The 57671-nt window shown below is 41.3% G+C and carries 55 protein-coding genes (2 of these 55 cut by a window edge); 19 read left to right on the forward strand and 36 right to left on the reverse strand.

Annotated elements, in window-relative coordinates; genetic code table 11:
• Both flgG and SMUL_RS10995 read right to left on the reverse strand, forming a co-directional pair.
• Window positions 1–232: the 5' end (the start) of a flagellar basal-body rod protein FlgG gene (gene flgG / locus SMUL_RS10990; RefSeq protein WP_025345307.1), read on the reverse strand. It extends 557 nt beyond the left edge of the window; the window shows 232 of its 789 coding nt (coding positions 1–232); the start codon lies at window positions 230–232; its stop codon lies beyond the left edge, outside the window.
• A gap of 17 nt (window positions 233–249) precedes the next feature.
• On the reverse strand, window positions 250–1053 hold the full coding sequence (locus tag SMUL_RS10995; protein WP_025345308.1) for a flagellar hook-basal body protein: 804 nt from the start codon (window positions 1051–1053) through the stop codon (window positions 250–252).
• Window positions 1054–1226: 173 nt separating this feature from the next.
• Here SMUL_RS10995 and rpoD point away from each other — a divergent pair, with 173 nt between their 5' ends.
• Together rpoD and SMUL_RS11005 are read left to right on the forward strand one after the other, a co-directional pair.
• The gene (rpoD, locus tag SMUL_RS11000) at window positions 1227–3083 is read left to right on the forward strand and encodes an RNA polymerase sigma factor RpoD (RefSeq protein ID WP_025345309.1); all 1857 of its coding nucleotides are present in this window, start codon (window positions 1227–1229) and stop codon (window positions 3081–3083) included.
• 3 nt (window positions 3084–3086) lie between these two features.
• Window positions 3087–3773, forward strand: coding sequence for a hypothetical protein (locus tag SMUL_RS11005; RefSeq protein WP_025345310.1), 687 nt, complete (start codon window positions 3087–3089; stop codon window positions 3771–3773).
• Between the two features lie 45 nt (window positions 3774–3818).
• Here the strand turns inward: SMUL_RS11005 and SMUL_RS11010 are convergent, their stop codons facing one another.
• Window positions 3819–4181, reverse strand: coding sequence for a winged helix-turn-helix transcriptional regulator (locus SMUL_RS11010; protein ID WP_025345311.1), 363 nt, complete (start codon window positions 4179–4181; stop codon window positions 3819–3821).
• 113 nt (window positions 4182–4294) lie between these two features.
• Here SMUL_RS11010 and SMUL_RS11015 point away from each other — a divergent pair, with 113 nt between their 5' ends.
• Window positions 4295–4978, forward strand: a complete 684-nt coding sequence (locus SMUL_RS11015) for a flavodoxin family protein (RefSeq protein WP_025345312.1) — start codon at window positions 4295–4297, stop codon at window positions 4976–4978.
• Window positions 4979–5044: 66 nt separating this feature from the next.
• On the opposite strand, the gene SMUL_RS11020 is transcribed toward SMUL_RS11015, so the two are convergent.
• The 6 genes from SMUL_RS11020 to SMUL_RS11045 form a co-directional block, all read right to left on the reverse strand.
• The gene (locus SMUL_RS11020) at window positions 5045–5734 is read right to left on the reverse strand and encodes a SapC family protein (protein ID WP_025345313.1); all 690 of its coding nucleotides are present in this window, start codon (window positions 5732–5734) and stop codon (window positions 5045–5047) included.
• Window positions 5735–5856: 122 nt separating this feature from the next.
• Window positions 5857–7803: an acetate--CoA ligase gene (gene acs, locus SMUL_RS11025; protein ID WP_025345314.1), complete on the reverse strand. Its 1947-nt coding sequence runs from the start codon at window positions 7801–7803 to the stop codon at window positions 5857–5859.
• 93 nt (window positions 7804–7896) lie between these two features.
• Window positions 7897–9540, reverse strand: coding sequence for a cation acetate symporter (locus tag SMUL_RS11030; protein ID WP_025345315.1), 1644 nt, complete (start codon window positions 9538–9540; stop codon window positions 7897–7899).
• A complete protein-coding gene (locus tag SMUL_RS11035; protein WP_025345316.1) occupies window positions 9537–9851 on the reverse strand; it encodes a DUF485 domain-containing protein in 315 nt (104 codons plus the stop codon). The genes SMUL_RS11030 and SMUL_RS11035 overlap by 4 nt, the downstream gene beginning before the upstream one ends.
• A gap of 128 nt (window positions 9852–9979) precedes the next feature.
• Window positions 9980–10657 carry a response regulator transcription factor gene (locus tag SMUL_RS11040; RefSeq protein WP_025345317.1) on the reverse strand — a complete coding sequence of 226 codons (678 nt, stop codon included), beginning with the start codon at window positions 10655–10657 and terminating at the stop codon, window positions 9980–9982.
• A 3-nt stretch (window positions 10658–10660) separates the two neighbouring features.
• Window positions 10661–12133, reverse strand: a complete 1473-nt coding sequence (locus tag SMUL_RS11045; protein WP_025345318.1) for a sensor histidine kinase — start codon at window positions 12131–12133, stop codon at window positions 10661–10663.
• Between the two features lie 119 nt (window positions 12134–12252).
• On the opposite strand from SMUL_RS11045, the gene SMUL_RS11050 reads away from it, so the two are divergent.
• On the forward strand, window positions 12253–13245 hold the full coding sequence (locus SMUL_RS11050) for an agmatine deiminase family protein (protein WP_025345319.1): 993 nt from the start codon (window positions 12253–12255) through the stop codon (window positions 13243–13245).
• On the forward strand, window positions 13245–14153 hold the full coding sequence (locus tag SMUL_RS11055) for a cation diffusion facilitator family transporter (protein WP_025345320.1): 909 nt from the start codon (window positions 13245–13247) through the stop codon (window positions 14151–14153). Before SMUL_RS11050 ends, SMUL_RS11055 begins: the two co-directional genes overlap by 1 nt.
• A gap of 12 nt (window positions 14154–14165) precedes the next feature.
• On the opposite strand, the gene feoB is transcribed toward SMUL_RS11055, so the two are convergent.
• Window positions 14166–16262, reverse strand: coding sequence for a ferrous iron transport protein B (feoB, locus tag SMUL_RS11060; RefSeq protein ID WP_025345321.1), 2097 nt, complete (start codon window positions 16260–16262; stop codon window positions 14166–14168).
• Entirely contained in the window at window positions 16259–16486 is a 228-nt protein-coding gene (locus tag SMUL_RS11065; RefSeq protein WP_025345322.1) for a FeoA family protein, read from the reverse strand. The genes feoB and SMUL_RS11065 overlap by 4 nt, the downstream gene beginning before the upstream one ends.
• Window positions 16487–16613: 127 nt before the next feature.
• On the opposite strand from SMUL_RS11065, the gene SMUL_RS11070 reads away from it, so the two are divergent.
• The 4 genes from SMUL_RS11070 to SMUL_RS11090 all read left to right on the forward strand — a co-directional run bounded on the left by SMUL_RS11070 (window position 16614) and on the right by SMUL_RS11090 (window position 20984).
• The gene (locus SMUL_RS11070; RefSeq protein WP_025345323.1) at window positions 16614–17486 is read left to right on the forward strand and encodes a carbon-nitrogen hydrolase; all 873 of its coding nucleotides are present in this window, start codon (window positions 16614–16616) and stop codon (window positions 17484–17486) included.
• 54 nt (window positions 17487–17540) lie between these two features.
• A complete protein-coding gene (locus SMUL_RS11075; protein ID WP_025345324.1) occupies window positions 17541–19280 on the forward strand; it encodes an AAA family ATPase in 1740 nt (579 codons plus the stop codon).
• A complete protein-coding gene (locus tag SMUL_RS11080; protein ID WP_025345325.1) occupies window positions 19277–20119 on the forward strand; it encodes a hypothetical protein in 843 nt (280 codons plus the stop codon). Before SMUL_RS11075 ends, SMUL_RS11080 begins: the two co-directional genes overlap by 4 nt.
• 439 nt (window positions 20120–20558) lie before the next feature.
• Window positions 20559–20984 (forward strand): TOBE domain-containing protein, encoded by a 426-nt coding sequence (locus SMUL_RS11090; RefSeq protein ID WP_025345327.1) that lies wholly within the window; start codon window positions 20559–20561, stop codon window positions 20982–20984.
• A 15-nt stretch (window positions 20985–20999) separates the two neighbouring features.
• Here SMUL_RS11090 and SMUL_RS11095 read toward each other — a convergent pair whose 3' ends face one another.
• The 3 genes from SMUL_RS11095 to SMUL_RS11105 form a co-directional block, all read right to left on the reverse strand.
• A complete protein-coding gene (locus SMUL_RS11095) occupies window positions 21000–21569 on the reverse strand; it encodes an NUDIX domain-containing protein (RefSeq protein WP_025345328.1) in 570 nt (189 codons plus the stop codon).
• A gap of 4 nt (window positions 21570–21573) precedes the next feature.
• A complete protein-coding gene (gene corA / locus SMUL_RS11100; protein ID WP_025345329.1) occupies window positions 21574–22536 on the reverse strand; it encodes a magnesium/cobalt transporter CorA in 963 nt (320 codons plus the stop codon).
• 95 nt (window positions 22537–22631) lie between these two features.
• Window positions 22632–23804, reverse strand: a complete 1173-nt coding sequence (locus tag SMUL_RS11105) for a peptidoglycan DD-metalloendopeptidase family protein (protein WP_025345330.1) — start codon at window positions 23802–23804, stop codon at window positions 22632–22634.
• A gap of 156 nt (window positions 23805–23960) precedes the next feature.
• Between SMUL_RS11105 and SMUL_RS11110 the strand changes: the two genes are divergently transcribed.
• From SMUL_RS11110 to SMUL_RS11120, 3 genes are read left to right on the forward strand one after another with little or no spacing between them, the layout of a single operon-like run.
• Window positions 23961–24770 carry a plasminogen-binding N-terminal domain-containing protein gene (locus SMUL_RS11110; protein WP_025345331.1) on the forward strand — a complete coding sequence of 270 codons (810 nt, stop codon included), beginning with the start codon at window positions 23961–23963 and terminating at the stop codon, window positions 24768–24770.
• Window positions 24761–26140, forward strand: a complete 1380-nt coding sequence (locus SMUL_RS11115; RefSeq protein WP_025345332.1) for an FAD-linked oxidase C-terminal domain-containing protein — start codon at window positions 24761–24763, stop codon at window positions 26138–26140. The genes SMUL_RS11110 and SMUL_RS11115 overlap by 10 nt, the downstream gene beginning before the upstream one ends.
• A 1-nt stretch (window position 26141) precedes the next feature.
• On the forward strand, window positions 26142–26945 hold the full coding sequence (locus tag SMUL_RS11120) for a YihY family inner membrane protein (protein WP_025345333.1): 804 nt from the start codon (window positions 26142–26144) through the stop codon (window positions 26943–26945).
• On the opposite strand, the gene SMUL_RS11125 is transcribed toward SMUL_RS11120, so the two are convergent.
• The 8 genes from SMUL_RS11125 to SMUL_RS11160 all read right to left on the reverse strand — a co-directional run bounded on the left by SMUL_RS11125 (window position 26907) and on the right by SMUL_RS11160 (window position 35097).
• Complete coding sequence (locus SMUL_RS11125) at window positions 26907–28169, reverse strand: ComEC/Rec2 family competence protein (RefSeq protein ID WP_025345334.1); 1263 nt, start codon at window positions 28167–28169, stop codon at window positions 26907–26909. The genes SMUL_RS11120 and SMUL_RS11125 overlap by 39 nt on opposite strands.
• A gap of 3 nt (window positions 28170–28172) precedes the next feature.
• Window positions 28173–30620 carry a replicative DNA helicase gene (dnaB, locus tag SMUL_RS11130; protein ID WP_025345335.1) on the reverse strand — a complete coding sequence of 816 codons (2448 nt, stop codon included), beginning with the start codon at window positions 30618–30620 and terminating at the stop codon, window positions 28173–28175.
• Window positions 30617–31681 carry a flavodoxin-dependent (E)-4-hydroxy-3-methylbut-2-enyl-diphosphate synthase gene (gene ispG, locus SMUL_RS11135; RefSeq protein ID WP_025345336.1) on the reverse strand — a complete coding sequence of 355 codons (1065 nt, stop codon included), beginning with the start codon at window positions 31679–31681 and terminating at the stop codon, window positions 30617–30619. Before ispG ends, dnaB begins: the two co-directional genes overlap by 4 nt.
• Window positions 31682–31750: 69 nt before the next feature.
• Window positions 31751–33586 carry a primosomal protein N' gene (locus tag SMUL_RS11140; protein ID WP_025345337.1) on the reverse strand — a complete coding sequence of 612 codons (1836 nt, stop codon included), beginning with the start codon at window positions 33584–33586 and terminating at the stop codon, window positions 31751–31753.
• 3 nt (window positions 33587–33589) lie between these two features.
• The gene (locus tag SMUL_RS11145; protein ID WP_025345338.1) at window positions 33590–34051 is read right to left on the reverse strand and encodes a type II secretion system protein; all 462 of its coding nucleotides are present in this window, start codon (window positions 34049–34051) and stop codon (window positions 33590–33592) included.
• A gap of 69 nt (window positions 34052–34120) precedes the next feature.
• Entirely contained in the window at window positions 34121–34567 is a 447-nt protein-coding gene (locus SMUL_RS17710; protein ID WP_025345339.1) for a type II secretion system protein, read from the reverse strand.
• Window positions 34568–34648: 81 nt separating this feature from the next.
• A complete protein-coding gene (locus SMUL_RS11155) occupies window positions 34649–34867 on the reverse strand; it encodes a hypothetical protein (protein WP_025345340.1) in 219 nt (72 codons plus the stop codon).
• On the reverse strand, window positions 34864–35097 hold the full coding sequence (locus SMUL_RS11160; RefSeq protein WP_025345341.1) for a hypothetical protein: 234 nt from the start codon (window positions 35095–35097) through the stop codon (window positions 34864–34866). Before SMUL_RS11160 ends, SMUL_RS11155 begins: the two co-directional genes overlap by 4 nt.
• 66 nt (window positions 35098–35163) lie before the next feature.
• Between SMUL_RS11160 and uvrB the strand changes: the two genes are divergently transcribed.
• The 4 genes from uvrB (at window position 35164) to SMUL_RS11180 (ending at window position 40463) form a co-directional block, all read left to right on the forward strand.
• The gene (gene uvrB / locus SMUL_RS11165; protein ID WP_025345342.1) at window positions 35164–37140 is read left to right on the forward strand and encodes an excinuclease ABC subunit UvrB; all 1977 of its coding nucleotides are present in this window, start codon (window positions 35164–35166) and stop codon (window positions 37138–37140) included.
• A gap of 59 nt (window positions 37141–37199) precedes the next feature.
• Complete coding sequence (locus SMUL_RS11170) at window positions 37200–37748, forward strand: putative metalloprotease CJM1_0395 family protein (RefSeq protein ID WP_025345343.1); 549 nt, start codon at window positions 37200–37202, stop codon at window positions 37746–37748.
• 71 nt (window positions 37749–37819) lie between these two features.
• A complete protein-coding gene (locus SMUL_RS11175) occupies window positions 37820–39931 on the forward strand; it encodes an RNA degradosome polyphosphate kinase (RefSeq protein ID WP_025345344.1) in 2112 nt (703 codons plus the stop codon).
• Between the two features lies 1 nt (window position 39932).
• On the forward strand, window positions 39933–40463 hold the full coding sequence (locus tag SMUL_RS11180) for a gamma carbonic anhydrase family protein (protein WP_025345345.1): 531 nt from the start codon (window positions 39933–39935) through the stop codon (window positions 40461–40463).
• Here the strand turns inward: SMUL_RS11180 and SMUL_RS11185 are convergent.
• The 3 genes from SMUL_RS11185 to rpe are packed head-to-tail and all read right to left on the reverse strand — an operon-like array spanning window position 40438 to window position 42469.
• Window positions 40438–41241: a 3'-5' exonuclease gene (locus SMUL_RS11185; protein WP_038533334.1), complete on the reverse strand. Its 804-nt coding sequence runs from the start codon at window positions 41239–41241 to the stop codon at window positions 40438–40440. The genes SMUL_RS11180 and SMUL_RS11185 overlap by 26 nt on opposite strands.
• Entirely contained in the window at window positions 41238–41825 is a 588-nt protein-coding gene (locus SMUL_RS11190; protein WP_025345347.1) for a phosphoribosylanthranilate isomerase, read from the reverse strand. The genes SMUL_RS11185 and SMUL_RS11190 overlap by 4 nt, the downstream gene beginning before the upstream one ends.
• A 2-nt stretch (window positions 41826–41827) precedes the next feature.
• Window positions 41828–42469, reverse strand: coding sequence for a ribulose-phosphate 3-epimerase (gene rpe / locus SMUL_RS11195; RefSeq protein ID WP_025345348.1), 642 nt, complete (start codon window positions 42467–42469; stop codon window positions 41828–41830).
• 259 nt (window positions 42470–42728) lie between these two features.
• Between rpe and rpmB the strand changes: the two genes are divergently transcribed.
• From rpmB to SMUL_RS11210, 3 genes are all read left to right on the forward strand, one after another.
• Window positions 42729–42917 carry a 50S ribosomal protein L28 gene (gene rpmB / locus SMUL_RS11200; RefSeq protein WP_025345349.1) on the forward strand — a complete coding sequence of 63 codons (189 nt, stop codon included), beginning with the start codon at window positions 42729–42731 and terminating at the stop codon, window positions 42915–42917.
• 84 nt (window positions 42918–43001) lie between these two features.
• Window positions 43002–44192 (forward strand): bifunctional glutamate N-acetyltransferase/amino-acid acetyltransferase ArgJ, encoded by a 1191-nt coding sequence (gene argJ / locus SMUL_RS11205; RefSeq protein ID WP_025345350.1) that lies wholly within the window; start codon window positions 43002–43004, stop codon window positions 44190–44192.
• Between the two features lie 53 nt (window positions 44193–44245).
• Window positions 44246–44473, forward strand: a complete 228-nt coding sequence (locus SMUL_RS11210) for a YdcH family protein (RefSeq protein WP_025345351.1) — start codon at window positions 44246–44248, stop codon at window positions 44471–44473.
• Window positions 44474–44488: 15 nt separating this feature from the next.
• Here the strand turns inward: SMUL_RS11210 and SMUL_RS11215 are convergent, their stop codons facing one another.
• The 11 genes in view from SMUL_RS11215 to secD are tightly spaced (at most 15 nt apart) and all read right to left on the reverse strand, a layout consistent with a single transcriptional unit that may run on beyond the window.
• The gene (locus SMUL_RS11215; protein WP_025345352.1) at window positions 44489–45151 is read right to left on the reverse strand and encodes a 3-methyladenine DNA glycosylase; all 663 of its coding nucleotides are present in this window, start codon (window positions 45149–45151) and stop codon (window positions 44489–44491) included.
• Window positions 45144–45950 carry a TIGR00282 family metallophosphoesterase gene (locus SMUL_RS11220; RefSeq protein WP_025345353.1) on the reverse strand — a complete coding sequence of 269 codons (807 nt, stop codon included), beginning with the start codon at window positions 45948–45950 and terminating at the stop codon, window positions 45144–45146. The genes SMUL_RS11215 and SMUL_RS11220 overlap by 8 nt, the downstream gene beginning before the upstream one ends.
• Window positions 45947–48916, reverse strand: coding sequence for a transcription-repair coupling factor (gene mfd / locus SMUL_RS11225; protein ID WP_025345354.1), 2970 nt, complete (start codon window positions 48914–48916; stop codon window positions 45947–45949). Before mfd ends, SMUL_RS11220 begins: the two co-directional genes overlap by 4 nt.
• Complete coding sequence (locus SMUL_RS11230) at window positions 48917–49309, reverse strand: bactofilin family protein (protein ID WP_025345355.1); 393 nt, start codon at window positions 49307–49309, stop codon at window positions 48917–48919.
• Window positions 49249–50148, reverse strand: a complete 900-nt coding sequence (locus tag SMUL_RS11235; RefSeq protein ID WP_025345356.1) for a M23 family metallopeptidase — start codon at window positions 50146–50148, stop codon at window positions 49249–49251. The genes SMUL_RS11230 and SMUL_RS11235 overlap by 61 nt, the downstream gene beginning before the upstream one ends.
• Window positions 50138–51292 (reverse strand): bifunctional folylpolyglutamate synthase/dihydrofolate synthase, encoded by a 1155-nt coding sequence (locus SMUL_RS11240; RefSeq protein ID WP_025345357.1) that lies wholly within the window; start codon window positions 51290–51292, stop codon window positions 50138–50140. The genes SMUL_RS11235 and SMUL_RS11240 overlap by 11 nt, the downstream gene beginning before the upstream one ends.
• Entirely contained in the window at window positions 51292–52836 is a 1545-nt protein-coding gene (locus SMUL_RS11245; RefSeq protein ID WP_025345358.1) for a GGDEF domain-containing protein, read from the reverse strand. Before SMUL_RS11245 ends, SMUL_RS11240 begins: the two co-directional genes overlap by 1 nt.
• Window positions 52820–53335 (reverse strand): LPS assembly lipoprotein LptE, encoded by a 516-nt coding sequence (gene lptE / locus SMUL_RS11250; RefSeq protein ID WP_025345359.1) that lies wholly within the window; start codon window positions 53333–53335, stop codon window positions 52820–52822. Before lptE ends, SMUL_RS11245 begins: the two co-directional genes overlap by 17 nt.
• Window position 53336: 1 nt before the next feature.
• Window positions 53337–55784, reverse strand: coding sequence for a leucine--tRNA ligase (leuS, locus tag SMUL_RS11255; protein WP_025345360.1), 2448 nt, complete (start codon window positions 55782–55784; stop codon window positions 53337–53339).
• A gap of 15 nt (window positions 55785–55799) precedes the next feature.
• Complete coding sequence (secF, locus tag SMUL_RS11260) at window positions 55800–56771, reverse strand: protein translocase subunit SecF (protein WP_025345361.1); 972 nt, start codon at window positions 56769–56771, stop codon at window positions 55800–55802.
• A protein-coding gene (gene secD, locus SMUL_RS11265; RefSeq protein ID WP_025345362.1) for a protein translocase subunit SecD crosses the window boundary here: on the reverse strand, window positions 56771–57671 show its 3' portion. 683 nt of this gene lie beyond the right edge of the window; 901 of the gene's 1584 nt are visible here — the last part of the coding sequence; the start codon falls outside the window, past its right edge; its stop codon occupies window positions 56771–56773. The genes secF and secD overlap by 1 nt, the downstream gene beginning before the upstream one ends.

Here is a 57671-nt window from a genome sequence, read left to right on the forward strand (position 1 = left end):
CAATCGCTGTTGGGCGCACACCTAGACCGATTTCAATACCCGTTGGAGAAACCGAAGTACCGCTCGTTGATGTTCCTGCATAGGTCATGGTTTGGTACATCAAGTCTGCAAACTCAGCGCGTTGTTTTTTATAACCAATGGTATTGACGTTTGAAATATTGTTTGTGGTGGTATCGATCTGCGTTTGTTGCGCGATCATACCCGTTGCTGCTGTGTAAAGTGATCGTATCATGCGTTATTCCTTATTTTTTATGCTTTGGTCGAGGCAAGTTTTGAGATGGCTTCTGAGTTAAGATCGTTCATGTGCGATTTCATCACTTTTTGGTACATTTCCACCATACGATTTGACTCAATAAGCCCAACCATTTCCGTTACAGGATTGATATTGCTGGTCTCTAAAAAACCTTGTTCTATTAGATTTCCATCTTCCAGTTGCGTTAACTCATCGGTGCTTTTAAAGGTATAAAAACTCGCACCCTCTTTGAGCAATGATTTAATGTCATCACTTTGAACGATCATGAGATTGCCTATTTGATCTTCTCTGTTGTAAACGCCACCTGCTTTATCGACTCTAAACTCTCCATCATCAGGAATGGTGATGTACTGCTGATTTTGAAAATAGGTCGCTGGCAAAACAGGATAGCCCTCTTTTGTTGTTAAAATACCCTCCGAATTGAGCGTAAACGCGCCATTTTGGGTCAAGCGAATACCATTAGGAGTTTCCACCATAAAAAAGGCATCTTCACGCTTCAGTGCAAGATCCAACGCATTTCCCGTTCGTTTAATGCCACCTTGTTGGTACTTCACATACTCTTCAACCACTTGAGGCACTCTGACCCCCACGGCATTCATAAACTTGCTCGCATCTTTGGTGTTATCTTTGATGGGCATCTCATCTTTGTATTCTTGAAAAATACGTTTAAAATCTCCGACAACGACATCGTCTCTTTTAAAGGCGGTGGTATTTAAATTGGCAAGGTTATTGGAGATAAGGTCGAGTTTATTAAACTGAGTGACCATCGCTCCTGTAACGCTGTAGTAGCTACTTTGCATTGTTTTTCCCGCTGTTTTTAAAATCTTTCCTTACTTGAAGCAACTCCCGTTCCACTTTGCCAAAATAATTTTTTAACGTCATTTAAAAGAAAACTCGGTATAATCCACATCTTTTATTAAAGAAAACAAGAAATTTCCACCTCCATACACCTTACTCAAGGAGAGTCACACTTATGGCTTCAAAAGAACTCTATACCGCATTAGAAGAACTTTTTGCAGAAAATGAAAAAGCATACGTCACTTACGAAAATGTCATGGATCTTTTTGTAAAGCCACCTACCCCTGCAAACGTTAAAAAACTGATGAGCCTTTTAGAAAAATACAAAGTTACCCTTATCTCTTCAGCTGAAATTGCCAAAATGCGCAACAAAGAAGAGGCACGAAGACGCGAAGAAGAGCGCCAAAAAATCAAAGATGATGCCCTTGAAGAAGAGTTTGATCTTGCGAGCGAAAAAGAGCTGTTAGAGTGGTCACGCAGCGATAGTCCTGTGCGAATGTATCTTCGTGAAATGGGACAAATCTCACTTTTAACGAAAGATGAAGAGATCGACATCAGCAAAAAAATTGAATTTGGTGAAGACATCATCATCGATGCGTTCTGCTCTGTTCCGTATCTTATCGACTTTATTCTAGACTATAAAGAAGCGCTGATCAACCGTGAGCGTCGTGTTAAAGAGCTTTTCAAAACCTTTGAAGATGACAGCGACGATGGCGATGATGATGAAGAGTTTGATGAAGAAGAAGGCGAAGAAGGGGAAGAGAAAAAAACCTTCTCGAAAAAAGACAACACGAGAACTGAAAAAGTCATCGAAAGCTTTAAGTCCCTTGAAAAAGCGAAAAAAGATTGGCTTAAGAGTCTTACCAGACCACCTGAAGAGAACTTGGATGATGCTGAAGAGATGATGAACTACGATCTAGGCCTTGCGTACAAAAAGAAATTGCTTAAAGACGCATTGATGGATCTTGGACCTACCAGTAAGTTAATTAACGAGCTTGTAAAATCTATGGAAACAGCGCTTAAAAGTGACTTTGAATTTGACAAGGAGCTTAAACGTTTAGAGTACCGTTTGCCCCTTTTCAACGATACCCTCAGAGAAAATCACGTTAAACTTTTAACCAACATCGTTGATCTCACCAAAGAAGACATCACGACGATGGTTCCCGAAGCGACGATGGTTTCGACCTACATGGAGATCAAAAAGCTTTTCCAAACTAAGGAAGCCAGCAAACAAGGCTTTGATCTTGATCCTGAGAAACTCAAAGAGGTTCTTGAGCAGATCAAGCGCGGTAAAAAAATTGCCGACGAGTCTAAAACGCGTATGGCAAAAAGTAACCTTCGTCTGGTGGTTTCCATCGCAAAACGTTACACCAACAGGGGTTTACCATTCTTAGACTTGATTCAAGAAGGTAACATCGGTTTGATGAAAGCGGTCGATAAATTTGAGTACAAAAAAGGGTACAAATTCTCAACCTACGCGACATGGTGGATCAGACAAGCCATTTCACGTGCCATTGCCGATCAAGCGCGTACGATTCGTATTCCGATCCACATGATCGAGACGATTAATCGTATCAACAAGATCATTCGTAAACACCTTCAAGAAGAAGGCAAAGAGCCTGACATCGAAACCATTGCATTGGAAGTGGGTCTGAGTGCCGATAAAGTTAAAAACGTTATAAAAATCACCAAAGAGCCTATTTCGTTGGAAGCGCCTATTGGTAACGAAGACGATGGTAAATTTGGCGATTTCGTTGAAGATAAAAGCTCCATCGCCCCAATCGACCACATCTTGAAATCAGATCTTAAAGATCAAATCGATGAAGTGCTCGATCAACTCAATGATCGTGAAAAAGCCGTCATTCGTATGCGTTTTGGTTTGATGCACGATGAGAGCGACCGTACGCTTGAAGAGATCGGTAAAGAGCTTAACGTAACGCGTGAGCGTGTCCGCCAGATCGAGAGTTCTGCGATTAAAAAGCTCAAACATCCAAAAGTTGGACGTAAACTTAAAAACTATATCGAGAGCTAGTCTATGAGTAGTTTCGCAGAAGCGTGGATTGAGCACGACTACAATCCTTTCATTGTTTTTGATAACACTGGCAAGATCATCTCCCTCAACCAAGAAGCGCAATACCTTCTTGGTGAGGTCAACCATAAAAAAATCTTCGACATTGCCCAGACCTATGCGAGCATGACCTATGGTTTTAAAACGACCATCGTCGACATCGCCTTTAGTTCATACAAATTTTACGCCATTACGGTGGGGTATGATGATGAGACATCTATCGGCATCAAGCTTTACAAAAGTGCTACCAAAAAGTTTGCCAACGTTGAAGAGTACGGCGAAAGTGTCAACATCTACGCACTCCTTGATCTGTGCATCAGTGCCTCATCCACCAACTCAACGATCAAATTTAAAAAAGAGTTCGACCCCACGTTTCCCGATGTTCGCCTCAAAGTTGAAGACTTTATGAAACTGCTGACCAAGGTCTACCAGTCACACATCACCTCTTCGGTCATTACGACGCGCTTATCGCTTATTACAGGTGAATACATCCGTTTTAACACCAAAAAATACCCAATTTTTTCCATCTCCATTAAAGGCGATAACAGGGATAGAAACTACGAAAAAAGCATCGAAGAGATTGCCGTAAAAGGTAACTGTACGATTCACTTTGAAAACGACGAAACACTGATTCACTCAGCCATGGTTTCCTAGAAATCTTTACATGTAAAGTCATTTGGCTTTACATGTAACCTTCATTTAAGAGCTTAAACATGCTCCTCCATCAAGCGCTTCACCTGGTTTCATGTGCTCTTTTCCCCACTGATACATCAAACTTAAAATCGGTATAAGTGTTTCGCCCTCTGGAGTGAGCGAGTATTCTACTTTGGGAGGCACTTGGTTGTACTGCTCTCTGTGAATGATGTTATGGCTCTCAAGCTCCTTGAGCTGCTGACTCAACGTTTTATGCGCGATGGGCTGTAGCATCTCTTTTAAACGATTGTAGCGTATGACTTTTGTCTCAGATATCTTCCACAAAATAATCCACTTCCACTTTCCCTCTAGAATCGACATCGCATAATACATCGGACATTTTTCGTATTTATCGCTGAAATTTTCCATTTTTTGCTCCGTTACTTCCCTTTTGGTTAGTATATAACTAAAAAGTTCATTCTATACTTAAGTCATAAATAACCCTATAATTCAATTCAACAAAATCTTTAGAAGGAATACCGATGAAAATTGTAGCGATCAATGGAAGTCCACGTAAAAATGCCAATACCACAACCCTGCTTAAAAATGCCCTTGAAGGCGCAGCAAAAAATGGTGCTCAAACAGAGCTGATTCACCTTTACGACCTCAACTATCAAGGCTGTGTAAGCTGCTTCGCCTGTAAACTCAAAAGTGGAAAATCCTATGGAAAATGCACGCACAAAGATGAGCTCAAACCTCTTTTAGAAAAACTACGAGATGCAGATGCCATTCTCTTAGGCTCACCCATTTACTTTGGAAATATCACCGGAATGATGCGCTCTTTCATCGAACGTTTAGCCTTTCAATACACCCTTTACGATGTCAATTACTCTTCTTTGTTCCCTCGAAAAATACCCATAGGGTTGATGTACACGATGAATTTAGATGAAAAACGAATGCGAGAATGGGGTTATGTTGAAGCGCTTAGTGGTCTTGAAAAAAGACTGGGCAGTATATTTGGCTCTTCCGAAGCACTCTATGTCACCGATACCTACCAGTTTAAAGACTACTCCAAATACGAAGTAACCGCTTTTAGCGAACCGCACAAAGCCCAAAGGCGTAAAGATGTGTTCCCAAAAGATTGCGAAAAAGCGTTTGATATGGGAGTTCGCTTTGCCACGCTAGGTGTTTCACCTACGTTTTGCAGTGAAATGGCGCCACATTAGAAGAAGATTTGCGTTTACATGTAAGAGTGAAACCTTTACATGTAACCGCTTTTAAGGTTCAAAATCCTACAAACCCAATCGTCTGATATTGCTCAGCGAGATCAGATGCGCAGTCATAAAAGGAGTCGCTCCTTTTTTGCAGATGTCGAGTTTTTTCTTCTCACTTAGGTGGTTCAGTTTTTCTTCATTGAGCGTAAAAAAGCCATTGATGGTATGTGTTTTACCCTCTTCATCCAGAACAGTGGCACTTTTTTCCACCAAAAGCTCCCATGCTTCGAGTTCTTTAACAAAAGCGCTGCACGCTTGCAATTCGCCTTGGAAACGAATGAGAAAATCCAACGTGTTTTTGGTCAAATCGCTCGGCGTTTTGTCCTCTTTAAAAAGCGCTCTTGGTTGATTTGAGGCGTTTAATGCTTCCAAAGCCTCTTCTTCAATACCTAAAGAAAAGCCCTCTTTTCCCTCATTTTGAACCAAAATAAACGGATAACGTCTCAAAAAAGCAGGAAGGTATTTGCCTTTTTTAAAACGACGGGTCTCATCTAAGTAGACGTTTTTATCGTTAAAACCAAGTAACGCGATGGCAAGCCAGTCCCCTTCTTTATTTTTCGTAAATAAAATCGGATAGTCCTTGCACGCTTCGTAAAACTCTCCAATGCCCAAAGGAACGCTTATCATCGTCTCTAAGTTTGGATAGCCAAGGGCGTCATTGACAGCTTTGGTTTGATCTTGCGGTTGGTTGATAATATGCAATGCCATAGGTTATGTTCCTCTAAGTGATCGTAATATGTTTGAGCATCATACCATTTTAAGGGCAAAATTTCACTGTAGGGGAAGAGGAAAAGAAGCGGTCACATGTTACATGTAACCGCTTTGGAGGGCTAAAATTCGATGAGATTTTGGATTTTCTCAACGATGCTTGGATCTTCAAGCGTTGAGATATCTTGTGTGATAGGCTCTTTTTTCGCAATCGAGCGAAGGATTCTTCGCATGATCTTACCACTTCTGGTTTTTGGAAGTCCCGGAACGAAGCGAATCGCATCGAGTTTGGCGATATTTCCAATTTCCTTAACAATCAGCTTGTTAAGCTCTTGGATCATATACACCTCTTCGCTTAAGCTATCTTCGCCCTTAATAACAATATAGGCGAAAATTCCCTCGCCTTTGATCGGATCAGGACGACCGACAACAGCCACTTCCGCAACGTTTTCATGATGCGCAAGAACCGCTTCGATCTCAGCCGTACCAATTCTATGCCCTGAAACGTTGATAACATCATCGGTGCGCCCTGTAATGACGATGTAGCCATCATCATCGTACATCGCGCCATCACCCGAAAAGTAAACCGGTTTACCGTCTTTCTTACAATCCCCAAAGTACGACTTCACAAAACGATCACTATCGCCCCAGATATTGCGGATCATGGATGGCCAAGGTTTGGTGATACACAAGAATCCTTTTTCACCTTTGGGTGTTGGATTGCCGTGCTCATCGATGATCTCTGCTTTAATACCTGGAAGTGGGAATGTCGCAGAACCTGGCTTGATCGGTGTAGCACCCGGAAGTGGCGTAATCATATGACCACCCGTCTCTGTTTGCCACCATGTATCAACGATAGGACAGTTTCCACCACCGATTTGCTCATAGTACCACATCCACGCATCAGGATTGATCGGCTCACCAACGGTTCCAAGCACTTTGAGAGAACTTAGATCGTACTTTGAAGGAGCATCAGCCCCCTCTTTGTGAAGCAAACGAATCGCTGTTGGCGCGGTATAGAACTGATTGACCCGGTGCTCTTCGATCATACTCCACCATCTGCCTACATCGGGGAACGTTGGAACACCTTCATACATAATGGTCGTTGCACCCATCGCAAGTGGTCCATAAACGATGTATGTATGTCCTGTAATCCAACCAACGTCCGCCGTACACCAAAACGTATCGTTCTCTTTAACATCAAAAACGTGTTCCATCGTGTACTGCGCCCAAAGGATGTAGCCAGCACTTCCGTGTTGAACACCTTTTGGTTTGCCAGTACTTCCTGATGTGTAGAGCAAGAAGAGTGGATCTTCTGAGTCCATCCATTCAGGATCACAGTACTGAGATTCATTCATGATGATCTCGTTGTAAACATAGTCACGTCCTGGAACGTAGTCGATGTCTTCAAAGTTTCTCTGAACGATCAGTACTTTTTCACAACTCTCACACCCGACACTGAGTGCTTCATCCACAACGGGTTTTAACATGTAAGGTTTACCACGACGAAATGCACCATCGGCGGTAATGACAAGCTTAGCCTCAGCATCTTGGATACGATCACGTAACGCTTCAGCAGAGAACCCACCAAAAACAACGGAGTGAATTGCACCAATTTTTGCACATGCAAGCATCGCAAATGCCGCTTCAGGAATCATTGGCATATAAAGAACAACACGATCCCCTTTTTTGATGCCAAATTTATTGCGCATCAAGTTTGCCAAGCGGTTAACACGGTAGAAAAGTTGAAGATAGGTGATAATGCGACGTTTGCCGTCCTCACCCTCCCAGATAATCGCTGCTTTATTTTTGCGAGTCTTTAAATGACGTCCTAAACACTGATGCGTAACATTTAATTTGCCACCTTCGAACCATTTGTAGAACGGAGCATTATCTTCATTTAATACTCTATCATAAGGCTTAAACCACTCAATTTTCTCACGTGCTAACTTGTCCCAATAGCCTTCAAAATCCTCATCCGCTTGGATACAAAGCTCCTTGTACTCACACATGTTCTTAATTCTGGCTTCTTTACTTAAAGCTCTACTTGGTTCAAAAAGTTGTGACATTGTTACGATCCTTTGTTCTATAATTTAAAACGCCTTTTGATAAATCTTTGAAGGCTATTTTTGAAAAAATTTGCCCCTTGCGAGGCAAATTTCTTAGTGACTTGAAGCGCCTTCCGCTCCAATACCTGTTTGACTTCGAATAAACTGATGCTCATATGCTGCAATCTCTTTTGCCGCATCGTCACTTTTATCCATTAAAGAGATGATCCAAATACTGATAAACGCTATACCGACTGAGAAAAGTGCTGGATTACCGTATTTGTAAATAGGCGCTGCATTGTGTAGAACATCTACCCAAACTGCTTTACTCAAAATAACCAACACAATCGCGGTAAAAAGTCCTAAGCCTCCGCCATAAACGGCACCTCTGGTTGTAAGCTTTCTCCAAAACATGGAGAGGAAAAGAATCGGGAAGTTAGCACTTGCCGCAATCGCAAACGCAAGTCCAACCATGAACGCAATGTTCTGTTTTTCAAACGCAATGCCTAATAATATCGCAACGATACCAAGAGCAATCGTAGCGTACTTAGACACTCTCATCTCTGTCATTTCATCCACACGACCTCGTGCAAAAACATTGGCATAAAGATCATGACTGACCGCACTTGCACCTGCAAGTGTCAAACCAGAAACAACCGCTAAAATGGTTGCAAAAGCAACGGCTGAGATAAATCCTAAGAAAAGGTTTCCGCCAATAGCATGAGCAGAGTGAATCGCTGCCATATTACCGCCACCAATCAATGTGTTTTTAACAGTATCAAAATATTGTGGATGACCTGTTAATAACACGATAGCACCAAATCCTATAATAAAGGTTAAAATATAAAAATAACCTATAAATCCAGTGGCAAAAAAGACGGACTTTCGAGCCTCTTTAGCATCGCTTACGGTGAAAAAGCGCATCAAGATATGTGGAAGACCTGCGGTTCCAAACATCAAAGCAACACCTAAGCTGATCGCTGAAATGGGGTCACTGACAAGACCGCCTGGGCTCATAATCGCCGCCGATTTTTTCACAGCAACCGCTTGAGAAAAGAGTGTCTCAACATTAAAATCCATTTTGTACATAATCATAACCGCCATGAATGTTGCACCAGAGAGCAAGAGGCATGCTTTAATAATTTGTACCCATGTGGTTGCAAGCATGCCACCAAACGTAACATATAAAATCATCAAAATTCCAACCATAACGACCGCATACGCATAGTCAAGCCCAAATAAAATTTGAATCAATTGACCTGCACCAACCATTTGAGCAATCAAATAAAGTGCAACGGTTGCCAAAGAACCAAGGGCAGCAAGAGTGCGAATTGGGGTCTGTCTTAAACGGTACGATGCAACATCAGAAAAGGTGTATTTACCCAAATTTCGAAGTTGCTCCGCTACCAAGAAAAGAATGATCGGCCAACCAACCAAAAAGCCTATGGAGTAAATAAGTCCATCAAAACCTTTGGAATACACCAACCCTGAAATTCCAAGGAAAGATGCTGCTGACATATAATCACCCGCAATCGCTAAACCATTTTGGAACCCTGTAATTCCTCCACCTGCGGTGTAAAAATCTTTCGCTGTTTTGGTTCGTTTTGCAGCCCAGTACGTAATACCAAGTGTTCCCGCAACAAAGACTAAGAACATAACGATAGCCGACATATTCACTTCACTTTTCCCTGAAACCTCTGCAGCCCCAGCAGCAAAGAGAACATTGCTTAATGCTAAAAGCAACAATCCCCATCTCATTTTTCACTCCTTGCTTCTTCTTTGATTTGATTGTTTAAGTCATCAAACTCGCCATTGGCTCTTTGGATATAAACACCCGTTAAGATAAATGATAAGACAATGATGCCAAATCCTATGGGGATGCCTACGGTGGTTACGCCACTTCCAATGGTCTGTCCAAAGGTCGTAGGTGAAAAAGCAATTACAAGGATAAACGCATAATAAACAACCAATATAGTGATGGTTAGCTTCCATGCGAAACTACTTCTTTTTTGCACGAGTTCGGTATATTTCGGATTAGCTCGTACTCTGTCATAGATGTTCTGACTCATAAATGCTCCTTCTTTGTGATGTGGTAGCCTGATGACATTGTAAAGAAGTAACATAGCATTAACGTAGCATTTTTATTTTTGGAACAAAAGAGGATTTTTTTCTAAATAATATGAGTAAAAAAGTAACTTTAGCGGTTTTTCTCGGGGAAATACTTCTCAATCTTATACCCAACACCCTTAAGATTGATGATAAAATCCTCCTTAAGAAGCTTGCGAAAACGACTGATTTCAGCCCTAATAGAGGCATTATCGATGGGTTCATCGTTCCATACGTAAGTGCGGAATTTCTCGAAGTCAACGACCACACCCATGTTCTCAGAAAGTAGTGTCACAATTTGTAACTGCTTCTTCGTAAGGACTTGGACATTGTTATTGTAAAAGAGCATCTGCTCCTCTTTGGAGAAGACATATTTGGAGTTTAAGATGATGTGTTTGAGGTTTTTGATTGCAGACTCTTTTTTGATCTTGTCGATACGAAGTCCCAATTCTTTAAGATGAAACGGCTTTTTGAGATAGTCCGAAGCGCCTAATTCAAACGCTTGAGAGATGTCATCGATGTCCACATTGGCACTGATGAAAATGGTCGGAAACGCATGCTCGATCTCATTGAGCGCTTTGAGCAGGTTCAGCCCACTCATTTTAGGAATGTTGATGTCTAAAAGTAACAGATCAAACGCATCTTTTTTGATCGCTTCATACGCCTCTTCGCCGTTACCAAAAGCGATGACTTTGTGCCCCAACGCTTCTAGATACTCCTCGATAGAACTTCGTAACATCAACTCATCTTCGAGCAGTAAAATTTTCATTGGTTATCCTTTTGTAAAACAGTAGCGAAAACAGGTTTTAGATTCATTCGAGTCAACCTCTATCATGACATCATTCGCATCGCAAATCTCTTTGACGATGTTTAGCCCCAAACCAAACCCGCCACGCGCCTCATCTTCTCTGTAATAACGATCGAACAGCTGCTTAGGCGCTTTGATCTTCTCGCCTCTATTTTCCACCTCAAACACAACCTCATTTTCACGCGCATAAAGTCTTACATGTAAAGGTTGTTTTTCGTAACTGTACTTGATCGCATTGGAGAGATTATTGTCACAAATGCGCTGTAATTCGATCTCATTGAAGAGTATAAAAAGCTCCGGCATGATGTCCATGCTGATGTGCAGTTTATTGCCTTGTGCTACATCTTCAAAGTAATCCACGCGTTCTTTTAAAAACGTCGAAACGTTGATCATGCTTTTTTCGTACACGACGCTGTCTTTTTTCACGACATACGCTAGATCTTCATAGATATTATCGAGCACCTTTACCGCCGCTTCAATTTTGAGCAAATAAGGATTGGTTTCAAATTTGAGATTGTACAGATCGATGTTCATGAGAATGATAGAGAGTGGCGTGTTGATCTCATGAATCGCGTTTTTGACAAAACGATCTTGCTTTTCTAAGAGCTCCTGTGTAAAATCAATCGAGCGTTTAAGCTCCACTGTCTTTTGCTCGACAATGCCCTCAAGGTTGCTGTTAAGCTCCACAAGCGCACTGTTTTTGGCTTTAATCTCTTCGATCATCACGTTCGCATGGGTGACGATCTCTTGAAACTCTTGAAACTTGATCTTTTCCATATCGATAAATTCATAACTTTGAGACGCCTTTTTAAACGAGTAGACGATAAAGCGAATTTCACGCTTCATAATGTCACTCACATAGCGGTACTCCACCGTGCTTACCAAGTATAAAAAGAGTGTGAGCATATAGATTTTCAGCACAAAATTGATGATCTTATCTTGGTACGCTTTTTTCTTTTCAGCCAGTACATTTTCGATATTTTTTGTGCTCACGCCACTGCCCAAAATGAGATCCAGTGGCGCATAATGCTCCGTAACAACGATGTCTTTGCCCACATCTTCCACAGGCAGTTCAGCGCTACGGTAGAGCATTTTTCCTGAATGATGCTGCAAAAAAAGATAATTTTGTCCATTACTTGGAGAAATAAGTGCTTTCATATCTTCTTTGAGTTTTTGATAAATCTGCTCTTTGGAAAGCCCTTCGCTTTGAGAAAAGCGGTACTGCGTGATGTTATGAAGTAAAAGCAGTTGCTCTTCGGCACTTTTTTGTTGCGTCTGAATGTAGCTCTCTTCGACGATTTTGATCTCTTTTTGAAAATCCATGTATTCATTGACAATGACCAAACACGCGGAGATAAACGCAAAAACACCTGCAAAAAGAATCGCCATGAAATTGATCTGATTGATGCTTTTGGTGTCTTTTCGTTTTTGGAGCAAAAAAATCCTTTACATGTAAAACTTTTGGAGACTATTTTACCTACATTCTCCCCAAAAAAGGAGATACAAGCCATTTTTGGTATAATTTGACTCAAACCTACGCTACAGGGAGTGACACAATGAAAATCCGAATACCTGCCGAATGGGAAGAGCAAGAGGCACTGATCGTCGTTTTTCCTCCAAAGATGAGCGATTGGGCACACTCGATTGATGCGATTCATCAAACCTACTTGAGCTTTATCACCACCATTGCGCGCTTTCAAAAGTGCATGGTCATTTGTGAAGACAAAACAGCACTGGCAACTTCACTGCCAAATCTGCAAAACATCGAACTCATCCAAATGCCAACGAATGACACATGGATACGCGATTTTGGTGGCATTAACATCTATAAAAATCATAAACGCAAGACCTACGACTTTGTTTTCAACGCGTGGGGCAATAAATTTGAAGCCAACTTGGACAACAGCATCACCAAACAGCTTTTTGAGGAAGGCTATTTGGAAGGAAAACTCAAAAGCTTTGACTTTGTACTCGAAGGCGGAAGTATCGACAGCAATGGGCAAGGCGTGATGCTCTCAACCGCATATTGCCTTTTTGAAGAGAACCGAAATGCGCATCTTTCCAAAAAGAAAATCAAAAAAACGCTGATGGAACTTTTTGGGCTTAAAGAGCTGGTTATCCTTGAACACGGCGCACTGATGGGCGATGACACCGACTCGCACATCGACACGTTGGCTCGTTTCATCAACAAAAACACCATCGCGTATGTGAAATGCTACGATAAAAAAGATGAACATTACAAAGAACTTCGCAAGATGGAAAAAGAGCTTCAAAAAACAGACTTTCATCTGCTTCCACTCCCACTTCCATCAGCGAAATACTTTAACGATCACCGCATCCCTGCGACTTACATGAACTTTGTACTGATCAATAACGCCGTGCTCGTTCCAACCTACTCAGACGCTTGCGATGAAGAGGTTTTAGCGATCTTTGAGCGTTATTTTCCTGATCGTGAAGTGGTTGGCATCGAATCATCCGTGCTGATTCGCGAACACGGAAGTTTGCATTGTGCGTCTATGAATATTTACAAAGAGAGAGATGACGCCTAATGACTTTGCAGAAAAAAGCGACTGTTGTATCGAGTGCTACGGCTACCATTCTTATCGTTATCAAGCTTTTTATTGGAATTTTGAGTGGTTCTGTCGCTGTTTTAGCCTCTGCCATCGACTCTGTTTTAGACTTAATCGTCTCAGCCTTTAACTATTTTGCCATCACGAAAGCCGAGCAACCTGCCAACAAAACGTTTAACTACGGCAAAGGTAAGATCGAAGCACTTGCCGCCGTCATCGAAGGTACGGTCATCACCGTTTCGGGTCTTTTTATCTTTTACAGCGCGATCAAAAAAGCGATTTTTCATGAACCGCTTGAACACTTAAGTGAGTCTATCCTTGTGATGCTCATTTCACTAGGACTGACCGTTGCTTTGGTCATTTTTCTCAATTATGTTGCCAAAAAAACGCACAGTATGGTGGTCAAGTCTGACGCGCTGCACTACAAAACAGACGTGCTCAGCAATGGCGCCATTTTGATCTCTTTAGTACTTATTCAAGTCACGGGATTTGAGCTAATCGACTCCATTATGGGTGTGATTATCTCCATTTACATTATCCACTCTGCGTATGAGATCATTCGCGATGGCGTCTACATTTTGCTGGATGCCTCACTTGATGAAGAGATTGTTGAGAGCATTAAAAACATCATTCTTGAAGAAAAAGAGCTCAGCGATTTTCACTACCTCAAAACCCGAAAATCTGCCAATACGAACTTCGTTGACGTTCACTTGGTTTTTAGCCCTGGCATTTCACTGATGCGAGCACATCATGCAGGAGATCGGATCGAAGAGAAGATTAAAGAGCTGATTCCTGAAGGTGAGTGGGTCATCAATGCCCATCTTGATCCTTACGATGACTCAGAGATTAACGATATGAGGCAACGCGTCAAAGGAGAGATGGATTAATTCCCTCTCCTTTTAAAACAGCAGCGCTATCCGATACCCAATAAACGCCAATCCCCACGCAATCACGGTCGTAAAGACAAAAAGATAGACAAGGTATTTGTAACTCCCACTCTCTTTCATAAAAACGACTGAGGCTGCCATACAAGGTAGATAAAACATCACAAAGATGATAAACGAAACTGAAGAGGCAAATGAGATCTGCTTTTGAAGCTCACTGATCAAGCCTTCATTACCCTCATCCACATCTGAGCCAAGCGCGTATAAAACGCCCAGCGTTGAGACCACGACCTCTTTTGCCGCCAGACCTGATTCAAGCGCTACGGTCATCTTCCAGTCAAAGCCGATGGGTTGAAACAGAACATCGGTTGATTTGCCCAGCATGCCTAAGAAACTCTTTTCAAGTAAGAGTTGCGCTTTTGCATTTTCAAGCGTTGCTTTCTCTTCATCGCTGCTGACTAATTCGATTTTTTGATTATAACTCTCTTCGATGGTTGGGTATTTGGGATAATTGCTCGCAAACCAAATGAGCAGTGAAGCCGCTAGTATGAATGTTCCTGCTTTTTTGAGATACATGACAGCCTTCGTGACCACGGTATGCCAGATGAGTCTCACAGAAGGTAGGCGATACTTTGGCATCTCCATAACAAAGGGTTCGTCCACACCTTTAAAGACAAACACTTTTAAAAATTTAGCTGCGATCAAACCGATAAATGCCCCTGCAATGTAGATGAAGAACAGCACATTTCCCGCGTTACTCCCTGCAAAAAAAGCACCTGCGAAAAGTACATACACGGGCAGTTTCGCCCCACAACTCATAAAACCGATGATGAAAAGCGTGATGAGTCGATCTTTGTCATTTTTCAGAGTTCGCGCACTCATATACGCTGGCACCGAACAGCCAAAACCTGTCACAAGGGGAATGAAACTTTTGCCGTGCAGACCAAAACGGTGAAAAAAGCCATCGAGTAAAAACGCCACGCGCGCCATATATCCCGTCGTTTCCAAAAGCGCGATGCCAAAAAAGAGGATGACAATGTTAGGTAAAAACATCACCACCGCACCAACACCTGAGATGGCACCATCGGCGATCATGGAGCCTAGCTCTCCTTCTCCAAAAATCGTTTTGGCATAATTTCCAAGAGCCACAAAAAAAGCATCAATCCAATCCATCGGAATGGAACCCAGCTCAAACGTGAGTTGAAACAAAGCCCACATCAAAAATATAAAAATAGGAATCCCAAAAAATTGGTGAATCAAAAGAGCATCAATTTTCTCAGTGACATTTTTAGAAACACTCTTTTTACATGTAACCGTTTCAAGTACCGCCCCTTTAGCAAAAGCGGCTCTCTCTTCCGCAAAAATTTCACTCACATCTTTTGTCTCATGGTGCAAGTAAAGATGTTCCAGCGCCTCTTTAAGCAAAGGTGAGAATTCAAGCCAAATGGGCTCATCGTGCATTTTATGGTAAATTCTTGGATTTTCCTGTAAGAGTTTGAGCACCAAATCACGATACGCAAGCTCTGTTTTATACCGCTTTTGCTTCAAAAAGAACGAAAGTTTTTCAACCTCTTCTTCGACCACATCGCTGTAAATCAGTTTTGATTTTTCAAACGGAAATAACGAGACATCAATCGCACGATTCAGCAGTTTCCCAATCCCTCTTTTCGTAGCAGCCGAAACCTTGACACAGGGTACGCCAAGAATGGAGCTTAACTGTTCGTGGTTGATGCAAATGCCCTCTTTATGGGCTTCGTCCATCATGTTTAATGCCACAATCATCTTTTTATCGAGTTCTAAAAGTTGCGTGGTCAGATAAAGATTGCGTTCCAAATTGGTCGCATCCACCACGTTGATGATAAGATCGTAATGCTCATTTTCCAAAAAATCTTTCGTTACGCGCTCATCTTGCGTGTAGTCATTGAGTGAGTAGGTTCCAGGAAGATCGACGATTTTGATGGAGCGATTTTGCGTCATAAAACGCACTTCCGCCTTTTCAACCGTCACTCCTGAGAAGTTGCCTACTTTGAGGCGCGCATCGGCGATGGAGTTGATGAGCATGCTTTTGCCCACATTGGGTTGCCCCACAAGGGCGATGATCAGTTCGTTCATGCTCTTTGCACTCCGATGCTCTTGGCTTCTTCAAAACGAAGGGCTAAAAGGGTACTTCCCACTTCGATCTCCATCGTACTTTTTGCGATACTAGTTGCTTTGATTTTGAGGTGACTTCCTCTGCGAAGTCCCAATGAAAAAAGTCTCTGTTTGAGTTCGCCATCGGCTTCTATGTGCGTTACGAAGGCTTTTTCTCCCGCATTCAATTGTGAAAGTGTGATCATAAATATACCTCTCTTTGTCCATTATCATAGTTTTTGATAATGCCCATCAAGATAATAGGTTAAAACGGATTAAAAGCTTATTAATGTAGAATAAGTTATTAAAAATAACTCATACTAGGTGGATTTTATGAAAGTCGGTCTCATCCAACACGCCGTTGAAAGTACCAAAGAAAAAACCATAGCCAAAACCGTTTCCCTCATACAAAAAGCCGCCAAACAAGGTGCTCAATTAGTCGTTTTGCAAGAGCTTCACCAAGACCGCTACTTCTGCATCAACGAAGATGTCGCTTGTTTTGACCTTGCAAGCAATTGGGAAGAGGACATCGCGTTTTGGTCAGGCATCGCCAAAGAAAACAAAGTCGTTTTAGTCACCTCACTCTTTGAAAAACGCTCCGCAGGACTTTACCACAACACCGCCATTGTCTTTGAAAAAGATGGCACGATAGCAGGCAAATACCGCAAAATGCACATCCCTGATGACCCAGGATTTTACGAAAAATTCTACTTCACCCCCGGTGATCTTGGCTACACCCCCATTCAAACCAGTGTCGGCAAACTAGGACTCCTCGTCTGTTGGGATCAATGGTACCCCGAAGCCGCTCGTTTGATGGCGCTTAAGGGTGCTGAAATGCTCATCTACCCCACCGCCATCGGTTGGTTCGATGAAGACGCCGAAGATGAAAAAACACGCCAATGCGACGCATGGGAGACCATCCAACGCGGTCACGCCGTAGCAAATGGACTTCCCGTCATCAGCGTAAATCGCATCGGCAAAGAAGCGGACAATCATGGTGTACTGGACGGCATCCGCTTCTGGGGAAACTCCTTTGTCGCAGGACCCCAAGGCGAGATCATCGTACGTGCAAGCCACGACCAAGAAGAAGTGCTTATCGTCGAAGTCGATCTTGAAAGAGGCGAACACGTCAGACGCATCTGGCCATTTTTACGGGATAGAAGAATTGAGACATACGGGGATTTGACCAAGCGATTTATCGATTAAAACCTTTTTACATGTAAAGACTCAAAGCTTTACATGTAAACCTTTGGAGTGAGTATGGAACTGGTTTATTTGTGGGTTGAAGAATATAAAAATATTAAAAATCAAGGGTTTAATTTTTCGCCTAGGTTTACATGTAAGTATGATAAAGATAAAAATGAACTCACGATTGAAGAGAAAAAAGACTATGTATCTATCTTTCCTGACAATATTAATATGACAGCGATTGTTGGAGAAAATGGAAGTGGGAAGAGTAGTATTAGTGGGTTATTAGTTGAATATTCTTACCAAGAATTTTCTAGTAATAATAAAAAAGGTTTTTTAGTTTTTTTTGATGGTGAGAAATTTTTATTTAAGCAAGGCTTTACAGGTAAAACATTAGATTTCAACATTCAAAACAATACAGCTTATACGTATGAAAATCAAAATAAACCTAGGTCTATAGATACTATTTATTTTTCAAATGATGTCGCCTCAATATTTAATAATCCAGATTATGCATTTAGATTACAAAGATATAGTCATCTCGACGCATATTATGAAGAAAAAAAAACTTTAATGCCTAGCAATAAATACATAACAAGTAATGAAAAAAAAGAAAAATTAGAAACATTTAATAAAAGATTGCAAAGTCTATTAAGTGAGGATGAAAAAATATTATCTTTTATTCAAAACAAACTTGTTTTTAATTCATATAAAAGAGAATTGCACTTTTATGAAATAGGAGCGTATATCACAGGAAATAAAGATTTTTTACAATTGTTAAATCTCGATAAGCTTTCTGGCAATACCGTTTTTAAAGATTCTATGGATTTAGAAGAGCATTTTCTTAAATTATTGATTTTATTTAGACTTAGAGAACATTTTTGGGATAATGAAGTTGGTGCAGTTATTAACTCTATAAAAGATGAGTTTAATACAAAAAATTTTGAACTATCAAACTGTATGAAAATTTTTGAAGTCATAAATCCATATGATAAAAAAAATCATGTTTATACAAAAAAGAATATTCAAGATATTTTAGATAAATTTGAGTATTTAAAAAATGAGATTTGGGTTGAGAAAAAAACAAACACTATTAGTAGTATTTTTAAAACCTCAAATGAATTACTTAATATTTTATTGGAAAATATTAATAGAACAAATTATTTTAATAGTAAAGATTCTACTTATACTTATTTTTCACTAAGTTCAGGCGAAAGAGAATATATAAGCATATTCGTAGCATTTATACATCACTTAAAAAGAGTAAACAAGAATCTTAGTGTCTCAGAAAATGAATTTATTTTTTTATTTGATGAAATTGATTTAGGACTACATCCAAATTGGCAAAAAAATCTGATAAAAGATTTAATATATTTTGCCAAGAAAAATACAAATAAAAAAGTTCAAATAATTGTCACTTCGCACTCTCCCTTTATTCTCTCAGATATACCCAAAGAAAATGTTATTTTTTTAGAAAACGGAAAACAAGTTTACCCCAATATCGAAACTTTTGGAGCCAATATCCATACCCTACTCTCGCATGGCTTTTTTATGAAAGATGGGCTTATGGGTGAATTTGCGAAAAGTAAAATCAATGAAGTAATTGACTATTTAAACGGTAAAAATTCTCCCATTACCGATGATGACGAAGCACAAAGGTACATTCGCATCATCGGTGAGCCTATCGTCAAAAAACAATTACAGCGTATGCTTGACAGTAAGAAATTGGACAAGATGAAAGAAATTGATGCACTTAAAAACCAAATAGAAAGCCTCCAAAGTCGCTTGGAAAATTTGGAAAAGAAATCATGATAAAAATTGCTACGCCACATTTAGAAGAATTGGCACAAAAGCATTATGAAGCACTGAAATCAAAAATAAAATTTCCTACATGTAAATATTCTCTTGAAGAAGTCATTACCGCCAAACCTGACAAACTGCATGAAATTGCGATGCACTATAAAGACAATCATAAATTTGATGTAATGAGAAAAGAGTACAAAAAATTTACCGTTAAAACAGATAATGATACATACGATGCCTATACGTTAGCGCAATCTCTTAACGTCACCGTTTGCCCGTATTGCAACCGAAATTATACGTTTACGGTTCGCTCTAAAAACGGCTCAACACGTCCGCAATTTGACCATTTTTACGACAAAGCGACGTATCCTATTTTGGCATTGTCGTTTTACAACCTCATTCCCAGTTGCCCTACATGTAATGCAAGCATAAAAGGGCGCAAGGAATTTTCTCTTACGACACACGTGCATCCATACGTTGAAGGCTTCGATGACAAGGCGCGTTTTGCTTTACATGTAAAGGATAGTTCATTTTATTACGATGAAAAAGGGTTTGATTTAGAATTTGGCTCAAACGATGCCAAAGAACAAAAAAACATCGACGATTTTGCGTTGGAAGAGATTTATAAAAACCACAAAGACATCGTCTTAGAACTCATCCAAAAATCTGTGATGTACAACGAAAGTTACATCGAAGAGCTGATGAAAAACTACGAGGGAACGCTTTTTAAAAATGAAGAAGATTTACTGCGGTTGATTTTTGGCGGTTACATCAGCGATGAAGACTTAGGTAAACGCCCTCTTTCCAAACTTACCAAAGATATTTTAGAGCAGTTGGAGATTATCTGAACGCTTTACATGTAAAACACTCCGTATATGCTGGTGAAAAATAAACCACTCTATCGTTATATATTTATTAATACTATGATATACTTCTATTATCAATTTCGGGAGCATGACAATGAGTGAACTTTATTCGATTTTTTTATCGGCGGTTTTTTCAAGTTTCATTGTAACGATGGGCATTGTAGCTGTTGTTGGGTCGTTGTATTACCTTACGTTTAAGTGTTTTGCTTCGTATATCTCGTTTGATAAAATTGCTCACAAGCACCACTTAAATTCTAAAACATCAAACACTCAGGAAAATTCTGCACTTTAATGTGCCTAACTATATTATTTTTTTACCCCAAATACTACCGTTCCCAATTGACATTACATAACACTCTGTGAGATAATTTTATTAACCATTAAGGGAACCCTTGATAGATCAAACATAAGGAAGTGTGTTATGAAAATCAGTGCAAGAAATCAAATCGTTGGAAAAGTATCTGAGATCAAAAATGGTCCTGTGAACAGTGAAGTGGTCGTTACAACAGCCAGTGGCGATAAAATCGTTTCTGTCATCACCAACAACGCGGTTGAGACATTGGGTTTAAAAGTGGGTGTTGAGACGTTGTGTATCTTTAAAGCGCAAAGTGTTCTTCTTGCAAAAGCAGACATCGCTCTAGTCGTAAGTGCTCGCAATAAAATCAAAGGAACTGTGTCTGAGATCAAAGATGGCGCCGTTAATTGTGAAGTTATCATCACGACAACAACGGGTTTAACCGTCACTGCCATCGTCACAGAAGATGCGAAAAAAGAACTTTCTCTCGCAAAAGGTGACAGTGTTTATGCCATCATCAAAGCTTCAAGCATTTTAGTAGGCGTTAACTAAGCGTTACATGTAACGCTATTTTTCGTAGGTTTTAAAGTACCACATCAGCGCGAACATCAAGCCTGATGTGGTCGCGATGCTCTCATCAAACATAAACGTAAGCGCTTCTTCCCGTTTTAAGTAGATGACTTCGATATTTTCAGAATCAATACCGCCACCATCTCCCACTCTCATACTTTCATCAATACTCGCAAAATAAAAGGTTTGAAGTCCTCCTGCAAAACCAACCGCCGTATAAAAAGAGGTGACTTTTTGAAGTTCGTTGAGGGAAACATCATACCCTGTCTCTTCTAAAACCTCTTCTTGGGCGATTTCGATGAGGCTTTTGTTTTTATCGACGAGGCCTGCGCACAATTCATACGTAAAACCGTCGTTATTTTTGAGGTAAATGGAAGGGCGAAACTGCTTGACAAAGACAAACGAGTCTAAATCTTTGTGGTAGAGCAAAATGGCGACGCTATTGTGCGTGTCAACAATGTCCCAACGCTTTTCAACGCTGTTGTGCAAATAGTACATACTTTTAGGTTTGATGTAGTCTGAATGCAGACACTCTTCAATTTTAAGCACCTCAATCGTATGTTTCATACGCTTAGATCCACCCTTTTTTCTTGAAAATCACAATCGGGGTAATCGCAGAAAGCACCATCAAAACAAGCGAAAAAGCATAGCCGTACTGCCAATTAAGCTCAGGCAAAATCTTAAAGTTCATACCATAAATGCTCGCGATAAGCGTTGGTGGAAGGAAAATAACGTTCATAATCGTAAAGATTTTGATGACTTTATTTTGCTCAATGTTCAAAACGCCCACGAAGATGTTTTGTAAGTAATCCAGACGCTCAAAGTTAAACTCGGTGTAATCAATCAACGACTTAATATCTTTAAGCATGATGACAATGTCGGCACGAAGGGAGCTGTCATCGTATTTGTTTGATTTGATGAACGAGGTTAAAATGCGTTGTTTATCCATCAAGTTTTCACGAATGTTCATGTTCAGATCTTCAAACGAGGAGATTTTTTCCAACATCTCTTCATCATCATTCGTGTAGTCGGTAAAAACGTGTTTGCGAAGACGTGTGATGTCTTTGGAAAGCTTTTCGATGATGTCCGCATCCGCGTCGATTCTGATGTCTAAAAGCTGTGAAAAGATGTAGTAACCGTTTTTAAATTCACGAGGAGCATAGTAAAAACGCTTACTAAATTCTTCAAAGGTTTTGAGCTCTTTATACCGAATGGAGATCAGCAAATTGCCTTGGAGAATGAACGAAACCGTTTCGTTGTGCGCACTCTCTTCCGTAGCGATCAAGAAGAAGCTGTTGATCTCGATCTTTTTGTCCTCTTCCCAGTAACGCGAACTGATCTCGATCTCTTCAGACTCTTGTTTCGTTGGAAAATCGATACCAAATATCTTCTCGACAAACACGATTTCTTCACTGGTTGGAAGCAACATATCAAGCCATACGACTTTGCTCTTTTTATCCTCGTCATCATCAAATTCACTCAAATCTGTGATCACTTCAAGCTTATTACTATTTCTAAAAAAACATCGTATCATGGCACACTCTTTTATTTGATCAGTTTAGGGCACTTACTTTTTTACACGAACTTCATTCTATCGCAAAACAGTTTCAGTTTGTTTACATGTAAACGTTAACTTTGTTTTTGTTCAAAAGGATAAGAAAGGTTAAAATTTTCCTCTTTATAAACAGGAGCATCGCTCTCTTGGGTACTCTCAACTTTTTGTCTAAGGTCGTTAGTATAGTTCATAAAGGCTTTAAGTTCATTACCACGTAATGCACTCTTCGCAATTTTAACGACGCTGGAAGGATTGATTGCTACATTACTACGGTACAAACCAAAATGCAAATGCGGTCCACTGCTAAGCCCCGTATTGCCCACATAGCCGATGACCTGACCTTGCTTGACATTTTGACCTCTACGTAAACCCTTTGCAAAGCCATTAAGATGCGCATAAAGTGTTCTGTAGCTGCTGGCATGGCTCACTTCGATCGCATTGCCATACCCACCTTTTTGACCGACAAATACGACTTTGCCACCACCTGCTGACTTCACCGGTGTTCCAATACGTGCAGCATAATCAATACCCAAATGCGCACGGTATTTTTTCAAAATCGGATGCCATCGTTTTTGGGTAAAGACAGATGAAATGCGCGTATAATTCACAGGATTTGAGAGTAAGAAATTGTCGAGTTCTTGCCCTTTAGGATCGTAATAGTTCTCTTTATAAAAAAAGATGTAATTTTTCTTCTTTGCCGTTTCTACCATGGAAACGTCGATTTTAATGGAACCAAAGAGCTTTCCAAGACGCCTTTTTTGCTGATAGACCAGTACGAGTTTATCGCCTTTTTGGAGGTTTCGAAGGTTCACTTCGCCTCTAAACGTTTGGGCAAATTCATTGGCAAGACCGTAACTGTTCGTGGCATTGAGAATGTCCACATACGGTGAGTTTTGAATATCTATCGTTAAAGAGCGCTTCTCTTCTTGTAAAAGAATCGGGGTAATCTCCATGATAAACTTGTCATCTATTTTTTTAAGATGCATTTGGAGTTCTTCACCAATAGGAATTAAAACTTGCTCTAGCTCGTTGTCGTCATTTTTAAGAACCTGATACTGTATTCCTGCGACAATCTCCGCTGCGAGTTCTTGTTCTTCTTTATCAAGCGTATAGTAAATAGCTTGCGGTAAATGATTTTTCTCTAAGAAAGTCAGAAACGTTTCGCCTTTTGGCCACTTCAACTCTTCCATATAAGAAGCAGATGCAAACGATATAAAAAAAGATAATAGTATGATGAATTTTGCCATTCGCACCCCCTAGTTCTTTTTCGATTTTAGCGGAACAAATCTTACAAAATGCCTAAAAGACTCTCTTTCGATAAAAATAAGTTTTTTTAAAACAGTTATAGTATAATCTCTCGATACAAAATAAAAGGGTGTTATGTGCCCTTCAAGGAGTTCCCGTTGAACAAGCTATTTTTGGTTATGTGTCTGTTTTTGTTTGCCTCATTTGCAGAGGCTCAATCTTTTTTTAAAGAGTTCAAAACAACCGTTTTAGAATCAAATGAAAAACAAATTGTGATCCCTGATTCACCAGAATTTGTGCTCGGAGCAAGCGGCGTTGTCAGCCATAAATTTGATGCAACACATTCAACCATTATCGCGCGTGTTGATGTTATCAGTAAAGATGGTATGAAAGCCGTTTTAAATGTTGAAAAATTTGAGATGCTTGCCCAAGGTGCCTTCCCAGAGACGGGCGTTAAACCTGCCATTGGCGATGAAGTCATCATTAACTACCTTTACGATCGTGCACTGATTATCGTGCCAAACCAAAGTGTTTACAATGAAGTCACTAAAAATTTCAACACGATTACATGGATTCATCCTGACATCGTTGCAGCCTATTTAGCAAAACTCTACCGTCCAAATCCCGATAAAAAAATCTTCCAACAAGCATGCTACCAAAATGCCGCATCGATCATCTTCTTTGGCATTGAGAACAAAGGTTTCTTTGTGGATTGCCACAACTTCCGTATTCTTCAAAGTATCGACGTTAAAAGCAGTGGGGAACCAATGCTTCCATTTTATTCACGCATCAATAAACAGATTGATTCATCATGGTTCAACTGGGACAGTGGAACGATTGCCGAATACAACAATTACTATGCCTATCTTTTAGGTCAAACCAATACCCTTAAAGGTGCTGGGATGGATGGCATTATCCTAAAATTACCTTTTGACATCGTAGAGAGAAAAGACACCCAATGGAAATAAGACATATTGATTATTTTAAAAACCTTATTGGCGCTGAGAATGTTTATGATGACAAAGCGCATTTGATCGCGTATTGCTACGATGCAACCCGCGCACGTTACGAACCCGATGCGGTTTTGTTTCCACGAGAAGAGAGCGATGTCAGTGAGATTTTAAAGTATTGCAATGAACACCGCATTATCATCACGCCTCGTGGAGCAGGAAGTGGCTTCACAGGAGGTGCTTTGCCCGCAAACGGAGGCATCATCTTAGCATTTGAAAAACACATGAACAAAATCCTCGAGATCGACATGGAAAACATGGTCGCTGTGGTACAACCTGGCGTCATCAACATGGCATTGCAACGAGCTGTTGAAGCACGAGGACTTTTTTATCCACCCGATCCTGCAAGCGAAGAGTACTCAACGATTGGCGGCAATGTCAGCGAAAATGCAGGCGGTATGCGTGCGGCAAAGTATGGCATCACAAAAGATTACGTCATGGCATTACGTGCTGTTCTTCCAAATGGCGAGATCATTCGTGCGGGAAAACGTACCATTAAAGATGTCGCTGGTTATAACATTGCGGGTATTATTATCGCCAGTGAAGGCACGCTTGCGTGTATTACTGAAATTACGTTAAAACTGATCGCAAAACCAAAAATGGCGCAAACCGCTATGGGTGTTTTTCCCAGTGTTGAAGCAGCCATGAACGCCGTCTATAAAACAATGGCAGCAGGCGTTACGCCCGTTGCGATGGAATTTTTAGACAATCTTTCGATTAACGCGGTTGAGAAGAAATTCAACAAAGGCTTGCCAAAAGACGCCGGGGCGATTCTCATCACCGATGTCGATGGCAATACAGAAGAAGAGCTCACCCAACAACTCGACGTCATCGAAGAGGCATTTTTAGAAAATGGTTGCAGTGGATTTAAAAGAGCTACGAGCCTCGAAGAGTCTAAAAATCTTTGGTTTGCCAGACGCAATGCCAGTCAATCGATCACAATTTACGGCAGTAAAAAACTCAATGAAGACATCACCGTTCCACGCAGTAAACTGCCTGCACTTCTTAAAGCCATTGGCGAAGTTTCCCAAAAATACAACGTCACCGTGCCGTGTTTTGGGCACACAGGTGATGGCAACGTTCACACCAATGTGATGGTCGATGGCAGTGATCCGAAACAACTTGAGATCGGACACCAAGCAATTGAAGAGATCTTTAAAGCAACCGTAGCCTTGGGTGGAACGCTCAGTGGAGAGCACGGCATCGGGCTGAGTAAAGCACCGTTTATGCACCTCGCTTTTAGTGAAGGTGAAATGGAGCTTTTCCGTTCCGTTAAAAAAGCATTTGATCCACATAATATTTTGAATCCTGCCAAAATGGGACTCTGATGTGTTAAACACTAAAAATGGTGTCGAATTTTTCAAAAAACTCAGAGACGTAGAGCTTGCGCACTACGCCTCTTCTTTGAGTTTTCACACCATTTTAGCGCTGATTCCTATTCTTCTCATTACCTTTAGTATTTTTACCAAAATGCCTCTTTTTTCGGTTTACTACGAAAAACTTCAAGGCTTTATTTTTAGCTCACTGATTCCCACACAACAAGACATTATGATTGGCTATTTGCATGATTTCATGGAAAATACAGGCAATATGGGCGTTGTGGGCGTTATTTTTGTGCTGTATATCTCTATTATGTTCTTTTTAGATTATGAAAAAATCGTGAGCAAAATCTTCGAGATTCCTTCCCGCAGTTTTTGGGAAGCGCTTTCAACCTACTGGACGATGGTCACACTCATGCCTCTTGGACTCATCATCTTTTTTTACAGCTCTGCTGTGGTGCAAGAATTTTTAGATCAAAGTGATGTCACGAGTTCGATTAACTTAGTGCGTTTTTCGCCCTATTTGATTGTCTGGCTTTTGTATCTTATTATGTATTCCATCTCTGCCAAAACCAAAGTCCACATCAAAAGCTCTCTACTCTCCTCGTTTGTAGCCTCACTGTGTTGGTATGTTTCTAAAATTCTTTTTGTCTATTATGTCAGCTACAACAAAACGTATCTGAGCATTTACGGCTCGTTTAGCATTCTGCTTTTCTTCTTCCTCTGGATCTATTTTTCATGGTTTATTTATCTTTATGGTCTGAAATTCTGCTTTTTATTGAATGAAAAAGAGACTGATAAAAGCAAAGCCTAAACAGGCATAAAGCGCAACCTTATAGCGTATCGCGACGAGTGAAACGCCCACATACACACCTAAAACCCACCACGGAAAGCTTAAAAGATAACTCTGCGTTTTTACATGTAAGAAGGTGAGCAAAACCGTATCCAAAATACCTCCTAAATTTGTTACATGTAAAAACAACCCTAAGGGATAAAAGGCGATAAACACTAGACTCGTGAGGGGTGAAGTCAGTTGTAAAAAGGTAAAGACGGGAAAAAAGGTATGAATAATGGGTACCATTAAGAGAAAAACACCCAAATCGATGATGCCAAGCAATACCCAGCGATTTAAGCTTGCAAAATGATGCAAAAAGAGAAAGAGATAAAAGACTCCTGCTACTGAAAACCAAAACGAGAGTGAAAAAAGAAGGTGGGGGAAAAGTGCTAAAAGCCCCAGTGTTGTGAGTCCTAGCATCTCGAAAGAGAGCACCTTTATGCCCCTTGAATAGATAAAAAAGCCCAAAACACTCATGGCAAAGGCACGCAAAAAAGAGGGCACAAAATCGATCACGACCATATAGATAAACAAAACGACCAACACCACCATGGTCAAATCCGCTGTGAGATTGCGATACGGAAAATAGCGACTTTGAAAAAACTGATACAGCGGTTTAAGTAAGAAAAAAAGCAGAAACGAGATGACGCCCACGTTGTAACCGCTAATCGCAATCAGATGCGTAATGCCCCATTTTTGCACCTCCTCACGAAGCTCTTTGGAGATAGGTGTTGCAAACAGAAGTGTTTTGTACAGTTCGGCTATCTTTTCACTTTCATGTTGCTCTTCAACAAAGCGGTAAAGAGGCTTCACATCAAGCGGTGGGTCATCTTCGTAGATGGTATACAAGGCAAGGGAAGGGGCAAAAAAGCCTTTGAGATAGTCGTAAAACGTGATTTTATCTACTTTGAGTTTCACTTTAACACGGGTTTTAATGCTCATGGAGACAACACGCCATGAGACGGTGTAAACTTCCGCGCCACTGCCATCAAGCTTGAGCTTGAAAACATCGTACGTACGCCCTTTTTCATTGGTTTTTGTGTAGTGATTGAGTACGGTTGCGGTGTTTACATGTAAAGCGTTTTTTGTTAGTTCTTTGAAGTGGTAAAACTCGATGGCAAGGGAGAGGCAGGCAACACAAAGTACCACTGAGAGTGTCAGAAAAAATTCCTTTTTACTGACAAAGAGTGGTACGCTGAGCATTTTTTAAAGCGGAGGCAAACTAATCTTCGCCTCTTGCGAAATGGAGGCATTGTATTGAACGACTTCGATCGGAATAGAATTTTTCCCGCCATCCACAAAGCGCGTACACGCCTTTTGAAAAATCAAGTTCGCCACACCAACCGGTCCATTTCTGTTTTTACCCACAATGACCTCGGCTAACTCTTCAGGTCTTTCAAAAAAGTCACTTTTGTACTCTTTGCCCTCAGTTCTAGCTTTTTGCTCTTTCTCTTTCTCTTCACGCATGCGGTAAACATCGTCACGGTAGACAAACAAGATCATATCGGCATCTTGCTCGATGGCACCTGATTCCCTAAGGTCGCTCAGCATCGGGCGTTTATCGCTTCTGGCTTCAAGCCCACGGTTGAGCTGCGAAAGTGCGATGATAGGAATATTCAGCTCCCTAGCCAAAAGCTTCAAACCTCGACTGATATCACTCACCTCAATATGTCTGTCACGATTTCCAGCAGAGGTCATCAACTGCAAGTAGTCGATGATCGCGAGTGAAATTTCAGGGTGCTGGGATTTAAGTTTACGAAGCTTGGCACGCACTTTGTGAATATCCACAGAGCCGTTATCATCAACAAAAAATTTCTTCTTCGCCATCTCATCTGCAGCGCTCGTCAGTCTTCCCCACTGCTCATCGCCCATATCACCTACTTTAAGCTTTTGAAGTGGAATGGATGTCTTCGCACTGAGCATCCTAAGCATCAACTGCTCCGCTGGCATCTCAAGGGAAAAGATCGCAACCCCTTTACCTCGATCTAACGCATTTTGAGCTAAATTCAAACAAAAAGCCGTATTGTGCGTTACGGTCATATCTTCGAGTAAAAAGAGGCTATTGCCATCAATTTCAAACCCATAATAGTCATCGACCTGATCAAATTCAACCTGAATTCCTGTTTGATTCCAACTACGTTTAACACGCCATGGCTCGGCAATTTTGCGTTTAATTTTTACAGGAATCGTATCAACATTGCCAAAAATGCGTACGCGATACACTTTACATGTAAAGCCAATCGACTCAATCGCAGCCTCTTTTTCTTTCAGTGACGTTCTAAAACCCAACGTATCGGCTAAAAATTTAATTTGCCTAGCAATCCCTTCTTCTTTTTGGGTAATCTCATAGCCGTTGCACTGTGCGTCATAGTGACCATCGCTGTCTAAAAGTCCTGCTAAAAGTTCCAAACGATTGTGCGTTGAGTTGATAAGAAAATCGTGTGGAATATGCTTGTTTTCAATCACACCCAATTGTCGAAGCGTGGCTTGCAGACTCTCTTTTTTAGTATGATCAACATTCACAATGCCATACATTGGGCATTTGCCATCCTCTTTTGACTGACTCACCCCCAGTCCTAAACGCGTCGCATAGTCACTCAAATACGCCACAACTTCTTCATCTTGCGTTGCAATACGGACATCCGATTTTCTGCCATCGCCCAACCACAATCCTAAAAAATAAGGCTCAATCTCCAGCTCTTTTTCCATAAATTTAACAGGGACTTTGTAGCCTTTGTAGTTGCTTTTAAACTTTTTACTTTTATCCAGATACTCACGAATCGAAATATTTAAAACATCACCATGCGTATGCTTTCCCTCATTTCGTGAACGTTTTAAGGAGAGAATGTGTGACTCATTAACACGATAATCGATTCCCTTATTTTGCCTTACCCAGTACATTTTTTCTCTGCCACGCGCTAAAGAGAGTACTTTGCGTGGTGTAGAGTCATCGCCCATCAAGAGTTCACCCACGCAGATATCTTCAACATTTTTCAAAACACCATCATACATCAGTACTTTCGTACCTTTAGCTAGACACTTACCCATCGCCGGCCTTGCTGCAACGATGATGAGATCGCCTTCACCAAAACCTGATGTCAAACGGTTAATTTCGGCAAATCCACTGTCAACGCCAACCACACCCGAGTTTCCACGCTTTTTCATCTCGTGAATGTGCGCGATGGTGGCGTGCGTCATCTCAGGCGATTCGCGAAACTCTTTTGTACCGCTCTCTTGCGTGATCTGGTAAAGTTTTTGTTGCACCAGATCGACCACTTCATTGGACGGCAAATCTTTCTCAACCGCAATCTCTTTGATGTCGCTGGTGAGTTGCACAAGCTCTCGCTTGATCGCTTTTTCACGTATCTCTTCGACATACGCTTTGGTGGCAGGAAGAGGATTGGTTGAGAGGATTTCCAACATCGCGTCTTCATCAAAACGCCCTTGTTGATTCAGCTTTTTCTTGATGAACTCTTCATCAATCGGAAGATCTTCCCTCTCACACGCCTCCATCGCTTCGTAAATATAACGATGGCTTGGCAGGTAAAAATCTTTCGCGCCAACGACCGCCGCCACATCTTCAAACGTTGCAGGATTAAATAAAATGGAGCTAAGAACCGAGCGCTCTATGTTGACATTGTGCAGATTGCTCATGCTTTGTACTCCTTGGCAGCAAGCTCAACCGCTTCTAAAAATTTATCGACGAGGTCTTCTTCTTTGAGTTTAGCCACCACTTCGCCTTTGACCATGACCAGTCCCTGCCCTTTGCCAAACGCAATGGCGACATCGGCATGTTTGGCTTCGCCAATGGCGTTGACCACGCATCCCATGACCGAAATATTGAGCGGTGCTTTGATATGTTTCGTGCGACGCTCCACTTCAGCAACAGCATTGACCAAATTGGCTTCCAAACGCCCGCAGGTTGGGCAGGAGATGATGTTGATGCCTTCGGCTTCAACGCCACTGTCTTTTAAAATGGCGCGCCCAACTTTGATCTCCTCTTCAAGCTCACCTGTAATGGAAACTCGCAAAGTATCGCCGATGCCATCGAGTAAAAGTGAACCCAAAGCGATGGAAGATTTAATGGTTGAGTGAAACAACGTTCCTGCTTCTGTGACACCCAAATGAAATGGGTACTCAACAAGAGGCCTCAGCATACGGTACGCTTCAACGGTACGAGCAACATCACTCGCTTTTAAAGAGACTTTCATATTGGTAAAGCCTAGATCCTCTAGGTATTTGATGTTATACAAAGCCGATTCCACCATACCTTTAGCCGTAGGGCCATACTTCTCGTCAAACTCTTTTTCCAAACTTCCGCTGTTCACGCCAATGCGAATCGGAATCTTGCGCTCATTACATGCCTTGACGACCTCTTTAACACGCTCTTTATTACCAATATTGCCAGGATTAATGCGAATACAATCCACCACTTCCGCCGCAATCAGCGCTAAACGGTAGTTAAAGTGAATGTCTGCAACGATAGGAAGCGTTGAGCGCTCTTTAATCGCTTTAAGCGCGTGCGCATCGTCATAATCAGGCACGGCTAAACGCACGATGTCAGCTCCAGCAAAATGCAAACGACGAATTTGTTCTACGGTCGCTTCCACATCATGTGTTTTTGAAAAGGTCATCGACTGAACAGGAATTTTAGCATTGCCACCGATGGGGACATTGCCCACAAAAATTTGTTTGGTTGGGTATCGTTTTATCATTGTTTATCACTTTCAGAAGCCAAAGCTTTTTTGTACATTAAATTATAATGGATTATACATTTTTTGGATTTAAGAAAACGAAAGAGGATCTATATCTGCTTCTACATGTAAAAGTTTTACCGCATGGGCAAACTCGAGTAACGCTTTACTAGAGTCACTGCGGGCTAGAAGTTCATAACGGTATTTATTGGCGATTTTGGAGATATTGGCTTTGCCAAACCCTACCACTTCGACCTGTGGAAAACTTTGCGCGATGAGCGCTACTTTATCGATCAACTCTTTGGCTTTTTCATCTTTGACGTGAGCACTCATGAGTCTGAGCATCTTTTTAAACGGCGGGTAAAGGTTTTTTCGAAACACCAATTCATCCTTTAAAAACTGCTCAAAATCGCTCAAATATTGCTTGAAAAATTCGCTGTTTTTACTTTGAATCAACACTTCGCCGTACCCTTTTCGCCCTGCTCTTCCTGCGATTTGTAACACCAATGCCAGCGTTTTTTCGCGCGATCTAAAATCACTCATACCCAACAGTGCATCGACGCCTAAAATGACAGCCAGCCCCACACCGTGGTAATCGTGCCCTTTGCTGAGCATCTGTGTGCCGACCATAATGTCGATTTTATGCTCATTAAAATCGCTCAAAATCTCAGAGAGTTTTTTCTCTGTTCTTACCTCATCGCGGTCAAACTGTTGCACCACATGTTCACTAAAATGCTCGCTAAGCTTTTGGCTCACTTCCGCCGTTCCCATGCGCGTCGCGACGATCTCTTCGCACCCGCATTTGGGGCAGATTTTGGGGATGACTTCGGTGTAGTTGCAGTAGTGGCATTTCAGTGCGTTCATGTTGTGGTGAATGCTCATTCCCACACTGCAAAACGGACACTCAACATTCGCTCCACAGCTTTTACATGTAATGTACTTGAAGTTCGCGCGTGTCGGTAAAAAGACGATGACTTGTTTTTTAGCGTTCAATGCTTTTTGAATCGCTTGTGTCATCTTAAAACTTAGCCCATGTTCGCCATCGTCGTACATAATGTGACTTTGTGACTCAAAAAATGTACCCTTAAGTCTAAACGTTGGAATTTTATGAAAGCTTCCAAGTGTCGGAGTTGCCGAGCCTAAAAGTACTTTGCAACCGATTTTTTGCCCAAACAGAAGTGCCAAATCTTTCGCGTTGTAGCGCGGTCTGTTGCCAGATTTATAACTCTCATCGTGCTCTTCATCGACCACGATTAACCCTAAGTGTTGAAGAGGCAAGAAAAGCGCTGAACGCGTTCCTGCGATGATAGAAATTTTCCCCTCTGAGAGATCACTCAGTATCTGCTCTTTTTTCTTCGCACTAATCTTTGAGTGCCAAATAGCAACGTGTGTGCCAAAATGGTGCTTCAAACGGTTTTTCATCTGAGGTGTTAACCCAATCTCAGGAAGCAAAAAGATCGCTTGTTTGCCCTCATTGATGCTCTGCTCAAAGAGTTTCATATAGATTTCAGTCTTACCACTGCCCGTATCGCCAAAAAGGAGTGATGTTGGATGCGCTTCGATAAAATCATACGCTTTTTGTTGTTCAGTGGAAAGTGTTATCTCTATCGTGATTGTTTCGTTTACATGTAAAGCATTTGAAGCATACGGCACAAAAAGGCTCAACGCTTCACCCAATGAACAGACATAATACTCAGCGATAAACCGAGCCAGTTCAAGCGTTTTGGAAGGGTAAAATGGTTTACATGTAAGCGAGATAGTTTCGCATTCAAAAGAGGGTTTTTCAACTTCGGCTATGACGACACCTTGCGTAGTTCGTTTGGAAAGTGTGACTTCAACGATAGTACCTAAAGGAAGTGTTTGCTCCGACTGATAGGTTAAAGGAGAAAGTGGGGATTTTAAAAGAGCAATATGGTAGTAAAACACATTCTATCGCGTTAAAAGCTTACAATTGGTACCCGTTGTAGTATCACTTGCATTACAATCAAATGTACCTGCCGTGTCACTATAAGTAAAGGTAATAGCTGTGCCACTGATATAAAACTTATAGCTTGTATCACTTGTCTTTGTCCAGCCATTGTCTTTATTGTCTTCTTTAGCATAAAGGGGAGAAGAGAGAACATTACCATAGTCACCCGCACTAAAAAGAGATGCGCCGGGGGTATCATTACCTGCTTTATCTAATTTTGAAGGAAGCGTTGTATTGCCTTCTAACAATCGTTGTGATCTTAAAAGTGCAATACCGCCACGAATTGAAGCAACTTCAGCTTTGCCTTTGGAGATAACAGCATCTTCACGTACACCAACAAATCTTGGAATAGCAATTGCAGTAAGGATTCCTAAAATAACCATTACAAAAATAAGTTCTATCATCGTAAAAGCTTTTTTCACTAGTCACCTTTTTAAAAACATCAATATATAAAGAAAGAGGAAGAAAATTCTTCCTCTGATAATTAATTTTTAGTTATTTTGTGCAGAGACATTTAAGTCTTCAGTAAATCCAAACATTGGAGCAGAAGTCGAGTTTCCATCACGACAATAAATTGTTTCTTCAACTGGTAGTGCTGGAGAACCATAAGTACCTGCACTTGTTCCGTTACCATCACCTGTGTTTTTACATTTCGTCAGATCCATAACAAAGCCTTTTGGAATCTCTGTATAGTCAGAAAGATTAAAGGTATTTGCAGCGCCTGCAGTACTACCGTTAATTGATCCATTGCTATCTCTCATAGAACGTGACCACATAGATGGAGCAACGGTTCTATTAAGTGTACCGATAAATGCTTCAGCTGTACCAACTTTTGCATCTGTGACCGTACCTGTCAATCTTGGCAAAGCCACTGCCGCTAAAATACCTAAAATAACAATGACGAAGATCAATTCGATCATCGTGAAACCTTTTTTCATATTCACTCCTTGTTTTTTGTTAGCCAATACACTTATTGACCACGTAAAAGCCATTCTAGTACAATCTTTTTAAAGCTCGACTTAAATCTCATCTATTTGGTATAATAGCTTGGTAACCTCTTGTTCGAGGACGAAATTATCATAACATTTTCCAACATAGGCAAACAGGAGTTCTTTAGGGTCAATGGTGCTTTTCTCTTTAAACTTCTCTTTAAAATCCGCTTCAAACTGCACGGCGAAATCACCCTCTAACTTGATGTCAAAGTCTTTGCCACCAAGGCTAATGGTTATTTTACTCATTTTCCAAGCACAGCTTCGATTTTGCTGAGCAAATCATCAGAATTGACGTTTTTATTTATGAGGTCTTGCTCCAATTTTGCAATCTGAACATTTTTAGCTTCTGCCAACGCTTTGGCTTTGACCACTTCTTGACGTAGGGCTTCATTTTGAGCCAGAAGATCTTTGTATTTTTCCAAAAGTTCCGTTATCTTTTGGCTTAATGTGCTAATGTTTCTCTCTTCTTCAAACATGCGAGTGCCTTTTTGTATAGCGTTGTTTGGTATAATTGTAACAAAATAATGGGAAAAGTATCAACTATGAGTGAATTTTATTTAGAAAGTCCCTATCAGCCTTCGGGCGATCAACCTCAAGCCATCGATAAACTCGTAGCTTCCATTAAAAAAGGGAGTCGTTACCAAACGTTGATTGGTGTGACGGGCAGTGGAAAAACCTACACCATGGCGCAAATCATCCAAAAACTTAAGATGCCCACCCTCATCATGACGCACAACAAAACCCTTGCAGCGCAACTTTACAGTGAATTTAAAGGCTTTTTTCCTAAAAATCATGTGGAGTATTTTATCAGTTATTACGACTACTATCAGCCTGAAGCGTACATACCACGCAGTGATCTTTTCATCGAAAAAGACAGCTCTATCAACGAAGAGTTAGAGCGTTTGAGGCTAAGCGCTACGGCTTCACTGCTCTCTTTTGATGATGTCATCTGTGTCGCTTCTGTTTCAGCAAACTATGGTTTGGGCGATCCAAGCGAATATAAAGAGATGGTGCAAGTCATTGAAAAAGGTGAAAGCATCAACCAAAAAAAGCTTCTTTTGCGCCTTGTCGATATGGGTTATAAACGCAATGACACTTTTTTTGACCGTGGCTGTTTTAGAGTCAGTGGCGATGTCATCGACATTTACCCCGCGTACAATGAAGAAGAGGCGATTCGTGTAGAGTTTTTTGGCGATGAAGTGGAGAGCATCAACTACTTTGAAGTCTTCCTCAATAAAAAAATGCAAAACCTTAACAAAATCGTCATCTATGCTGCCAATCAGTTTATCGTCGGACACGAAAGGCTTCAAAAAGCGATCAAATCCATCGAGCAAGAGCTGGGTGAACGGCTTGAATACTTTAAAAAAGAGGACAAATTGGTCGAGTACCAACGCCTCAAACAACGTGTTGAGTTTGACCTTGAGATGTTAGGCTCCACAGGAGCGTGTAAAGGCGTTGAAAACTATGCGCGTTACCTCACAGGCATAGAACCGGGTGCTACGCCCTACTCACTGTTTGACTACTATGAGTCGATGAATAAAGAGTACCTTGTTATCGTTGATGAATCGCACGTCAGCCTTCCCCAATTTCGCGGTATGTTTGCAGGCGATCGCAGTCGTAAAGAAGTGTTGGTTGAGTACGGCTTTCGTCTCCCCAGTGCTCTGGATAACCGCCCTTTGATGTTTGATGAGTTTATCAACAAAGCGCCACGTTACCTTTTTGTCAGTGCCACACCTAAAGAGTTGGAACTAGGACTCAGTGGTGATAATACCGCCGAACAGGTCATTCGACCAACGGGACTGCTTGATCCTGAGGTGGAAATTTTGAGCAGTAAAAACCAAGTCGAAACTCTTTTTGACAAGATCAAAGAGGTGACAGCCAAAGATGAAAAAGTGCTGGTCACCGTGCTCACCAAAAAGATGGCAGAGGAGCTGACACGCTACTACGCCGATCTGGGCATTAAGATCAAGTACATGCACTCCGACATCGACGCGATTGAGCGCAATCAGATCATTCGATCTTTACGTATCGGTGAATTTGATGTACTGGTGGGTATTAACCTCCTTCGTGAGGGGCTGGATCTCCCTGAAGTTTCGCTTGTTGCCATTTTGGATGCGGACAAAGAGGGCTTTTTGCGCTCCGAAACCAGTCTGATTCAAACCATGGGACGTGCAGCTCGTAATCTCAATGGTAGAGTTATTTTATTCGCAGAAAAAATTACAGATTCCATGCAAAAAGCGATTGAAACGACGCTAAGACGCCGTGCCATTCAAGAGACGTATAACACGGAGCACAACATCACGCCCACGAGCACCACGCGAAGAATGGATGAAAATCTGAAACTCGAAGAACACGCCGACATCTACAACACGTTTGATAAAAAAGATAAGATTCCACCGAGTGAAAAGAAGAAGATTATCACTGAACTGACCAAAGCGATGCATGAAGCGGCGAAGATTTTGGAGTTTGAAAAAGCGGCAAAACTACGCGATCAAATCGAAAAATTGAAAAAGATGTAAAAAATCTTTACATGTAAGGATATTTTAGAGTAGAATAGAGATGTTTTAGGAGACACACTATGCAAATAGCCAACACGCTCAATGCCTCTTACATCCATATTACAAACACACCATCCTCGCAGAAAGAGGTAAGCACCTCCTCTTCGTCTCAAAAAACTGAAAAAAATAACGAAACTGAAACATTAACGACCGCACAAAAAGCTGTCATCTCCGAACTTCAAGCTACCGATACGGCTGTACGATCCCACGAGCGTGCTCATATCGCCGCAGGTGGTGGCGTCATTCGAGGTGGCGCTGTTTTTAGCTACGAAAAAGCACCCGACAACAAGCTCTACGCTGTTGGAGGCGAAGTGGGCATCGATATTTCGGAAGGAAATACGCCCGAAGAGACCATTGCAAAAATGCAAACGGTGCGCTCCGCTGCGTTAGCACCTTCTGATCCAAGTGCCACGGATTATCAAGTGGCGTCCACGGCGTCCATACTGCAACTCAAAGCTCAATTAGAACTCTCCAAGACCAATCAAGCTGAACGCTTAGCCAAATCAGATGAGCCCTACGCATCTGCCAACAACGAAGAGAGCTCCACACTTTTTTCAAATTATGCTTAAGTGTTTCCATCTCGTTACCTTTTTATAACTTTTTTTTGATAAAATAATCCACTTTTACTAAAGGATAAAACGTGCCTGATTTAACCGACTCTAGCCTTTACCTTAACCGCGAGCTTTCATGGCTCAAATTTAATACAAGAGTCCTCACTCAATCTCTCAAAAAAGAACTACCTCTTTTTGAGCGACTCAAATTTTTAGCCATTTATGCTACCAACCTTGATGAATTTTACATGATTCGTGTGGCGGGTCTTAAACAACTCTTTAGCGCCGGTGTCATTGAAACAGGAGCGGATCAAAAAACGCCTCTGGATCAGCTTCGAGAGATCAGAAGCTACCTTGCCAGCGAAAAAGAGGTGATTCAAAGCAGTTATGAAGAGATCGTTAAAGATCTTGAAAAAGAGAACCTTTTTATTACGGCATACGACGATCTTACGCCTGCACTCGCAAAGCTTTCGGATGAGTATTTTTTCTCCAATATTTTGCCTGTCATCGTCCCCATTGCCGTCAATGCAACCCATCCGTTTCCGCATCTAAACAACCTGAGTTTCTCTCTTGCCGTCAAATTACAAGACAGCGAAAGCGATGAAGAAGGAAACTATAAATACGGCATGATTCGCATTCCGCGCGTGTTGCCACGCTTTTTTCAAGCAGGAGATCATACGTATGTGCCGATTGAAACGATTGTTCGCAAACATGCGGAAGAGATTTTCCCTGGGTATAAGCTGGTCGCATCCGCTGCGTTTAGAGTGACACGAAATGCGGATATGGTCATCGAAGAAGAAGAAGCCGATGATTTTATGATGATCATGGAACAAGGTCTAAAACTGCGCCGCAAAGGGGCTTTCGTACGCCTTAACATCCAAGAAGGAGCCGATCCTGATCTGCTCAATTTCCTCAATTCGCACATGCAAATTTTCTTTAAAGACATCTATGCCTATAAAATCCCTCTCAACCTTGGGGCACTGTGGCAAATTGTAGGCAATAAAGACTTTTCACATCTTGCCTTGCCACCGTACAATCCCAAAACATTGCCTCCCTTTGATAGTAACGAGTCCGTTTTTAACGTAATCGACAAAGGCGATGTGTTGCTTTTTCATCCGTATGAGAGTTTTGATCCTGTTTTAAGACTGATTCGTGAAGCATCTAAAGACCCTAAAGTTGTCTCTATTCGCATGACACTTTACCGTGTGGAGAAAAATTCGCAAATCGTTCAAGCGCTGATCGACGCGGCGAATGAAGGCAAACAAGTCACTGCTGTGGTAGAGCTTAAAGCGCGTTTTGATGAAGAGAATAACCTGCATTGGGCCAAAGCGTTGGAGCAAGCGGGTGCGCACGTGGTGTATGGCATCACGGGATTTAAAGTGCATGCAAAAATTGCGCAAGTGATTCGCCAAGAAGAAGATGGAAAACTGAAATTTTACATGCACTTTAGCACGGGAAATTACAACGGCTCAACGGCAAAAATTTATACCGACACCAGTTTCTTTACATGTAAAGAAGATTTTGCCAAAGATGGCACGATGTTTTTCCACATTTTATCGGGCTTTTCAAAGCATAGAAGACTTGACACACTTTCAATGTCACCAACACAAATCAAGCCTAAAGTCATTAGCCTGATCAATAATGAAGCCAAATATGGTGCCGAAGGGCGTATCATTGTGAAAATGAACTCTTTGGTTGATCCTGATGTGATTCAAGCGCTCTACAACGCTTCGATGCAAGGCGTTCAGATCGATATTATCGCACGAGGAATTTGTTGTTTACGCCCAGGCGTTGAAGGTATTAGTGAAAATATTCGCGTCAAATCTATCGTGGGTAAGTATTTGGAACATGCGCGTATCTTCTACTTTAAAAATGGCGATCCAACGCCAACGTTTATCTCCAGTGCCGATTGGATGCCTCGAAATCTTGAGCGAAGATTGGAGTTGATGACACCAATTTTTGACAAAGCGTTGCAACAGAAGCTCTTTGAGATTTTACAACTTCAACTCAATGACAATGTCCTCAGTTGGAATTTAGAGAACAACGGTGACTACACGCAAATTGCGTCAACCGATGAGCGTGCTATCAATAACCATATGGTTTTGGAAGATTATATGAATAAAATCTACAAAGCGCAAAAGAAAGACACCAGCTCACACAAAGCTGAAAAACTCGCACGTCGCTTGTTTAAAGAGAGCTAAGATGATTATGGAGTTTCAAGGCATGAAGCCTTGCATTGCCTCTGACGTTTTTGTAGCACCCAGTGCGGACATCATCGGTGACGTGTGCATCGGTGAAGGAAGTTCCGTCTGGTTTGGCTGTGTCATCAGGGGCGATGTAAACTCCATCAAAATTGGCAAACGAACTTCGATTCAAGACCTCAGTATGATTCATGTCACGCATTTTAAAAAAGCCGATCGCAGTGATGGATTTGCCACCACTATCGGCGATGATGTAACCATCGCACACCGTGTGATGCTGCATGGGTGTACCATTAAAGATGCCTGTTTGATCGGGATGAGTGCGACGATTTTAGATGGTGCGGTAATTGGCAAAGAGTCGATTGTTGGGGCGAATTCACTCGTCACCAAAAACAAAACTTTCCCGCCACGCTCACTCATTATGGGCAATCCTGCGAAGGTCGTACGCGAACTCAGTGACGAAGAAGTCGCATCGCTTTACCATTCCGCCGATAATTATGTGAAATTTAAAGCGATGTATCAGTCGGTTTAACAGGCTTCTCTTTTTTCTTCTTTTTTTGATTGTGCGGTTTGGTAAAATCAATCAATTGCTCAACCGTTTGAACCTCTTCGGGTAATTTTTCCAACGCTTTAAAAAAAACTTGTGCCGTCGCTTTGGCATCGCACAGTGCACGGTGATGGTTTTCAAAGCCGATGCCCAAATAATCCGTCAATGCGCCAAGCCCATATTTGGGTGCTTCAATACATTTTTTCGCCAAATCAATCGTATCCAGTCTTCGGTTCAAAAGTGGACCAAAGCCTGCTTGTTCTAGCGAATAGGAGATAAAATAGTAGTCAAAATTGACATTGTGTGCCACAAAAACTGCATCTTTGATAAACAGGCGAAATGCTTCTAAAACAGAGCTGAGGGAAGGAGCATTTTGAAGCGCGGAAAGGCTGATGCCTGTGAGTTGTTCAATGCTATCAGGTAAAACATCGGCTTTGGCTAATGAGGAGAATTCCGCCACTTCCTTGCCATTTTCAATCATCACCGCACCAATTTCGATGATCTGATGCAAGGTGGGTTTACTGCCATTGGCTTCAATGTCCACGATGCAAAATTTTCCCTGCGTTATAGGCGTGCTCAGCGTCTCTAGTGTAAAAGCGTAGTTATTGTATTTCGTGATGGGAAGCCCCAAAAGCTTCAGCATAGAGAGGTCTTCAACATCCACAAATTCCAACTCTTTAAAGGTGTGCATTTTGGCAAAAAACTCTTTGTGAAAAATGGGCTTTTGCGTCATCTTATGGATATAACTATCGAAGGCTCTCACGCTTTGGCTCTTTGGATAAATGCGCTTACTTTGTCGTGATCTTTAACACCCTTGTTTCTTTCCACGCCACTGCTCACATCCACGCCGTAAAAGCCTAACGGTTTGATCTGTGCAACATTTTCAGGGCTCAGACCGCCTGCTAAAATAATATTGTCGCAATCCATAGTTTCAAACCATGAAAGATCGATCTGTTTTCCGCTACCACCAAAGCCATCCACATACGCATCCACCAGCCTGATCAAGCCTTTGTACTGCGCAATATCAGAAGCTTTTTGAGCTCGCACAACGCGTAAATAAGGCACTTTGAGCGCACTCCAAAAGGCATCATCGACCTCAAAATGAATCTGCGCCATATCCATTTTAGAGGCTTTACATGTAAGCTCAATTTCTTCTGGCGTTGCATCCACAAATAGCCCCATTTTCTTTACATGTAAAGGCAATTTCTCTGCAATGGCTTTCGCATTTTGAGGCGTTATGTAGCGAGGAGACTTTGGATAAAAGACAAATCCAAGCGCGTCTGCACCTGCATCTACCGCGCACAAGGCGTCTTCAAGATTGGTAATACCACAAATTTTGACCCACATTTTTAGACTTTTAAAGCATCAATAGCGCTTTTGTAATCGTTGGAGCCAAAAACATAATTACCAGCAACCACGATGTCAACACCTGCATTTGCAAGCGCTTCAATGTTGTGATTATTCACTCCACCATCGACTTCAATGAGTGTTTTTGCATTGCGTTTTAAAATCATCTCTTTTAAAATCGGTGCTTTTTCTAAAACACTGGGAATAAATTTTTGCCCGCCAAAACCAGGATTGACGCTCATTAAAAGCACCATATCCAAATCTTCAAGCAGATATTCAATGTGAGAAGGTGGCGTATGCGGGTTGAGAACAATCGCGGGAGAGATACCCAAGTCACGGATTTTTTGAATGAGACGGTGCGGATGTTTCTCCTCTTCAATATGAAAAGAGATGTATTTTGGTTTTAAAGGTGCAAAAAGATCGACAAAAAAAGTGTTGTTTTCAACCATCAAATGAATGTCTAGAGGCTTGGTAGAAGCCTTAGCTACCGCACTGACCACAACGGGTCCAATGGTGAGATTGGGAACAAAATGCCCATCCATCACATCCACATGTACCAAATCACAGCCTGCTTCACAAATCGATACGATCTCTTCTCTTAACCTGCCAAAATCAGCGGAGAGAATGCTTGGAGCCACTAACATCATCTAAACCTTTTAAAATCTATTTTAAGTTAAAAAGAGTGACAAAACCCGCACGAAACACGTTGTTCCGATGGGACGAAGAGCGAAGCTTCGGGTTCCTATCGTGAACAACTGTGTTGAGAAAGTGGTTTTGTCACTCTTTTTAATGAAATTGTATCAAAATTTATAATATTTTCGATATAATCTCAGGCTGCATTGAATTAAGCGTTTTTTTTGCTTGTTTCGTGTAGAATTCACGAAAAATTTTAAGGATATCAAGATGGCAAGAAAATGTGCTCTTACTGGAAAAGGCCCTATGGTTGGTAACAACGTAAGCCATGCTCACAACAAAACTAAAAGAAGATTCCTTCCAAACCTTAGAACTGTCCGTGTGACACTCGAAGATGGAACGACTAAGAAAATTAGAATTGCTGCTTCAACACTTCGCACGATGAAGAAAAACGGCTAAAATTTCTCCTTCACGGGGAAATTTTATGCGTGTTTTTTTTACGTTGCCACCCACTTTCACACCAAAATCCTAAAGGATTTACCCATGTTTACCATTCTCCCGCTTAAAAATGGACTTGATAACGTAGCTGGTTTTTTCTGCCAAGGCGTTCACGCAGGTTTTAAACCAAACGGCAATAACGATGTTGCGTTTATTCGCTCAAACGAACTCTGTGATGTTTCTTCTGTTTTCACTACCAATGTCTTTCAAGCCGCACCCATTAAGCACTTTTTACGTTACCCCAAAGGATTTCAAACCAATTTTATTTTGATGAACGCTAAAAATGCCAATGCCATGACGGGTGAAAAAGGGATTGAAGATATAGAGACCCTTTTTGGTAAACTCAAAATGAAATTTCCTTCGATTCAGAACCCAATTATGAGCTCAACGGGTGTGATTGGCTATCGTCTCAATGTGGAGAAACTCTCAACCGCGTTTGATCTTTTTGATTTTAACGCCAAAGATTCGCACGCAACCGCATCAGCGATCATGACAACCGACAGCTTCAAAAAAGAGCTCTGCTTTAAAGTCCTTTTAGACGATGGTCGTTTCTTTCATATTGCCGCGATCTGCAAAGGTGCGGGCATGATCAACCCAGCAATGGCAACGATGCTTTGCTTTATATTGACGGACGCAAACATTCCTAAGGCCGATATGGATGAACTTTTACCCCCAGCGATTGAGCATTCGTTCAATGCGGTCAGTGTCGATGGTGATACCTCAACCAACGATACCGTCTTACTTCTAAGCTCAAAACAGAGTGGTGCTTACCATGAAGAGGCGTTTAATGAAGCCCTTTGCATGATCACGAAGGAGCTGAGTTTAATGCTCGTACGCGATGGCGAAGGCTCAACTAAAGTGGTCGCTTTTGAAGTCAGTGGCGCGAAAAGTGTTGCTGAAGCAGAACGTGCGGCTAAAGCTTTGAGTAACTCTCTTTTAGTAAAAACGGCGCTTTTTGGCGAAGACCCTAACTGGGGGCGTATTGCTTCCACGATTGGTGCGAGTGGCATTACATGTAACGAAGACACCCTTGTGATTCACTACGATGATGTCTTAATTTACTCAAAAGATCAACGCTCACTCGATGCAGAAGCAGAGAAAAAAGCAGCAGCGGTTATGAAAAAAGAGTCGTTTCGCATTCACTGTGAACTGGGAATGGGCGAGGAAAATTTTACGGCATACGGCTGTGATTTAGGACATAAATACGTTGAGATTAATGCGGATTATAGGACTTAGCCCTTAAATTAAGCACTTTTTGATACAATAAAATAAATATACAAGGAGTTATCATGCTACACGAATACAGAGAAGTTATCTCAAAACTTAAAGTTGACAATGCACACTTTGCTAAAATTTTTGAAAAACACAATGAGCTTGACCAAAAAATTGCGGATATCGATGAAGGTAGAGAGCATTTGAGTGATGCAGATCTTGATGTACTCAAAAAAGAGAAACTAAGACTAAAAGATGAAGCATACGCAATGATCGTTGCGTACAAAAAAGAGAATAACCTCTAAAAAACCTGTTTGGGCTTAAAAGCCCAAACTTTCCACATTAACCACTTTCCCTCGACTGTTTTCTTTACAAAATTCTACAATCTTTCCATGAAATCGTGCAAAAAGTGCAGGTATTGCAATCTCTTTGCCATAAAGGTGATCGACTTTAGCCTGATTGCTTACAATTCCCTCTACCATCCACTCTTGCAGTGCGCCGTACGATTCAAAACTGTATCCAAAGGACGCTAAGAGTCGTGCCGTATACGCATCAACGACCATAGCTTCTTGCTTGCACGCATAACAGAGTATCGAATCCGCACTCTCTTCGCCAATCCCTTTTTGTTCCAACAACCACTCACGATCAACCGTTTCGCAAAACACCTCAAAAGAGTTAAACGTTTTAAGAATGGCTTTGGCTAAAAGATGTAGATTTTTAGCTTTCGTGTTGTAAAAACCACTGGGTTTAATGCAGGTTGAAAGTAAGTCAAGATCAAGTGTAACAAGTGTTTCCAAGCTATCAACGCCTGCTCTTTCCAAATGCGCCATGCTCTCTTCAACCTTTTCCCATTTGGTTTGTTGGGTTAAGATGGCACCTACAATCACCCAAAACGTGCCAGAACGCGGCCACCACAAAGGATCGCGCATGGTTTTAAGATAGCCTTGATTTTTAAGGGCGACCAAAAGATCAAAACTATTCATGCACGGCTCGTGCGATAATGCGCTCTTGGTCATCAAATACACGCAGTTTAAATGCCTCAACACATTTGCCCTTTTCGATTTCTATGATGACCATCTGCAAAATCTTTTTACATTTTTTTGGAATTTCTAAGGAAGCTGGAAGTCCCGTGAGAAACCGTTTGAGTGGAGCGGCCTTATCCATGCCTATAACGCCATCACGTGCCCCGCTAAGCCCTACATCGGTTACATAGCATGTTCCATCCACAATTTGCAGATCGTCTGTTCCTACGTGCGTGTGGGTACCTAAAATGGCACTCACGTTTCCTTTTAAAAGCATGTGCATCGCCCTCTTCTCAGAAGTCACTTCCGCATGAAAGTCAATAATGATGCTCTCAATACCTTCAGCTCGAAGTTCATCGACAGCTTTTTGCGCACGCAAGAAAGGATTTTCAACCATCGGCATCCCATAATGTCCCATCACATTGATGATCGCGACCTTTTCTTCCTTTACATGTAAAACGCTCACCCCTTTTCCAGGTACACCTTGCGGGTAGTTCAGCGGTCGTAAAATGGGCATCACATCCAAAAGCGGGATAATCTCTTTTTTATCCCACGAATGATTTCCACCCGTGAGAATATCCGCACCATAGGAGAAAAGCTCTTTGGCATGTTGCGCGCAAAGTCCAAAACCATGGCTGGCATTTTCGCCATTGGCAATCACGAGATCTAACCCAAACTCTTGACGAAGTTTGCGAAGGTGAATTTCAAGCATACTGCGCCCAGGACGGCCTACAATGTCTCCAATAAAGCCTATTTTCATGCTTTGCCCCTTAGCTGTACGAGCACGGTTGCGATGACATCATCATCGTCACGACTGCGTGATTGCAATGTTATCTTTTTCTCATCTTCGTATTTGATCGTAATGTTTTGCGCATAATTGGAAACGAGTACAACGTTCTGCCCTGTGGCTAAAATCTTGATCTCGATCAGCTCTAAAAACTGTTTTGTTGGAACATCAAGCTTGCCAAAACGATCCACCATCTCTTCTTCGATCTCTAAGACATCATGAATGCTTCCACACTTGCTCAGACGTCTGTAAAGCTCCAAGCGTACGCGATCTTCGGGAATGTAACTGTCGCTGATAAACGCGCTGATCGAGAGCTTGATGTCCACTTCACGTGAAGCAATCGGTGTTTTTCCCATCAAAGAGTTAATCGCATCTTCGAGCATTCGCAAATAGAGTGAATACCCAATGTTTTTAAGATGCCCACTTTGAGCCTCACCGACCAAGTTACCGCCACCTCTGATCTCAAGGTCGTGGTATGCTAGGATGGAGCCACTGCCCAGATACGAATTAGATTCGAGTGCGATCAGACGTCTTTTAGCTGACTCAGAGAGCTCTTCTTTATCTTTCACCAAAAAGTAGCAAAAACCTTGACGGCGAGAACGTCCCACACGACCGCGAAGTTGGTGAAGATCTGCCATACCAAAATGATCAGCCGAATCGATCAGAATCGTATTCACATTGGGAATGTGAATGCCTGATTCGATGATGGACGTGCTCAAAAGCACATCGTACGCCTTCTCTTCAAAGTGCAACATCTCTTTTTCGGTCACCGTCGCGCTAATTTCTGAGTGAAGCGTTAAGATGCGAAGATTGGGCATCATGGAGAGCAACTCTTTGCGTTTAGCTTCGATGGTCGCGATGCGATTGTGAACAAAAAAGACTTGACCGCCGCGTCTCATCTCACGGATAATCGCCTCTTTAATCACCTTGGCATCGTACTCTTTGACAAAGGTTCGCACATCTTCTCTGTCGTTGGGAGGTGTGAGCAGTTGGGAGTACTGCTTGATGGAACTCAGCGCCATATTAAGACTTCGAGGGATTGGCGTGGCACTCATGGAGAGAATATGAACGTTTTCACGGAAATTTTTAAGCTTCTCTTTTTGCTTTACGCCAAATTTATGCTCTTCATCAACCACGACAAGCGCTGGATTGAACAGTTCGACTTCAAAAAGGGAATGCGTTCCCACACACACCTGCAAAGCGCCACTTTTAAGCTCTTTTAAAATGACCTGCTTTTGTGCCGCGGTCGTAAAACGATCGAGTTGTGCTACTTTGATGTTGTACTTGGCAAAACGCGAGGAGAGGCTTTTAAAGTGTTGCGAACATAAAAGCGTGGTAGGGGCAATTAACAGGGCTTGAAAACCATTGCGAATGGTCGCAAAAATGGCATTCATCGCGACTTCTGTTTTACCAAAACCGACATCACCACTTAAAAGCCTGTCCATCATTTTACCGCTTTTAAAATCGCTCAGAATTTCGCCAATGACCCGTTTTTGATCTTCGGTATACGCAAAACCAGCGTCGGCTTCAAACTGAACCATCTCGCCCTCTTCCATTGCAAGACTAAGTCCATCCACCATCTCACGCTTGGCGGCAATGGCGATAATTTCGCTGGCAATTTCCAACAGTCGCTCTTTGGTTTTGGCTTTGAGTTTTTGGAAACTCCCTTTTCCAAGACGATCGACACTGACCAAACCGCCGCTTTCACCGATGTAACGATCGATTACATGTAAATTCTCAACGGGCAATAAAAGCTTGTCATCGCCCAAATATTCGATCAAAACAAAATCTTTGGTCGCACCAAGCACGATCGCTTGGGTTAACCCTTTAAAAATACCGATACCGTAGTTTTCATGCACCACATAGTCGCCATTTTTCAGCTCATCAAGGACGATATTGGCACGTTTGCGTTTGATTTTCGTCGTAGGCTTATTGAGAGAGAGAATGATCTCTTCAGCGTTCATAATGTTTACAATGCGCTCACTTTGAATCCACTTTACATGTAAAGAATCCACATCCACCATGCGAAGCAACACTTCGTTTCGAGCTAAAATCGTAATCTTTTTGGCTTGATGGAGTTCTAAAAATGTTTTGATATTGCTAGGCGCAATTTCGCGGTACTGTTTTGCTTCAGGGATGCAAGGAAGATTGTGAAGTTTTTGGGCCCCTTCTTCATCAAACAGGGCAATTTCACCCAGCTCTTCGAGCGCATCTGCACTCAAATAGGTTTTAAAACTCTCCGTATAAACCGCACCACTCTCGCCCAAAACCCAGAGTCCAAGGGAGTGAATGTCTTTGGTAAAGCTATCACTTTTAAGCGAATCAATACGCTTTTGCATCTGTGTATGACGCTCTTCATCAAGGGCAAAAAGGGCAGGAAAAAGGGTATAGCTCTCCAACTCTTCTTTCTCACTTTTTTGGCTTTCACAGTCAAAAAAACGAATGCTCTCTACTTCATCATCAAAAAGGCTGAGACGTAATGCTTTTTCACTATCGGGAGGAAAAACATCAATGATGTCACCCCGAATGGAGATTTCACCTTTGCCTTGCACCACATCGACTGCAAGATAACCCCAGTAAAACATCTGCTCACGAAAGCGCTCCAGATGCAGACGCATCCCAAATTCTAATGAAAACGTACTAAAAAGTTCAGCTTTGGGCAGGGGTGTTAAGAGGGTTCGAATCGGGGCAATTAAGATCTTTTTGCTGGAAGGATCTTTGTAGTACGCATGCAATGAGCGTAAAAGCTCCACCATCTCTTCATGAAAGGAGAGCAGATCATCGCCCATGTTGGCTCTAAGATCGGGTAAGAGATAGCTTTTTTTACCTAAAAACAGAGCGACTTCAGAGGCTAAGAAAGCCTCTTTTTCGCCTTTAACACCTAAAAGTTGGAGGTCATTTTTGGTCTGAAAAAATTCATAACACGCAGCTTGTAACAATCAATCCCTTTGCTCTTCATACGTCAGTGCTTCCACACTTTCCGTTTTAATTTTGCTTTCGCCCTCAAAGATGGCTTTGGCTTCAATGACAAGCTCTTTGGAGATCACTTTTCCCAAAAACTTGCCACCCTCTAGCACTTCAACATTGTCACAATTCGCATTGCCTTCAAAAAGACCGTTGATAATCAAACGGCTTGCATTAATCTCGCCACTAATGCGCCCTTGTTTTCCAATGGTCACAATGCTATCAGAGAGTACTTTTCCAATGATTTCACCGTCTACATGTAAACGTGTTTTGCAATTAAAAATGCCCTCAATTTTGGCTCCACTGGCTACGATGGTTGTTTCGGAAGCGGGTACTGCGTATTGATCAGCTTTATTAAAGATTCCCATGTGACTCTCTTCTCCTTTTTAAAGATTTCTGCAAAGTTAGACCCGCGCCATTTTAAAAATGTCTCAGGATTAAGGATGCGCCCAATAAACTTTATCTCATAATGCAAATGTGGTCCCGTTGACATACCACTGTTTCCAGAATAAGCAATCAAATCACCTTTTTTAACAAATTGTCCCTCTTTAACAGCAATTTTATTTTGTAAGTGTGCATAATAACTCTCAAATCCATAATTATGACTGAGAGAGACTACATTCCCATAGCCACTGTTCTGATTATACTGAATAATTTTAACAACACCATCCGCTGGTGCTAAAATAGGAGTTCCAACGGGAGCACGAAGATCAATGCCTGCATGAAAAATACGCCGTTTTAAAATAGGATTTTCGCGCCAACCAAAGTGAGAAGAGATATCGCTATACGCCATCACATCGCCACTAGGGATGTTATCAAAAAAAGTTTTTTGCTCCATGACCGTGACATCAATCTCTTCAAGCCTACTATCAAGACTCTCCTCTTCATTAATACGAAGACCAATCAATTCTTCCACATTACTGATTTTATCGCGAATGTTCTCATACTCTTGTGCTTTTTCAGAAATTTTGGCTTGAAGATCCTCATTTTGGAGAATAAGCTCATTGCGTTCTGCTATGGCACTCTCTTTTTTTGCCTCCAAGGTAGAGACCTCTTTCATCAAAAACAAGATGACAAAGCTTCCAATCAAAATAGACAAAGCAACGAACAGTGTAAAATAGAGCAAAAATTTCTTAATCAACTGATGCAATAAAAAATGTCGTGAACCATTCACATCGGAGATCGTGACGGTAAATTTATTTTTCACATAAACCCTTTAAAAATGCTTCCACAACCGAAAAAGAGCCAAAAACTAAATACTCTTTATCGCTCAAAATAGTCTCAAACGAAGCGATAGGAAGTGCTAATGTTTTCGCAACATCGTACAAATCAGCTTGATTTGCGGCCCTTGGACTCTCGATCTTAATCACTAAAATCGCTTCAATAATTGGTTTTAAAACCTCTAAAATAGTTTTAAAATCTTTATCTTTATAACTATTATAGACCAAGAAAACCTTTTTTTCGCCTAAACTCTCCACCAGCGCTTTCGCTGCCATCACATTGTGCCCGACATCCATCAGCACATTGGGCAAAATTCTCTGACATCGTCCTTGCAAAATCGTCGGAGAAAACGTTTCAAGATCACAATCATACCCAAGAATGGTTAATGCACAAAGGGCTGTTTTAAAATTTTCCTGTAAATAAAGTGGCAGTTGATGCTTCATTCCATAATCAATCAAAGCTTCGAGGTGAGGTTTATCAAAAAAGGTTTCGACCTCGTAAAGTTGGCTTTGAAGTTCTTGGGATTTTGCGTGTGCAATAGGCACAACTTTCGCATCATACTGCTTCGCTAAGACGATTATGCCCGTAGCACTGTTGATCTTCGTTTGAGCGATCTCTTCGATGGTTTCACCCAAAAACGCTTGGTGATCAAGCCCAATTGGAGTGATGATAGAAAGGCATTTTGGAAAGACATTGGTCGCATCAAACTCACCACCAAGCCCTGCTTCCAAAACAACAAAGTCACACAGGGGAGAGAAAATAACCATGGCGAGTAGTGTGGTGTATTCAAAGTACGAGAGCGATTGGGCTACCACAGGATCAAGCCAAGAGAGAAGTTTTTGATGCGCTTCTTCAAGGTGTTCTTCATCCACATCGTTTCCATCCAGCCAAATGCGTTCATTAAAGTGAAGAATGTGTGGTGACGTATAGTGTCCTACATGTAAACCATTTTCAAAGAGCATGTGTGCTAAAAAACGCCCCGTTGTCCCTTTTCCATTGGTGCCAACGAGGTGAATTATTTTAGGAAGCGTAAAATGAGATGCGATGCGCTCATAAGCTTTGGGCATACGCGCATAATCAATCTCATCGTAAAAAAGCGGTTTGGTCTCTAAAAAAGCGTGTAAATTCATTACAGAACAGGCATCACTCGATTGCGCCCTGCCTCTTTGGCTTTGTATAAAAAGGCATCGGCAGTACTGAGCGTTTCATCTTTAGATTTTTGCTGTGAGCGTTGAGAGACACCACAACTGACCGTGACATCGATACGCTCATTTTTGTAAAGGAATTTAAACTGTTCCACAATAGCACGAATTTTATCGGCAAAATGAATCGCATGCGCAAGATCGGTACTCGGAAGAATCACTAAAAACTCCTCTCCACCATACCGTCCAACAAAATCAACTTGACGAATGTATTTGCGCAAAATCTTACCTACGGTGGAGAGAATCACATCACCTGCTTCATGTCCGTAGGTGTCATTAACCACTTTAAAGTGATCGATGTCGATAAAACAGAGGGTATAATCGATTTTATAGCGCATAAACGCATCTTCCACACGACTCATCTCATTGGCAAGGGCGCGTTTGGTGGCTACATGGGTCAAGAAGTCTTCTTTGACCTCTTGTTTTGCGACTAAAAGCGCAGATTCGAGTTTTACAACACGGTTTTGAAGCTTTGTAATAGTCTCTTGATTGCTAACCATACGCTCACTGAGTGACTTGGTTTCATTTTCCAAAGAAGAGGCAATATTGAGTAACTTGACATGAACGTTTTCAAAACTATCCTGCGAAAAATTGATATTTTGAAGATCCGCTTTAATGACTTTGACCTGTTCATGGCTGAGATTGCTGCTTTGGATCAGTTCAAGGAGCTTTTTATTGATCTCATCAAGGATTTTATCCAACGCTGAAATTTTCTTTTGAACCTCTGTTTTATCCAGCTCAATGCGTTTGCCAATCAATGCTTTAATCTCTTTTTGAAGCGCCGGTGTGCCCAAAACATCTGGAGAAGTGCGCAATTCATGGCTGATCGCGGCTAATTCATCATTCATCCCTGAAGCAATCGAAGGCACAAGGGTTGCAATAATGAGAGGAACAATATCTCGATAAAGCTCCGTACTGGTATCTTTGCTCAAAATCTTAATCAGATCTCGAACCATCGCTTCTAGATCTTCTTTGCTGACATGCCCAAAAGCATCGAGTTTTTTAAGGTAACTGTCATCGTAATTGGAGATAAAATCAAACCACTTCTCTTTGACCAGATCAATGGACTGTAAGTTTTGATGAAAATCGAGGCGTTCGAGTGAAGCATTCGCCAAACTGGTGGCTTTTGCATCATGTAAAAGGGTAATTGCTTGAAGCACGCGTTTGGTCAAAATAGCTAAAGAGCTGACCATTTTAAGAGAATCGCCTTCGTTAGCACGGTTGAGCTTTGCGACCAAAAAAGCGAGGAGTTCATCGACATTGCTGATGCTAAAACGCTTCATATCCGTCACAATGTTCGGATCAAGTTTTTTAGTGTATTTATCAACTTTTTGGCAATCTTCAACAATCACGCCCTTTTGTTTCGCCACTTTACAAAAGACTTTGGCGTAATTATCGGGCGTTAAATTAAGATGTTCTTCCTTAATAAGCTCTAGCGAATCTCTAATAATTTCATTAATTGTTGTTGCCATTTCGAAGTCCTTTAATCGCAATCTTAGAGACAAACTCATCTAAAGCATCACTTGCGGCATATCGGATCGCTTCAAAGCGGTTGGTGTCAGAGATGACACTGTTGGCTTCAATGGAGAAGTCATACTCGCCTGTTGCTGTTAATTTTTCAACTTTTTTCGCGGCATTTTCGTAATTCATAGCTAAAACAACTGTCGTTTTATAGGCGATAACATACCCATAGGTATCATACACAGTTGGTGAAAAAGAGATGCTTTGAATTCTTACATGTAAAACACTGTCCGCTTGTTCTTTTGAAACCAATTTGCCACTAAAACGGCTTACAATCGCTTCATTCACGGCATCTTTGATAAGAACACTGTTTCTTGGATCTTGCCTTGAGATGGTCACTTCAGCATAGATTTTATCGCCTAAGGCACTTTTCGCATAATACGAGGATGGTTTATAACCGCATCCACTGATAAAAGCTATTATTAAGAGTCCAAGAAAAAGTTGTTTCATATTACTTTACCACCAAGTTTATCAATTTATTGGGAACGTAGATCTCTTTGAGAAGCTCACATCCTTCTAACCATTTTGCCACACTCTGCTTGCCAAGGCGTAAAGCTTCTTCTTTTGAGATGGAGGTTTCCACTTCAATTTCAGCGCGCTTTTTACCATTGACAGTTACTGCGAGTATCATACTATCTTCTACAAAAACTTCTTCTTTAATCGCAATGGGTGCTAAATTAACACGTCCAAAAAGGCTCTCACTCATCTCCCAGCACAGATGCGGCACAATTGGCTCTAAAAGATTAAGCAGGACAAAATACCCTTCACTCCAAACCGCTTGATCGTTTTGGTCACTCAGCGCATTTAAGGCTTCCATACATGCAGCGATTAACGTATTGAAGGTGTAACTTCCTTCAAAGATCTCATTGGACTTCTTAAGCGCTTCGTAGACTTTCTTACGTGCGTATTTGGACTCTTTAGAAAGAGCGCTATGCTCAATAGAAGGGATTGCTTTACATGTAAAGCAGTTTTCACTCTTCTGCGCAAAGCGTTTTAAAAATCTAAAAGCACCTTCCACCGCACTGTCATTCCACTCAAGCTCTTTTTGAGGCGGAGCGGCAAAGAGAATAAACAGACGTGCCGTATCGGCACCATAGGTTTTGATAATCGCATCAGGATCAACCGTATTGCCCTTACTTTTACTCATCTTGGAGCCATCTTTTAACACCATACCTTGGGTCAAAAGGTTGGCAAAAGGCTCATCGCAATTCACATAACCAAGGTCTCTTAAAACTTTGGTGAAAAAGCGAGAATACAAAAGGTGTAAAATCGCATGCTCAATGCCGCCCACATATTGATCGACATTCATCCAGTAATTAGCACTCTCTTTATCAAAAGGGACATCATTCCACAACGATGGATCGGTTGTGTAACGTAAAAAGTACCAGCTCGATTGAAAAAAGGTGTCCATCGTATCGGTTTCGCGAACAGCGTCTGCGTTACATGTAGGACATTTCGTATGCTTCCACGTTGGATGTTTATCCAAAGGATTGCCCTCACCTTTGATCTCAACATCATCAGGCAATGCAACAGGAAGATTTTCAATTTTTTCAGGAACAAGCCCACATTTAGGGCAGTGAATCATCGGAATCGGTGCACCCCAGTAACGCTGACGACTAATACCCCAATCACGCAATTTGTAATTAATGACTTTCGTACCGATTTTTTGCGCTTCAAAATGTGCAATGATTGCTTTTTGTGCACGCTTAGAATCAAAACCTGTGAATTCACCTGAGTTGACTAAGGTACCATATTCTGTTGTTGCAACACTGCCATCAAACGCCGATGTTGTTTCAATACTTTGAAGAATCGCTAAATCATACTTTCTAGCAAATTCAAAATCGCGTTCATCGTGTGCAGGAACGGCCATAACAGCACCGCCACCGTATTCGATCAAGACAAAATTGGCAACCCAAACAGGTACCGTTTTTCCAGTAAGAGGATGAATCACATCGATCTCTAAACTCACACCCTCTTTGTCCGCTTGTGCGCGCTCGCGCGCTCCCACACTTTGCATTTTTTTGATCTGAGCAATTTTGTCGTCGCTTAAAAGCTTATGCGCGATGAGATGTTTAACAATAGGATGCTCAGGCGCAAGTGCGGAATAACTCACACCGTAAATCGTATCAGGACGGGTCGTAAAGACTTTGTAACTCTCAAATTGATGATCAAGTTTAGCACGAGATGCATCACTGAGTGTAAAACTAAACTCCAAACCTTCACTTCTTCCGATCCAGTTTTCTTGCATCGTTAAAACTTGACTTGGCCACCCAGCGCGGAGTTTTTCACAATCATCGAGTAATTCTTGTGCATACTGCGTGATTTTAAGGTAGTAACCTGGAAGTAAGCGTTGCTCAACAGGGTTATCACAACGCCAGCAGCACCCCTCTTCCACTTGCTCATTGGCAAGAACGGTTTGACACGTATTACACCAATTGAGTGTTGCGCTTTTTTGATACACCAACCCTTTGTTAAACATCTCAATAAAAATGCGTTGTTCATGCTTCGTATAAAGGACATCACTTGCTGCAAATTCTCTTTTTTTAGAAAATGAAAGCCCCAAAGAAGCAAGCTCTTTACGCATATAATCAATGTTTTCATAGGTCCATTTTTTAGGATGAACACCATGCTTAATCGCCGCATTTTCAGCTGGCATACCAAAGCTATCCCACCCAATAGGATGAAGAACGTTAAAACCATTTTTACGGTGATGACGTGCAATAGCATCCCCAATGGTATAGTTGCGCACATGCCCCATATGAATTCTTCCACTGGGATAGGGAAACATACTTAAAATATATTTTTTTGCTTTTGTAAAATCAGCCAAAGGTTCAAATGCATTCGTTTGATCCCATGTCTGCTGCCATTTTTTTTCAAGTTCTAAAGGGTTGTATTGCATCTTCTCTCCATCAAATTAAACGGTACCTTTTTCATACTGGGAACGCATTTTATTTTTTTCAATTCTATTTTTCTCTTTGATCGCAATATTAGCTTTATATTTTTCAACATTAAAGCCAATTAACGTTAAAAATGGCGCTGAAATAAAAATAGAGCTGTACGTACCAATGATAACACCAAGTAACATTGTAAAACTAAAGCCATGAATAATCTCTCCACCAAAGACATAAAGGGTTAAGACAACAAAGAAAACCAATAAAGAAGTAATAGTGGTTCGAGAGAGTGTTTTGGAGACACAAATATCAATAATTTCTGAAAAATTCGTATTTTTTGTCTCTTCAAGTTCTTCACGAATACGATCAAAAATAATAATAGTATCGTTCAGGGAGTAACCAATCAATGTTAAAACAGCCGCCAATACATCAAGACTAAATTCGATATCGAATAAAATAATAGCCCCTAATGTAATGGTAATATCATGCAACAATGTAATAACAGAAGCAATAGCAAACTTCCATTCAAAACGAACTGCCACATAAATTAAGATACCAATCATTGCTAAAATAGCCGACATAATACCTTTTGATCGTAGTTCACTTCCGATTTTGGGTCCAACAATATCTACTTTTCGAATATCAAAAGCACCCGTATCTTTTAAAAGTGTACGGATATGATCTCCAATATCTTGAGCAACGCTATCACTTACCGTTGAAAAACGAATGACAATCTCTTCAGGTGAACCAAATTCTGTAATCAAGGCACCTGCAAATAATTTATCTTTGGCAAGATCGTCTCGAATCTTATCAATAGGTGCACTTTGCTCATATTTAAGTTGAACAACGGTTCCACCCACAAAATCAACACCATAATTAAATCCTTTGGTAAAAACAAGGACTAAAGAGATGAACGCTAAAATAAGTGTGGTCGCGATAAAAACACGAGCATACTTCATGAAATTGTAAATTATACCTTTTGAAAAAAATTCCATTAGTGACCTCTCTTTTTCATACCAAACCAAAAACGAATGCTGTGGTTTTTTTCAATATAGGACATTAATAGTTCATATATTCCATGGGTTCCCAAAATGGCTGTGAGCATTGAGATCAAGTTACCAATCAACATACTAATGGCAAACCCTTTAATAGGTCCTGTCCCATACACATAAAGGATAACCGAAGAGACCGCTAACGTTAAGTTACCATCGACAATAGCACTCATGGCATTTTCATACCCTTTTTCAACAGCTTGCCGTACGGCAATACCTTGCCGTAAGAGTTCACGAATACGTTCATTAATAATAACATTTGCATCTACGGCCATACCAAGGCTTAAAACAATACCCGCCATACCAGGAAGTGTTAAAGTGGCGCCAAAAAGTGCCATAATGGCAATTAATAAAATAAAGTTAACCAAAAGTGCAAAGCTGGCAAAAACGCCTGCCATATGATAGTACAGTATTAAAAATCCAACAATCAGGAAAAATCCAGAAATTAAAGCAATCGAACTTGCTTGAATACTATCGGCACCCAAAGAAGGACCAACACTTCGTTTTTCAAGCAGTGTCACAGGCGCTAGTAAAGCTCCACTACGAAGAGCAATCGCAACATCGTGTGCCTCTTTAACACTAAAACCACCACTAATCTGTCCGCTACCTCCACCAATACGTTCACGGATAACAGGGTCTGAATAAACTTTGTTATCTAAAACAATCGCTAAACGATTACCAATGTTATTGGCTGTAAAATCGCCAAATATTTTTGCACCCTCAGAATTGAGCGTAAAGTTAATAACAGGCTGATGCATGTCACTAAAGGCAACTTTGGCATCACTGAGCATACTACCATCAAGAACAGGAATCTCTTTTAAGATATGCTTCACTTGTTCACTT

This window comes from Sulfurospirillum multivorans DSM 12446 (assembly GCF_000568815.1).
Classification (GTDB): Bacteria; Campylobacterota; Campylobacteria; order Campylobacterales; family Sulfurospirillaceae; genus Sulfurospirillum; species Sulfurospirillum multivorans.

Excerpts from the sequence above, each read along its gene's own strand:
- SMUL_RS11010 (WP_025345311.1), bottom strand. The coding sequence starts at position 4,181 with ATGGAAAATTTCAGCGATAAATACGAAAAATGTCCGATGTATTATGCG.
- SMUL_RS11035 (WP_025345316.1), bottom strand. The coding sequence starts at position 9,851 with ATGAGTCAGAACATCTATGACAGAGTACGAGCTAATCCGAAATATACC.
- SMUL_RS11050 (WP_025345319.1), top strand. The coding sequence starts at position 12,253 with ATGAAAATCCGAATACCTGCCGAATGGGAAGAGCAAGAGGCACTGATC.
- uvrB (WP_025345342.1), top strand. The coding sequence starts at position 35,164 with ATGAGTGAATTTTATTTAGAAAGTCCCTATCAGCCTTCGGGCGATCAA.
- SMUL_RS11170 (WP_025345343.1), top strand. The coding sequence starts at position 37,200 with ATGCAAATAGCCAACACGCTCAATGCCTCTTACATCCATATTACAAAC.
- corA (WP_025345329.1), bottom strand. The coding sequence starts at position 22,536 with ATGATACGATGTTTTTTTAGAAATAGTAATAAGCTTGAAGTGATCACA.
- secF (WP_025345361.1), bottom strand. The coding sequence starts at position 56,771 with ATGGAATTTTTTTCAAAAGGTATAATTTACAATTTCATGAAGTATGCT.
- feoB (WP_025345321.1), bottom strand. The coding sequence starts at position 16,262 with ATGAACGAACTGATCATCGCCCTTGTGGGGCAACCCAATGTGGGCAAA.
- SMUL_RS11190 (WP_025345347.1), bottom strand. The coding sequence starts at position 41,825 with ATGTGGGTCAAAATTTGTGGTATTACCAATCTTGAAGACGCCTTGTGC.
- SMUL_RS11005 (WP_025345310.1), top strand. The coding sequence starts at position 3,087 with ATGAGTAGTTTCGCAGAAGCGTGGATTGAGCACGACTACAATCCTTTC.
- SMUL_RS11125 (WP_025345334.1), bottom strand. The coding sequence starts at position 28,169 with ATGCTCAGCGTACCACTCTTTGTCAGTAAAAAGGAATTTTTTCTGACA.
- SMUL_RS11160 (WP_025345341.1), bottom strand. The coding sequence starts at position 35,097 with ATGTTTGAAGAAGAGAGAAACATTAGCACATTAAGCCAAAAGATAACG.
- SMUL_RS17710 (WP_025345339.1), bottom strand. The coding sequence starts at position 34,567 with ATGAAAAAAGGTTTCACGATGATCGAATTGATCTTCGTCATTGTTATT.
- SMUL_RS11090 (WP_025345327.1), top strand. The coding sequence starts at position 20,559 with ATGAAAATCAGTGCAAGAAATCAAATCGTTGGAAAAGTATCTGAGATC.
- rpoD (WP_025345309.1), top strand. The coding sequence starts at position 1,227 with ATGGCTTCAAAAGAACTCTATACCGCATTAGAAGAACTTTTTGCAGAA.
- SMUL_RS11220 (WP_025345353.1), bottom strand. The coding sequence starts at position 45,950 with ATGAAAATAGGCTTTATTGGAGACATTGTAGGCCGTCCTGGGCGCAGT.
- SMUL_RS11115 (WP_025345332.1), top strand. The coding sequence starts at position 24,761 with ATGGAAATAAGACATATTGATTATTTTAAAAACCTTATTGGCGCTGAG.
- SMUL_RS11070 (WP_025345323.1), top strand. The coding sequence starts at position 16,614 with ATGAAAGTCGGTCTCATCCAACACGCCGTTGAAAGTACCAAAGAAAAA.
- SMUL_RS11105 (WP_025345330.1), bottom strand. The coding sequence starts at position 23,804 with ATGGCAAAATTCATCATACTATTATCTTTTTTTATATCGTTTGCATCT.
- SMUL_RS11155 (WP_025345340.1), bottom strand. The coding sequence starts at position 34,867 with ATGAGTAAAATAACCATTAGCCTTGGTGGCAAAGACTTTGACATCAAG.
- SMUL_RS11080 (WP_025345325.1), top strand. The coding sequence starts at position 19,277 with ATGATAAAAATTGCTACGCCACATTTAGAAGAATTGGCACAAAAGCAT.
- SMUL_RS11075 (WP_025345324.1), top strand. The coding sequence starts at position 17,541 with ATGGAACTGGTTTATTTGTGGGTTGAAGAATATAAAAATATTAAAAAT.
- SMUL_RS11240 (WP_025345357.1), bottom strand. The coding sequence starts at position 51,292 with ATGAATTTACACGCTTTTTTAGAGACCAAACCGCTTTTTTACGATGAG.
- rpe (WP_025345348.1), bottom strand. The coding sequence starts at position 42,469 with ATGTTAGTGGCTCCAAGCATTCTCTCCGCTGATTTTGGCAGGTTAAGA.
- SMUL_RS10995 (WP_025345308.1), bottom strand. The coding sequence starts at position 1,053 with ATGCAAAGTAGCTACTACAGCGTTACAGGAGCGATGGTCACTCAGTTT.
- SMUL_RS11055 (WP_025345320.1), top strand. The coding sequence starts at position 13,245 with ATGACTTTGCAGAAAAAAGCGACTGTTGTATCGAGTGCTACGGCTACC.
- dnaB (WP_025345335.1), bottom strand. The coding sequence starts at position 30,620 with ATGAGCAATCTGCACAATGTCAACATAGAGCGCTCGGTTCTTAGCTCC.
- SMUL_RS11230 (WP_025345355.1), bottom strand. The coding sequence starts at position 49,309 with ATGGGAATCTTTAATAAAGCTGATCAATACGCAGTACCCGCTTCCGAA.
- SMUL_RS11040 (WP_025345317.1), bottom strand. The coding sequence starts at position 10,657 with ATGAAAATTTTACTGCTCGAAGATGAGTTGATGTTACGAAGTTCTATC.
- argJ (WP_025345350.1), top strand. The coding sequence starts at position 43,002 with ATGTTTACCATTCTCCCGCTTAAAAATGGACTTGATAACGTAGCTGGT.
- SMUL_RS11180 (WP_025345345.1), top strand. The coding sequence starts at position 39,933 with ATGATTATGGAGTTTCAAGGCATGAAGCCTTGCATTGCCTCTGACGTT.
- rpmB (WP_025345349.1), top strand. The coding sequence starts at position 42,729 with ATGGCAAGAAAATGTGCTCTTACTGGAAAAGGCCCTATGGTTGGTAAC.
- SMUL_RS11210 (WP_025345351.1), top strand. The coding sequence starts at position 44,246 with ATGCTACACGAATACAGAGAAGTTATCTCAAAACTTAAAGTTGACAAT.
- SMUL_RS11020 (WP_025345313.1), bottom strand. The coding sequence starts at position 5,734 with ATGGCATTGCATATTATCAACCAACCGCAAGATCAAACCAAAGCTGTC.
- lptE (WP_025345359.1), bottom strand. The coding sequence starts at position 53,335 with ATGAAACAACTTTTTCTTGGACTCTTAATAATAGCTTTTATCAGTGGA.
- acs (WP_025345314.1), bottom strand. The coding sequence starts at position 7,803 with ATGTCACAACTTTTTGAACCAAGTAGAGCTTTAAGTAAAGAAGCCAGA.
- SMUL_RS11015 (WP_025345312.1), top strand. The coding sequence starts at position 4,295 with ATGAAAATTGTAGCGATCAATGGAAGTCCACGTAAAAATGCCAATACC.
- SMUL_RS11030 (WP_025345315.1), bottom strand. The coding sequence starts at position 9,540 with ATGAGATGGGGATTGTTGCTTTTAGCATTAAGCAATGTTCTCTTTGCT.
- leuS (WP_025345360.1), bottom strand. The coding sequence starts at position 55,784 with ATGCAATACAACCCTTTAGAACTTGAAAAAAAATGGCAGCAGACATGG.
- ispG (WP_025345336.1), bottom strand. The coding sequence starts at position 31,681 with ATGATAAAACGATACCCAACCAAACAAATTTTTGTGGGCAATGTCCCC.
- SMUL_RS11065 (WP_025345322.1), bottom strand. The coding sequence starts at position 16,486 with ATGATCACACTTTCACAATTGAATGCGGGAGAAAAAGCCTTCGTAACG.
- SMUL_RS11095 (WP_025345328.1), bottom strand. The coding sequence starts at position 21,569 with ATGAAACATACGATTGAGGTGCTTAAAATTGAAGAGTGTCTGCATTCA.
- SMUL_RS11215 (WP_025345352.1), bottom strand. The coding sequence starts at position 45,151 with ATGAATAGTTTTGATCTTTTGGTCGCCCTTAAAAATCAAGGCTATCTT.
- SMUL_RS11245 (WP_025345358.1), bottom strand. The coding sequence starts at position 52,836 with ATGGCAACAACAATTAATGAAATTATTAGAGATTCGCTAGAGCTTATT.